Origin of the sequence: Stenotrophomonas maltophilia (assembly GCF_023518235.1) — a bacterium.
Classification (GTDB): Bacteria; Pseudomonadota; Gammaproteobacteria; order Xanthomonadales; family Xanthomonadaceae; genus Stenotrophomonas.
The window spans coordinates 4,669,353-4,727,023 of sequence record NZ_CP090423.1 but is presented as its reverse complement, the minus strand read 5'-3'; the positions used below and the strand labels follow the sequence as shown (position 1 = coordinate 4,727,023).

The window sequence follows — 57,671 nt, the reverse complement described above, 5'->3', positions numbered from 1 at the left end:
GTTGTCGGCCACCACGTCCACGCGCGCACCGACCGAGTCACCGGACTTGCGCAGCGCATCCATGTACGCCTCCAGCTGCGGCACCTGTTCGGCGTGCGGCCAGAAGAACGGGTTGTCTTCCACCGCCGACCAGTCGAAACCGGCCGGACGGATTTCGCCCAGCTGTGACAGGTAGCCGCGCACGGTGACGCCGAAGCGTTCTGCCAGCCACTTCTTGGCGACCACGCCGGCGGCCACGCGCATGGTGGTTTCGCGCGCCGAAGAGCGGCCACCACCGCGCGGATCGCGGATGCCGTACTTGTGCCAGTAGCTGTAGTCGGCATGACCCGGACGGAACTGCTGGCCGATGTTGGCGTAGTCCTTGCTGCGCTGGTCGGTGTTGCGGATCAGCAGCGCGATCGGGGTGCCGGTGGTCAGCCCCTCGTACACACCGGACAGGATCTCGACCTCGTCGGCCTCGCGCCGCGCCGAGGTGTGCCGGCTCTTGCCGGTGGCACGACGCTGCAGGTCGTGGGCGAATTCGGCCGCGTCCAGCGCCAGCCCCGGCGGGCAGCCATCGATCACGCAGCCGATGGCCGGCCCGTGCGACTCGCCGAACGTGGTGACGGTGAACAGCTTGCCGAACGAATTGGAGCTCACGGGCGCTGCGCCGCCAGTTCGGTGATGCGCGCGCTGTGCGCGATCAGCTCGCGGCACTCCACTGCGAAGATACCCATCTGGCCGACCTTGAATTCGATCCAGGAGAAGTCGACTTCCGGCAGCAGCTTGATCAGGTGCTGTTCGGACTCGCCCACTTCGCAGATCAGCAGGCCGTCTTCGCTCAGGTGCAGCGGGGCGTCGCGCAGGATCTTCAGCACCAGGTCCAGGCCGTCATCACCGGCACGCAGGCCCATTTCCGGCTCGTAGGAGTATTCCTGCGGCAGGGCATCGGTCTCGTCGTTGGTGACGTAGGGCGGATTCGTGACGATCAGCTCGTAGTGGCGACCGGTCAGACCGCTGAACAGGTCGGACTTGATCAGGCTGACGTTGTGCGCCTGCAGGCGCTCCTTGTTCTCTTCGGCCAGCGACAGCGCGTCATCACTCAGGTCCACGCCGTCCACTTCCCAGTTCGGGTAGTAGTGGCCCATGGCGATGGCGATGCAGCCCGAGCCGGTGCACAGGTCCAGCGCGCGGTGCACATCGCGGCCAGCCAGCCACGGCTCGAAGCCGCACTCGATCAGCTCGGCGATCGGCGAGCGCGGCACCAGGGCGCGCGCATCGCTCTTGAAGCTGAGGCCGGCAAACCAGGCCTCGCCGGTCAGGTAGGCTGCCGGAATGCGCTCGTCGATGCGGCGCTGGAACAGCTCCAGCACGCGCAGCTTCTCGGCCTGCAGCAGGCGCGCCTGGCCGTAGGCCGGGCCGAGGTCGTGCGGCAGGTGCAGGCTGTGCAGCACCAGCTGGGTGGCCTCGTCCAGGGCGTTGTCGTAGCTGTGCCCGAAGGTCAGCCCGGCTTCATTGAAACGGCTGGTGCCGTAGCGGATCAGATCGATGATCGTGTGGAGTTCGGCGGCCGTTTCAGCGGTCATGGCGGTACTGCGGGCAAAGTGGCCCCCGATTATAGGGGCTGGCGTCGGCGCCGGCATCCGTTGCTGAGGAAACGATCAGGCCGCAGCCGGTATAGTGGAGCCCATTTCGCGCGGGGGACCCCATGTTCAATCGCAACGCCGGCATCATCCTGCTGATCGCCTTGGCGGCAGGCCTGGGCCTGCTGGCCGCCCAGCAGGTGTTCGCGCCGAAGCCGCCGGCCAACGCCCCGGCCACCGAAGCGATCACGCTGTACCCGCAGCCGCGTGCACTGCCCGACTTCAACCTGGCCCAGTCCGACGGCACGCGCCTGATTCCGGGCGAACTGAAGGGCCATTGGACCCTGGTGTTCCTGGGCTTCACCTTCTGCCCGGACGTCTGCCCGACCACCCTGGCCGAACTGGCCAGCGCGCAGAACCAGTGGGAAGCCCTGCCCGACACGCTGCGCCCGCGCGTGCTGTTCATCTCGGTCGACCCGGACCGCGACAGCGCCACCCGCCTGGGCGAGTACGTGCACGGCTTCCACAAGGACACCCTGGCCGCCACCGCCGACATTCCTTCGCTGGAGCGCTTTGCCACCTCGCTGGGCTTCGTGTTCCAGAAGGTGCCGGGCAAGCACTTCGACGAGAACCCCGAGGATTACACCGTCGAGCATTCGGCCAGCCTGGCCGTGCTCGACCCGCAGGGCCGCCTGGCCGGCCTGGTACGCCCCCCGTTCAACGCGCCGGCGATCGCCCGCGACCTGCAGAAGCTGACCGAGAAAACCGCCCCATGAGCCTCACCACCGCCCTGACGTATGCCCTGCCCCATCGCCTGCTGTCCTCGATGGCGCGCTCGCTGGCGTACTCGGACGATCCGCGCGTGTCGCGCTGGCTGATCGACACGGTCACCCGCAAGTTCAACGTCAACCTGGACGAAGCGGCCAACCCGGACCCGCGCAGCTACGCCACGTTCAACCAGTTCTTCACCCGTGCACTGAAGCCGGGCGCGCGGGCGGCCGATGCCGATCCGCGCAGCCTGGTGATGCCGGCCGACGGCCGCATCAGTCAGCTGGGGAAGATCGAGGCCGGCCGCATTTTCCAGGCCAAAGGCCAATCGTTCACCGCCGCCGAGCTGCTGGGCAGCGATGAGGACGCCAAGCCGTACAACGACGGCCTGTACGCCACGGTGTACCTGTCGCCACGCGACTACCACCGCGTGCACATGCCGTGGACCGGCACCCTGCGCGAAACCGTGCACGTTCCCGGCCGCCTGTTCAGCGTCGGTCCGGCGGCAGTGAACGGCGTGCCCCGCCTGTTCGCGCGCAACGAACGCCTGGTCTGCCACTTCGATACCAGCTTCGGCCCGATGGTGAGCGTGATGGTGGGGGCGCTGCTGGTGTCGGGCGTGGAAACGGTCTGGAGTGGCGAGGAGATTCCCGCTTACGGCGACCGCATCACCCGCAAGGATTACCGCGGCCAGGGCATCGTGCTGGAGCGCTTCGCCGAGATGGCGCGCTTCAACTACGGCTCGACGGTGATCGTGCTGCTGCCGCCGGGCGTGGCCGAGTTCGCCCCGCAATTGGGCGCCGAAAGCCCGGTGCAGCTGGGTCAGGCGCTGGCCAGGCTGCGCTGACCTGGCTCTTGCCGGGGCACGGAAAGCCGGCCAGCGGCCGGCACTACCGGGTTCGTAGACACTGAATGCCGGCCAGCGACCGGCACTACCGGTACGCGCGTTATTGCAGAGCCGGGGCCGGTCCGACGTCCATGCCGTCGTAGTCCTCTACGCCATGTTCGGCGGCCAGCGCCGCGAATTCCTGATTGCGGCGGTCCAGCGAGGCCTCGTCGTGGATCTCCACGCGCTCCACATGCAGCACATGGAACGGCGCGTCACCTTCTTCCGGTTCCTGCTCGAACAGGTCGACGAAGCTGTAGCCCTGGGCCTGCAGATGCTCGGCCAGGGCCTGCAGCGGCGCTGCGCTGGAGTGGACGAAGAAGTACCCCCACAGCAATGGGCCGTTGATATCCCAGTCGGTGTTTTCGCGGAGGTTGGCAAACAGGTTGCGGGTGGCTTCAAGGTCCATGCGGGTTCCAGAGGTCGAGGGAATTACTTTTCACAGCCCTGCAGCTTCAGCGTCTGGCCGTGGCGCAGGCTGTAGGCCGGCGCCTTGAGGCCATTGGCGCGCGCCAGGGTCGGCACGTCGCACTGGAACCTGGCGGCGATGGCGCCCAGGGTCTCACCCCTGCCCACCTTGTGGCTGCGCACCGGCTTCGGGCGTGCGGCCGGGCGCGGCGTCGCCACCGTGGCCACCGGTGTGGTCGGCACGCTGGTCGACGCTGCGGCATCGGCCACCGGCACCACGCCGCCCACCGCCACGCTGCCGGTGTAGCTGGCCGCAGTCGGGCGCACGATCGCCGCGTTCAGATCGGCGGTGATCAGGGTCCGCGCCAGATCGGCGCGCGGGCCGCTGACACAGTTGCGCTGGTACAGGCCGGCGATGCGGGTGGTGGCGTTGATCAGCGTGCCGGCCGGAATCCAGCCGTCGGCCTCATAACGCGGGTTGAGGTTGCGCAGTGCGCGCATGTAGCCATCGCGGGTGCCGTGGCTGCCCAGGCAGATGGTCAGTTCGTAGATGGTGGTGGACTTGGCCAGGCGCAGCGTGGCCGGCTGCGCACTGATCTTCGGGAACTCCACGCCGTACTGCTGCGGGTGCAGGAAGATCCAGGCTGCGGCGATCACCATCGGCACATAGTCCTTGGTCTCGCCCGGGAACTGGTTGTAGACGCTGTCGGTCCAGAAGCTCTGGCCACCGCTCTGCTTGAACACGCGCGCGGCACGGCCTTCGCCACCGTTGTAGGCGGCCACCGACATTTCCACATTGTTGTTCAGTTCGCGCAGGCGCTCGTTGAGGTAGCTGGCGCTGGCCTCGGCGGCGCTGCGTGCATCAAAGCGCGTGTCAAAGCCGGTACCGTCCGGGCCCAGGCCGAAACGGCGACCGGTGGCCGGCATGAACTGCATCAGGCCCGCCGCGCCGGCGCGCGAAGACGCATGCACGCGGCCGTTGGATTCCTTGGCCATGATGCCGAACAGCAGCGCTTCGGGCAGGCCGCGCTTTTCCCATTCCGGCCACATCACCGCGCGCAGGTTCTGGTAGTTCTCGTAGCTGGTCAGCAGCGCCGGGCGCATGTCGGTCAGCCAGCGGCGGATGCCAGCCTGCACCGCCGGGTTGTATTCGACCATGGTGTCGAAGGCGTGCCGCTTGTCGTTCAACAGCGCTGCGGCGCGGGCCGCCTCGGGCACGTCGGCGGTGAGCGGGCCGATATGGTCGGGGTCGGCTTCCAGGCGGTCACCGCCCTCGTCGGCCACGTCATCGCCGGCTGCAGCGTCGGCATCGTGCTTGAGCAGGCGCTTGTAACTGGCCAGCAGGGTGCCCATCTGGCATCCCTTCTGCTTCACGCAGTCGTTGAGGACGTCTTCCATGTCCTCCAGCGCGGCGTCGGCCTCGTTGCTGCCCTTGGGGTCGGCGTTGGCGACCCGCAGCAGGGCGTCGCTGTAGCGCTTCTCGGCGGCGGCCATGCGCTGCTGCAGCGCATCCACCTTGACCTTGTCCCGGGCCGAAACCCGCTGTGCATGGGCGTCGGGTGCCAGGGAAACCAGGCCGGCCAGGGCCAGCAGCGGCCAACCACGGGAAATCAGGACAGGAACGGGCATTGATGGCACTGTGTGCGAAACAGGCAGGCAGAGTAGCGGCGCCGCCAAGGTCCGGGCAAGCGGACCTTCGGACCGTCACCGCCGGCGGTTAACATTGGGCTATTCACCACAAGGGCTGGACCATGGATCCGATTCTGCTCGGCAAAGGCATCACCGACGATGTGGCCGTCACCCTGCTGCCGAAACTCGGCAACCGTCACGGCCTGGTGGCCGGCGCCACCGGTACCGGCAAGACGGTGACCCTGATGACCCTGGCCGAGGGCTTCTCGCGGCTGGGCGTGCCGGTGTTCCTGGCCGATGTGAAGGGTGATGTGTCGGGCCTGGCCGTGCCGGGTACCGGCGCCGAGAACCTGCTCAAGCGCGCCGCCGAGATCGGCGTGGCCGACTATGCGCCGGCCGCGAGCCCGGCCATCTTCTGGGACCTGTACGGCAAGCTCGGCCACCCGGTGCGCACCACCGTGAGCGAAATGGGGCCGACCCTGCTCTCGCGCATCCTGGAACTGAATGACACCCAGGCCGGCGTGCTCGACATCGTATTCAAGCTGGCCGACGACCGTGGCCTGCTGCTGCTGGACATGGACGACCTGCGTGCCCTGCTCGGCCTGGTCGCCGAGGAGCGCAAGGACATCTCCACCGAATACGGGCTGGTCAGCGCGCAGTCGATCGCGGCGATCCAGCGCGCGGTGCTGCGCCTGGCCCAGGAGGGTGGCGAGAATTTCTTCGGCGAGCCGGCGCTGGAACTGGCCGACATCATGCGGGTCAACCACGATGGACGCGGCGTGATCGGCATCCTCGCCGCCGACCAGCTGGTGCTCAAGCCCAAGCTGTATTCGACCTTCCTGCTGTGGCTGCTGTCGGAACTGTTCGAACAGCTGCCGGAAGTGGGCGACCTGGACAAGCCGAAGCTGGTCTTCATCTTTGACGAAGCGCACCTGCTGTTCGATGACGCACCCGCCTCGCTGGTGCAGCGCATCGAGCAGGTGGTGCGGCTGATCCGCTCCAAGGGCGTGGGCGTGTACTTCTGCTCACAGTTCCCCGACGACGTGCCCGGCAACATTCTTGGCCAGCTCGGCAACCGCGTGCAGCATGCATTGCGTGCATTCACGCCGCGCGACCAGAAGGCGGTGAAGACCGCCGCCGAGACCTTCGTGCCGAATCCGAAACTGGACGTGGCCAAGGTGCTGAGCCAGCTCGGCACCGGCGAGGCTCTGGTCTCCACGCTGCAGGACAAGGGCGTGCCGATGCCGGTGCAGCAGACGATGATCGCACCACCGCGCTGCCGGATGGGACCGGTCACCGAGGCCGAACGTGCGCAGGTACGCGCCGGCAGCCCGGTCGGCAGCCGCTACGACACCGCGATCAACCGCGAATCGGCCGCCGAACTGCTGGCCCAGCGCGCACAGAAGACGGTCGAGCAGGCGCAGGCCCCGGCCGCCCGCAGCCGCGAGCAGGACGATGCGCAGGAGGGTGGATTCGGCCAGTCGATCAAGGATGCGATCTTCGGCACCAAGCGTCGCCAGGGCATGATCGAGACCATGGCCAAGCAGACCACGCGTACCGTCGGCACCAAGCTGGGCAACCAGATCGTGCGCGGCATCCTCGGCGGCATTTTCGGCGGCAAGCGCTGAGATCGCTTCATGAGGTCAGAGCCCTTTCCGTGGGAAGGGCTCTGACCTCATCGTTCCCCTGAAAAGAAGTCTTACCGCATGTCCCGTTGGCGCCCCCCTGCAGAGAAAAGCACCGCCCTGATCACCGCCTCCGGGCATGCACGCCTGAAGGCCGAGCTGGATGAGCTCTGGCGCGTGCGTCGCCCGGAAGTGGTCAAGGCGCTGGCCGCCGCTGCCGCGGAAGGCGATCGTTCCGAGAACGCCGAATACACCTATCGCAAGAAGCAGCTGGGCGAGATCGACCGCCGCGTGCGCTACCTGACCAAACGGCTGGAATCGCTGCGCGTGGTCGATACCACGCCGACCGACCCGCAGGCGGTGTTCTTCGGCGCATGGGTGGAGCTGGAGAACATGGACAGCGGTGACACCACGCGCTACCGCATTGTCGGCCCGGACGAGACCGACGCGGGGCTGGGCTGGATCAGCATCGATTCGCCGCTGGCGCGGGCGCTGCTGAAAAAGCGCCTGGATGACGAGTTCTCGGTGGAGCTGCCCGGCGGGCAGTTCACCTTCGCGGTGATCGGCGTGGAATACGAGCCGTTGTAGAGTCGAGCTTGCTCGACTGCGTCACCGTTGTAGAGCCGAGCCCACACTCGGCTGCACCTGCCGCCATTCGAGCAAGCTCGACGCTACAAAGGCGGCGGGTAATGGCGCCCTGCGCGCAGCGGGCGGAAGTAATCGGTGTTGGCATAGAAGGCGGCGTCCTGCCCCTCGTGCCAGCCCGGGATGCCGGCCAGCGGCAGCGGTCGCAGCTGCAACGGATCGGTCAGCACCCGGCCCTCGCGGATGGCCGCAGCAACTTCGGCGATACAGGCATCGTCGTCGTCGCCCTGCACCACCACGCATTTGCCGACCAACAGGCGGCCCGGCAGCAACGCCTGCTCCATCAGCGCATGACCGAACACCGCCGCAACGGCCACAACGCCGGTGCGCCAGTGCATCGGTTCAAACAGCGTCGGCCAGTCGTGCGCATCCCATGCCGCCAGCCCCCTCTCATCGCACACCCGCACGATCACCCCGCTTTCGTCGAACTGGGTCAACGCGGCCTGGGCGCGATTTCGCTGGCCCGCCGGCATGGCCTCGATATGCAGGCACTGCTGCACATTGAGTACATGCTTGAGCTGCCGATGGCGTGCCCACGCCAGCGCATTGAACAGGTCATGCCAGTTGTCGGCGCGGGTGGCAATGCATCCCTGTGCGATGCGCGCCTCATAGTGCAGGCCGTCGGCCAGCAACGCGGCACCCTGTTCAACCAGGCGCTTGCCGGGCACGGCCAGGCGTGCATCAAGCGCCGCGATGGAGGGCCATGCCGTGCCGTCCAGCAGGTCACGGAAGTCCTGCACGCCGGCAAACAGCGGGTGCGCGAACACCCGTGGATCGACCGCCGCGCGTGGCGGCGGTACGAAGCGCCGTGAACCGCCGCCGTCGCCGGCGGCGGTCGGCGCCGTGGTCACAGCACCTTGAGGTCGAACGCCGGACGCGCGGCGGCGGCCAACGCATCGCCGTACAGGTCGTGCTCGTCGCTCTCGGTGATTTCCACGTCGACGAACTCGCCCACCCGCAGCGGAACCTGGTCGGCGTTCTGGATATGCACCAGACCGTCGATCTCCGGCGCATCGGCCTTGGAGCGGGCCACTGCGATGTCACCTTCGATGGCATCGACCAGGCACTGCTGCACCGTGCCGACCTTGGCTTCCAGGCGTGCGGCGGAAATCTGCGCCTGCTTTTCCATGAAACGGGCCAGGCGTTCCTGCTTCACCGCTTCAGGCACGGCATCGGGCAGGTCGTTGGCGGTGGCACCCTCGACCGGCGAGTAGGCAAATGCACCGACGCGGTCCAGCTGTGCCTCGTCCAGGAACGACAGCAGTTCTTCGAACTCGGCCTCGGTCTCGCCCGGGAAGCCGACGATGAAGGTCGAACGCACGGTGATGTCCGGTGCGATGCGGCGCCAGTTCTGCACGCGCTCGAGGGTTTTCTCGACCGCGCCGGGGCGCTTCATCAGGCGCAGGATGCGCGGGCTGGCGTGCTGGAACGGGATATCCAGGTACGGCAGGATGCGGTTCTCGGCCATCAGCGGCACCACCTCATCCACGTGCGGGTACGGGTAGACGTAGTGCATGCGCACCCACGCATCCAGCTCGGACAGGCCTTCGCACAGTGCCTTCAGGCGGGTCTGGTAGGCCTTGTTGCGCCACATCTTCTCGGCGTACTTCACGTCCACGCCATAGGCCGAGGTGTCCTGGGAGACCACCAGCAGCTCACGCACGCCGCCGCGCACCAGGCGCTCGGCTTCACGCAGCACCTCATCGACCGGGCGCGAGACCAGCTTGCCGCGCATCGACGGGATGATGCAGAAGCTGCACTTGTGGTTGCAGCCTTCGGAAATCTTCAGGTAGGCGTAGTGACGCGGGGTCAGCTTGATGCCGTAGTCGGGCACCAGGTCCACGAACGGATCGTGCTTGGGCGGCAGCGCTTCGTGCACCGCTTCCATCACGCTCTGGTAATCCTGCGGGCCGGACACCGCCAGCACGTTCGGGTACGCCTCGCGGATCTGCTCCGGGCGCTTGCCCAGGCAGCCGGTGACGATCACCTTGCCGTTCTGGTTCATCGCCTCGCCGATGGCGTCCAGCGACTCGGTCACCGCCGAATCGATGAAGCCGCAGGTGTTGACCACCACCACGTCGGCCGAATCGTAGGACGGGACGATGTCATAGCCCTCCGAGCGGAGCTGGGTAAGGATGCGCTCGGAATCGACAAGGGCCTTCGGGCAGCCAAGGCTGACGAAGCCGACTTTGGGGTTCAGCTGGGACATGGAATCGCGGGACTCTGGGGGCCTGGGCCCCTGCCGGCATGGCAGGGGGTCCTGGGGGCCGGGGCCTGAAAGGGCGCCAGTATACCGGGGTTGGGGCCGCGCCCTGAATCGCCAGCCGCCCGATGCTGCACAGCCGCTGACGCCACGCTAACCCGCGCACCATCGACAATGCAGCCCTGTCCCCTGCAACCGAGGTAGATGACGATGGCCGAGTGGATCACCCTGGATACGCACCATGGCCCGGTGCGGGCCTGGCAGGCCCTGCCGGAGGGCACGCCGCGCGGCGGCCTGGTGGTGGTGCAGGAAATCTTCGGCGCCAACCCGCATATCCGCGGCGTGGCCGAGCGTTTTGCTGACGAAGGCTACGCGGTGCTCGCCCCCTCGTTCTTCGACCTGGTCGATGGCGCCGATGCCGATCCGGACGCCCTGCCCTATGACGCCGACGGCGTGAAACAGGGCCTGGAACGGGTGGCAGCGCTGGGCATGGAGAAGGCACTGGAAGTGGTCCGCGCAGCAGCCACCCGGCTGGCCCCGTACGGCAAGGTCGGCACCGTCGGCTATTGCTGGGGTGGCACGGTGGCGATGCTGTCGGCACTGCGCCTGGGCCTGCCCTCGGCCAGTTACTACGGCGCGCGCAATGTCCAGTTCCTCGATGAGACGCCGAAGGCGCCGGTGATCTTCCACTTCGGCGCGCAGGACACGAGCATCCCGCCGGAGGCCATCCAGGCCCACCGCGAAAAGCTGCCGCAGATGGGCACCTACGTCTATCCGGCCGACCATGCCTTCAACCGGGAGGTCGGACATGCGTATGATCCAGACAGCGCCGCCCTGGCGCTGCAACGCACCCTGGACTTCTTCTCGGAGCATCTTGGATGAGCGAATTCGAACTCGATTCACGCCTGGCCACCGATAGCGTGCTGGTGGCCGAAGGACCGTTGTCGCAAGTGCGGCTGATGAACGACGAACGATTCCCCTGGCTGGTGCTGGTACCGCGCCTGGCGGGGGTGACCGAGTGGATCGAGCTGGACGGCGAGCAGCAGGACAAGCTGCGCACCGAGCTCAACCGCGCCTGCAAGGCCCTGAAGGGCGCCGATGGGGTGGAGAAGATCAACATCGGTGCGCTGGGCAACATCGTGCGCCAGCTGCATTTCCATGTGATCGGCCGTCACGACGGCGATCCGGCCTGGCCAGGCCCGGTCTGGGGCAGCGGCCCGGCGCATCGCTACGAGCCGGCCGCGCTTGACCAGCATGTCGCCTACTGGAAGGAACGGCTAGGATATCAGGCCCAGTCCTGAGCCCCTGCCGACCCGATGCGATTCAACCTCGTTGCCGCCATCCTGCTGATCCTGATCGGACTGTTCATGCTCGCCAGCAATCTGGGCTGGACGCACCTGAACCTGTCCCGGCTGCTGATGACCTGGTGGCCGGTGGCCCTGGTGGGTGTCGGCATCGCGATGCTGTTCGGTCGCGGCAAATAAGGAAGGCGGCGCATTGCGCCGCCTTCGTTCATGTAGAGCCGAGCCATGCTCGGCTGCCCTGCCAGGAAGCCGAGCATGGCTCGGCACAACCGCTCAGGTCCGCGGCAGGGTGACCCCGGTCTGGCCCTGGTACTTGCCACCGCGGTCACGGTAGGAGGTCTCGCAGACGTCATCGGCAGCGGCCTGGAAGAACAGCATCTGCGCCACGCCTTCGTTGGCATAGATGCGCGCCGGCAGCGGCGTGGTGTTGCTGAACTCCAGGGTGACATGGCCTTCCCATTCAGGCTCCAGCGGCGTCACGTTGACGATGATGCCGCAGCGCGCGTAGGTGCTCTTGCCCAGGCACACCACCAGGGTGTCACGCGGGATGCGGAAGTATTCGACGGTGCGCGCCAGCGCGAAGCTGTTGGGCGGGATGATGCATTCATCGCCGACGATATCGACGAAGCTGCCCGGGTCGAAATGCTTGGGATCAACGATGGTGGAGTTGATGTTGGTGAACACCTTGAACTCGCGCGAGCAGCGCACGTCGTAGCCGTAGCTGGAGGTGCCGTAGCTGACGATGCGCTCGCCGTTGGCCTGCTTGACCTGCCCGGCCTCGAACGGCTCGATCATGCCGTGCTGTTCGGACATGCGGCGGATCCAACGGTCACTCTTGATGCTCATGCTTTGTCCTGGGGGTACGAGGGGGCGCGAGGATTCTAGCAGGGGGCCGGCGCCTGCCGGCGGCCCCCTGCCCAGGCACCTACAGCAGCGAGGACAGGATCGGGATCGAGGCCCGCGGACGCTTGCCGACTTCCTCGACCAGCCGCTGCGCGGCGTGGCGGTAGGCCTGGGCCGGGACCGAATCCGGCTGCGCGACGGTGATCGGGGTGCCCGCATCGCCCTGCTCGCGGATCCCGATCTGCAGCGGCAGCGAGCCCAGCAGCGGCACGCCGTACTGGGCGGCCATGCGCTCGCCACCGCCCTCGCCGAACAGGTGTTCGACATGCCCGCAGCTGCTGCAGGTGTGTACCGCCATGTTCTCGACGATACCCAGCACCGGCACCTCGACCTTCTCGAACATCTTCAGCGCCTTCTTCGCATCCAGCGTGGCGATGTCCTGCGGCGTGGTGACGATCACCGCCCCGGCCAGCGGAATCTTCTGGGTCAGGGTCAGCTGGATGTCACCGGTACCCGGCGGCAGGTCGATCAGCAGGAAATCCAGGTCGTCCCACAGGGTGTCGTTGAACAGCTGGGTCATCGCCGAGGTGGCCATCGGCCCGCGCCAGATCATCGGCGTGTCTTCCTCGATCAGGTAGCCGATGGACATGGTGTCCACGCCGAATGCGCGCAGCGGCTCGATGCTCTTGTTGTCCGGGCTTTCCGGGCGGCCGGACAGGCCCAGCATGGCCGGCACGCTGGGGCCGTAGATATCGGCGTCGAGCACGCCGACGCGGGCCCCCAGCTGCTGCAGCGCCACGGCCAGATTGACCGCCGTGGTGGATTTGCCGACGCCGCCCTTGCCCGAGCCCACCGCGATGACGTTGCGGATGCGGGCATGCGGCGTCAGTCCCTTCTGGACCTGGCTGGCATGGGGACGGCGGGGAGAACTGTTCACAACGGGCACCGGCGGGATCGGAAGGAGTAACCCCGCATCATACAAGCTGGATGCAACCTGACTGAAATTCAGGATTGCGACAGATTCGTCCACGGATTGTTAAGTTCATGTTACGTTCGCCGCGCACTGTTTCCAGGCCTCGGGGCTGGTTGTCCAGCCCGCGCGACGGCGTATGCGCAGTGCCGTTTTTGTTTTTGCTCTTATTGGAACTACATGAAACACTTCAGCAATACCGCACGTCGCAGTACGCTCTCCGTCGCCCTGATTTCCGCCCTGATGGCCGCCGCACCGGCCATGGCCCAGGACAAGGCGACCAACCTGGACAAGATCACCGTCACCGGTTCGCTGATTCCGCAGACCCAGGTTGAAACCCAGACCCCGGTGATGTCCATCACCGCCGAAGACATCCAGACCCGCGGTTTCAGCAGTGTTGCTGAAGTGCTGCAGCAGTCCTCACTGACCACCGGCGGCCTGCAGGGCGGCCAGACCTCGGGTGCCTTCACCCAGGGCGCCGAAGCGGCCGGCATGTTCGGCCTGAACCCGGGCTACACCAAGTACCTGATCAACGGCCGCCCGATGCTTTCGTATCCGGCGCTGTACAACGGCAGCGAGTCGTTCAACAACATCAGCGGCATTCCGATCGACATCGTCGAGCGCATCGAAGTGCTGCCGGGCGGCCAGTCCTCGCTGTACGGCTCGGACGCGATCGCCGGCGTGGTCAACATCATCCTGAAGGAGCGCATGGACGGCGGCACGATGACCGTCCGTGGCGGCACCTACACCGAAGGTGGTGGTGGCAACATCCGCTTCAGCGCCGCCAAGGGCTTCAACGCGTTCGACGACCGCTTCCACGCGCTGGTCAACGTGCAGATCGAAAACGGCAGCCCGATCTGGGGCTACCAGCGTGACATCACCAAGCAGAACAACCCGGTCGGCTACACCGCACAGGTGCCGTCGAACGACTTCGCCGTCATCACCAACGCCGACAACAAGCTGCTGATGATGGACCCCAGCCGCTGCGCCAACGTGGCCGGCCTGTATGACGGCACCACCACCGTCGGCAAGCGTGCCTCGGGCGAATCGTGCGGTTCGGTGTACAGCGCCGGCTACAAGACCCTGAAGAACGGCAAGAACAGTGGCCAGTTCTACTCGTCGATGACCTTCGACGTGAACGACAACTTCCAGCTGTTCGCCGACGTGCTGTACAGCAAGGAAAAGACTGAATTCACCACCGGCTCGAGCGCCCTGTGGTGGGGCACCAAGTCGGTGATGGGCGGCTTCTACGACCAGGGCCTGGGCAAGGTGGTGAACCTGCAGCGCGCCTTCGCACCGGAAGAAATCGGCCCGGGCCACTACAACAACATCCTCAATTCCGATGAAAGCCGTTCCTACCAGGTTACCCTGGGTGGCAAGGGCATGGTCGGCGACTGGGATTACAGCGCCAGCTTCACCCGTGGCGAGTACCGCCTGGACCAGAACCGCTTCGCACGCTGGAAGGACAAGATCGAAGGCTTCTTCGGCGACACCGTGCTGGGCCCGCGCCTGGGCACCACCGCCGATGGCTTCGGCATCTACAACCCGAACTACGCCGCGTTCTACTCGCCGATCACCCCGGACCAGTTCGCCAGCTTCACCGGCTACGGCACCCACCACAGCAAGACCTGGCAGAATCTGGGCCGCGTGCAGGTGACCAACGGTTCGCTGTTCTCGCTGCCGGGCGGCGACGCCGGCTTGGCCGTGGTGCTGGAAGGCGGCAGTGAAGGCTGGGACTACTCGCCGGACCAGGCCTTCATCGATGGCAACGCCTGGGGCGCGAGCGCCGTGGCCGGTGCCGGCCACCGCAGCAACTACGCGGTGACCAGCGAACTGCGCATGCCGGTGTTCGAATCGCTGACCATCAGCGCCTCGGGCCGCTATGACGCGTTCAAGATCGCCGACAAGACCGTGGACAAGGCCACCTACAGCCTGGGCCTGGAATACCGTCCGATCGAAAGCCTGCTGCTGCGCGGCAAGTACGGCACCGCGTTCCGCGCGCCGACCCTGTCCGATGCCTTCCAGGGCATGAGCGGTTCGTTCGCCTCCGGCCAGAACGACTACTACCGCTGCAGCCAGCTGAACTACGCGCTGCATGACGACGCCTGCTCGTTCTACAAGACCACCTCGGTGTACAGCGAAAAGTCCGGCAACCCGGACCTGAAGCCGATCACCGCCGACGTGTGGAGCGCAGGCGTGGTGTGGGCCCCGGTGAGCAACTTCTCGCTGTCGGTGGACTACTACAACTGGAAGATCAAGAACGAGGTCAAGACCCTGAGCACCGACCAGCTGCTGCTGGCCGAGTACCAGTGCCGCAATGGCCTGCCGAACAACACCTCGGCCAGCTGCCAGAACGTGACCGACTGGGTGAGCCGTGACGCCGCCGGCAACCTCACCCGCGTGTACACGCCCAAGCTCAACGTCGCCAGCCAGAACCTGCAGGCGGTGACCGTCGGTGCCAAGTACCAGCAGGACATCGGCCGCTTCGGCTCGCTGATGTTCTCGGGCAACTACACCAACATGCTCAAGCGTGAAGTGGAGCCGCTGCCCGGCGCCAAGAAGCTGGACCTGCTGAGCGATCCGTACAACATGTGGTACTACGACAACTTCGCCAAGGTCCGCGGCGATGTGTCGGTGGCCTGGGCGATCTCCAGGTTCACCACCACCGTGTACGCCAACTACGTCGGCAGCACCCCGAACTACCTGGCCTACACCGGCCGCAGCTATGACTACGTCCACTCCTCCGGCGCCAAGGCCGGCAAGTGGGGCTCGTACACCACCTACAACATGAGCCTCAACTACCAGGCGCAGGATGATCTGACCCTGTCGCTGATGGTCAACAACGTGTTCAACAAGCTGCCCGAGGGCCAGCGCTACAACTACCCGGGCAACGAATCGACGCCGTTCAACAGCGGCTTCTACAGCGTGTACGGCCGCCAGATCTCGGCCCAGGTCAAGTACGACTTCTGATCCCGTCGTTTTCCGGACTTCGTGTCCGGGCCAGGCCCCGCTTCGGCGGGGCCTTTTTTTTGCCTGCGATCTGGCCGAATCCGCTTGTTCAGAATACAGACACCTTCGATCACGCCCGGAACAATGCCAGACAGATCAATGAGATATGCAGAACTCGACGTACTTTGTCGCAGTCAGCACGGCGCGTGGCGCACACCTCCATGACTGCATGATGAACGCTTGACAGCCTTGGTTAATGTGATGTTAATCTCGAGTCATCGGCACGTGAAGCCGGTACCAGCGCCGGGCGGCGGCACGCTGCCGACACCGGGCAAGGGGCACACGGAGACGTCGACAAGGACCAGTCCCGGTGTACGACGCAATCATTCGATTCAAGGGGATTTCAGATGATCAATCGCAAGTCGCTCAGCAAGCATCCGCTGAGCTTCGCCCTCGCCTCTGCCGTGCTGCTCGCCGCAGCCGCCCCGGCGATCGCACAGGACGCCTCCAGCACGACGCAGACCGAGGAAGCGCCCAAGTCGAAGGCCACCAACCTGGACACGGTGACCGTCACCGGTTCGCGCATCAGCCGCGACGTGTTCAACTCGGTTTCGCCGGTGCAGGTCGTCACCCGTGAAGAGACCACCCTGGCCGGCTTCAACTCGACCACCGCCGCCCTGCAGAGCACGGCGGTCACCGCCGGTGCGGCACAGATCAACAACGCCTACGGCGGCTACGTCACCGACGGCGGCCCGGGCGCCAACACCCTGGGCCTGCGCGGCCTCGGTCCGACCCGCACCCTGATCCTGCTCAACGGCCGCCGCGTATCGCCGGCCGGTACCCGCGGCTCGGTCGGCTCGACCGACCTGAACGTGCTGCCGAATTCGATCGTCGACCGCGTCGAGATCCTGAAGGACGGCGCCTCGTCCATCTACGGCTCCGACGCCGTGGCCGGCGTGATCAACATCATCACCAAGACCAAGGTCGACGGTGTCACCTTCGAAGCGCAGCACAACGCTACCGACGGTGGCGGCGGTGAAGAGCGCCGTTACTCGATCATGTTCGGCTCCACCGGCGAGCGTTCGCACTTCTCCGGTTCGTACGAGTACTACACCCGCAACGAACTGACCCTGGCCGACCGCAGCTGGGCCGGCGGCTGCCCGACCGACATGTACCGTGACATCGAGGCCGGCGACTCCTGGGGCAGCGGTGACTTCATCGATCCGCTGACCGGCAAGCCCAAGTGCTGGTCGCTCGATGCCGGCGGCACCACCCTGAATACCATCGGCACCAACACCCGCACCGGTGTGGCAGCCCCGGGCGGCGCCGGCACCCGCTTCAACCGCTGGCGCCCGAACGCGGCGATCACCACCGGCCTGGTCGGCTACGAAGGCGTGGACCTGAACACCCGCGACACCTTCGACCCGGCCATGCGCAACGAGTCGCTGATCTCGCCGACCAAGACCCATACCCTGTACTTCCAGGGCGGCTTCGACCTCAATGCACTGGGTGATGCCGAGCTGTACTACGAGTTCCTGGGCAACAAGCGCAAGTCGACCCAGACCGGCTACCGCCAGCTGACCCTGGACTACGCCGTGGGCAGCCCGCTGATCCCGGCCAACCTGCGTGACAGCGTGGCCGGCGCCCCGACCGACCAGACCAGCGGCAAGAACCTGGGCGTGCGTGCGTTCATCGGCTTCGGCAACGACACCAACAAGCAGAACGTCGACTTCCTGCGCTTCAATGCCGGCCTGCGTGGTCACCTGAGCTCGGAGTGGAACTATGACTTCAACGTCATGCACGCCCGCAGCGACGCCGACTACACCTTCGAAAGCTTCCTGACCAGCCGCCTGCGCCAGAGCCTGGACGTGGTCTCCAACGGCGCCGGTGGCTATGTCTGCCGCGACGCTTCCAACGGCTGCATCGCCGCGCCGGCGCTGAACACCAACACCATCGGCGGCAAGCTGCCGCAGGACTGGAAGGACTGGGTGTTCGTGCCGGTCACCGGCAACACGCTGTACAAGGAAACCACGGTCAACTTCAACGTCAACGGTCCGCTGTTCGACATGCCCTACGGCTCGGCCGGCGGCGCGTTCGGCGTCGAGTACCGCAAGGCACGCATCGACGACACCCCGTCGCCGTACTCGATCAATGCCGACCTGTACAACCTGACCAACGCCACCCCGACCCGCGGTTCGGACTCGGTGCTTGAAGCCTACGGCGAACTGGAACTGCCGCTGCTGTCCGGCGTCACCGCTGCCGAGGAACTGACGGTCAACCTGTCCGGCCGCTACACCGACTACAAGTCCTACGGCTCGGATGAGACCTACAAGATCGGCGCGCTGTGGACCCCGGTGAAGTGGCTGTCGTTCCGTGCGTCGTACGGCACCTCCTACCGCGCACCGGCCCTGTTCGAACAGTTCCTGGGCGGCACCACCGGCTTCCTGAGCAGCAGCGCCGACCCCTGCAACGAATACGGTGATCGCAACCCGAGCTCGCCGCGCTACCAGAACTGCGCATCGCTGGGCCTGGCGCCGGACTACCTGGCCACCCAGGGCGTGACCGTGGTTACCCAGGGTGGTGCCGAGGCCGGCCTGGAAGCCGAAACCTCCAAGGCCAAGACCCTGGGCGTGGTGATCCAGCCGGAATTCGGCAGTGGCTTCGGTGACCTGTCCTTCGCCGCCGACTACTTCGACATCGAAGTGAAGAACGGCGTCGACAGCGCGGGCGGTGCGAACATCCTGTCGCGCTGCTACGACAGCGGCAGTGCCGACTTCGCCTCCGGTTCGGGCCTGTGCCGCCTGGTGGCGCGCAACCCGGTCAACAACCAGCTGGTGGTGACCAACGGCTTCATCAACCTGTCCACCGACAAGGTCCGCGGCCTGGACTTCACCACCCGCTATGTCCGCGAAATCGGCCCGGGCACCCTGCGCACCACGCTGCAGTTCACCCACTACCTGGAACAGGCCAGCAAGGTCTTCTCCGACGATCCGCTGGTGGACTACAACGGCATGCTGTCGCGTCCGGAAAACACCGCTTCGCTGGACCTGAGCTACAAGTGGAAGAACTGGCAGGTGCGTTACGGCCTGGACTGGATCGACAAGATGGACAGCTACGCGTACTACGAGGAGCGCAACCCGGGTGACTTCGATCCGGCCACCTCGGCGTACAAGCTGTACACCCCGAACTACTTCCTGCAGGCCATCTCGGTGAAGTATGAAGCGGACAAGTGGTCGGTCACCGGTGGCGTGCGCAACTTCGCCGACCGCAAGCCGCCGACCATCTCCCAGGGCATCTACAGCACTGTCGGCAACGCGCTGCTGTACAGCGGCTTCGACTACTTCGGTCGCAGCTACTTCCTGAACATCACGCGTTCGTTCTGATCCTGCTCCCTGCAACCGCCGCCCTTCGGGGCGGCGGTTCCATTTCCGGCACTGCCTTTTCCGCAGGCAGGTGCCACTGCATTCCGAGGTTGCAATGAAGCGAACCCTGTTGCTGGCGGCCCTGGCCAGCGTTTCCCCGTACCTGCACGCCAAGCCCGAAGCGCCCACCATCGAGCAGATGGCCGCCTTCCCCGCCATCTCCAGCCTGTCGCTGTCGCCGGATGGCCAGCACATCGCCGGTCTGCGAGCCAATGGCGAAGAGCGCGTGATCGTGGTGTGGCGCACCGATGCGCTGGACAAGCCGCCAACGGTGATCGGCGCCAACCGCATGAAGTTCCAGAGCGTGTCGTTCATCAAGAACGGCCAGCTGGCGGTGGTGCTGTGGCAGCCCTACGACCTGCGCGCGGACCGGGTGACCAAGACCTTCGTCAGCAAGTTCTTCATCACCGACATCGAAGGCAAGCAGTGGAAGGAGCCGATCACCCCGCCGCGTGCCAGCAGCCGCAGCGAGGAGCTCGAGCAGGCCCTGGCCAACGCCACGGTACTGGACACCCTGCCCAACGATCCGGACCACATCCTGGTGGTCAACGGCAGTGGCAGCAGCTCCGGTGACGTCTACAAGGTCGACCTGCGCAACTTCACCTCCCAGCGCATCCAGAAGACCGAAGAACGCGTGGCCGGCTACATCACCGACCTCGACAGCGAGCTGCGCGCACGCCTGCGACAGGATGTCGACGGCACCGGTGCCTACGTCGCCACCGAGTTCCGCTCGCCCGCCACGGGCACCTGGGAGGAGCACTTCCGCTCCTACGTGAAGAACCGCGACGTCAACCAGGTGATCGGCTTTGCCGATGACCCGAACATCGCCTTCGTGCTCAGCAATGTCGGCCGCGACAAGGCAATCGTGTACGAGTACGACATCAGCGCGCGCAAGCAGAAGGAAGTGCTGTTCGAGCACAAGCTGTTCAACGCCGGTTCGATGCTGATCAATCGTTTCCGCAACGGTGCGGTGCCGTTCGGCGAGATCATGGGTATCGGCTACGCCGGCCCGCGCGGTGACGACATGCAGTGGACCTCGCCGCGCATGAAGGCGCTGGACCAGGGCCTGCGCCAGGCGCTGGGCATCACCCAGGAACCGCTGGCGATGGTCGATACTGCCAACGGCCAGCGCTTCACCGCCAACTACGATACCGGCGTGAGCCTGCGCATCCTCGACTACACCGCGGACCTTTCCAACGTGCTGGTCGCGACCTCCGGGCCGTCCAATCCGCCCGAATACCACCTGCTGCACAACGGCAAGCTGACCCTGCTGGCCAAGACCTACCCGCAGATCCAGCCTGCCGCACTGGGCCAGACCCGCCTGGTCTATTACAAGGCACGCGACGGGCTGGATATTCCCGCATTCCTCACCACGCCCAGCACCGAACTGTGCGGCGCCGGCCCCTGGAAGGCGGTCGTGCATCCCCACGGCGGGCCATGGGCGCGCGATGGCATGGACTTCGACGGCTCGATGTGGGTCCCGCTGATGGCATCGCGCTGCATGGCGGTGCTGCGTCCGCAGTTCCGCGGCTCGGCCGACTGGGGCCGCAAGCTGTGGATGGCCGGTGACGCCGAGTGGGGCCAGAAAATGCAGGATGACAAGGACGACGGCGCACAGTGGATGATCGACCAGAAGATCGCCCGCCCCGGCCACATTGCCATGTTCGGCTTCTCCTATGGCGGCTACTCGGCGTTTGCTGCCTCGGTGCGCCCCAACGGCCTGTACAAATGTGCCATTGCCGGTGCCGGCGTCTCGGACATCAAGAAGATCTGGTCGCGCTTCTATACCAACCCGTTCTTCCGCCAGGCCCAGGCCCCCACCGTGGCCGGCCTGAACCCGGTGGACAAGGCCGGCGAGATGAAGATCCCGTTGATGGTCTACCACGGCGATCGCGACCGCACGGTGCCGATCGAACAGTCCGAGTGGTTTGTGAACAAGGCGAAGGGTTCCGGCCAGCCGGTCGAGTTCCACGCCATCGCCGATTACGCCCACGGGCCGGCCTGGACGCGCCGGATCATGGCCGACCAGTTGCAGCTGATCGACGACTACCTGGGCAAGGGCTGCGGCGGCGGCGGCCTGTAAGCGTTACCGGCCCACAGCAAGGGCGCCCGGCGGGCGCCCTTGCACGTTCTGGCCCTTGCGCCCGGGCATGACCTTCGACACCCTTGCAGCGCAGGCCGGCGGCGTATCGTTCGGCCCACGGCCGTACCTGCGGCTCTTTCCTGACTCACTCGGCCTGGAGGCCAACAATAGTGATGACGCGCACTCCCAAGATCGTCCTGCTCAGCCTGGCCGTGTCGGCCGTGCTGGCCGGCTGCGGCAAGAACGAAACCCCGGCCAAGGATGCCGCGGCCCCCGCCCCGGCCACCGCCGAAGCCACCGTTTACAAGCTGGATGAGAGCAAGCTGCCGGCCTACAACGCCTTCCAGCCCAGCGACCTGGATACCACCAAGGACGCCTGCACCGCCTTCGGCGACTACGTCAACAGCAAGTGGCTGGCCGCCAATGAGATCCCGGGCGACCGCACCAGCTGGGGCGCGTTCACCATCCTCGACGAGCGTTCGGTGGCCGTGCAGCACCAGCTGGCCGAGCAGGTCGCACAGGTCAAGAACCCGAACCACATCGAGAAGATCGTCGGCGACCTGTGGGCCACCGGCATGGACGAAGCCAAGATCAATGCCCAGGGCATCGAGCCGCTGAAGGCCGACCTGACCGCGATCGACGGCCTGCAGGACAAGGCAGCCATCGCCAACTACCTGCGCAGCAGCGCCGCCAAGGGCGACAACGTCCTGTTCGGCTTCGGCGCTGAAGCCGACTTCAAGAACTCGGCGGTGAACCTGGCCTACGCCAGCCAGGGTGGCCTGGGCCTGCCGGACACCACCTATTACACCGACGCCAAGAATGCCGACAAGCTGAAGGCCTACCAGGCGCACGTGGCCAAGGTGCTGGAACTGTCCGGCGTCGCTGCAGCCGATGCGGCCAAGCAGGCCGAGGACGTGGTCAAGTTCGAAACCCGCCTGGCCAAGGCATCGAAGTCGCGCGTGGAGCTGTCGCGCAACGTCGAGCTGTTCTACAACCCGGTCACTCTGGCCGACGCCGACAAGCTGACCCCGAACTTCAGCTGGACCGAGTTCTTCAAGTCGCAGGGCGTGGCCGCGCCGGAGAAGTTCTCGCTGGCCATGCCGGCCTTCCATGAAGAAGTGAGCAAGGCACTGGGCGACACCGATCCGTCGGTGTGGCGCGCCTACCTGCGCTTCCACACCGTGGACAGCGCCTCGCCGTACCTGGCCGATGCCTTCGTGCAGGAGAACTACGAGTTCTACGGCAAGACCCTCAACGGCCAGAAGGAACAGAAGCCGCGCTGGAAGCGCGTGCTGGGCACCATCGAGAACGATGCCGGCGAAGCCTTCGGCCAGCTGTATGTGAAGGTGGCCTTCTCGCCGGAAGCCAAGGCGAAGATGGAAGAGCTGGTGAAGAACCTGGCCGCGTCGCTGAAGGAACGCATCCAGGGCCTGAGCTGGATGAGCGAGGAAACCAAGGCCAAGGCCATCGCCAAGTGGGAAACCTTCACCCCCAAGATCGGCTACCCGGACAAGTGGCGTGACTGGTCGGGCCTGCAGACCCAGCGCGACAGCTTCCTGGGCAACGTGCGCGCGGCCAACGAGTTCAACTACAAGTTCAACCTGTCCAAGATCGGCAAGCCGGTGGACAAGACCGAGTGGGGCATGACCCCGCAGACGGTCAACGCCTACTACAACCCGCTGCAGAACGAGATCGTGTTCCCGGCCGCCATCCTGCAGCCGCCGTTCTTCGACCCGAAGGCCGACGACGCGCTGAACTACGGCGGCATCGGTGCGGTGATCGGCCACGAGATGACCCACGGTTACGACGACCAGGGCGCACGCTTCGGGCCGACCGGCAACCTGGAAGACTGGTGGAGCCCGGCCGACAAGAAGAACTTCGAAGGCCTGACCGGCAAGCTGGTCAAGCAGTTCGACCAGTACAAGGTTGACGGCCAGGCGGTGAACGGCCACCTGACCCTGGGCGAGAACATCGCCGATCTGGGTGGCCTGGCCACCGCCTACGACGCCCTGCAGAAGGCCAGCGCCGGCAAGGAAGACGCCAAGGTTGACGGCTTCACCCGCGACCAGCGCTTCTTCTTCAACTGGGCCACCGTGTGGCGTACCAAGTACACCCCGGAAAACGCCAAGGTCCGCCTGGCCACCGACCCACACGCCCCGGCGCAGTTCCGCGCCATGGGTGCGCCGTCGAACCTGCCGACCTTCGCCGCAGCGTTCCAGTGCAAGGCCGGTGCACCGATGGTCCGTGCCGGCGATCAGCAGGTGGTGATCTGGTAAGCCCCGGCTGACGCTGCGGCAAACCTGCAAAGGCCCGGGGATTCCCGGGCCTTTGTTTTTTTGCCGAACCCGCCATCCACGCATGGCGTGGATCCACTCATCCCGGCGCTCTCCAGCAGCTGCCGACCTTGGTCGGCGAGAGCAGCGTGATGGGTCCATGCCACCCATCCGGTCGCGCCGGGTCATGCCCGGCGGATGCAGCGTGATGCGTGCATGCCGCGTCCATGCCCGGCTTGCTATAGTGCGCGCGCCCTCAATCCATCACGGATTCGTTCTACATGCCCAACTTCCGTCCGCTTGCCATCGCCCTGGGCATCAGCCTGGCGACCCTGGTCCCGAGCCATGATGCGTTCGCCGCCGCCAAGAAGAAGGCCGCGCGTGCCCCGGCCGTCAGCGCCCAGTGCAGCGATTTCTATGCGGCCACCAATGCGGGCTGGCTCAAGGCCAACCCGGCGCCGCAGGTCGGTGCCACCACCGCGCTGGGCCAGCTGGTCGAGCGCAGCCGCCAACAGCAGCGTGAACTGCTGGACGCCTCGATGAAGGCGCCGCAGGGCAACGTGCAGAAGCTGCTGGGCGATTTCTGGGCCAGCGGCCTGGACGAGGCTGCGGTGGAAGCAGACGGCTCCAATCCGATCGCGCCGCTGCTGACCCGCATCAACGCCATCAAGAAGGCCAAGGATGTTCCGGCCTCGATCGCCGCGCTGCACCAGGTCGGCATTCCGGTGGCCTTCAACTTCGGTCCGGATGTGGACCTGAAGGCACTGGACCGACACATCGGCTACTTCATGCAGGGCGGCATGGGCCTGCCCGATCCGGCGTTCTACATCCGTACCGATGCCGATACCGTGGCGTTGATGGGCCGCTACCGCAACTACGTCAAGCAGATCCTGGCGCTGACCGGCACCCCGGCTGCCAAGCTGGATGCGGAGTCGCAGGCGGTGATCGCGCTGGAAACCGAACTGGCGCGCAATGCGCAGTCGCTGGCCGGCATCAACAATCCGTTCAACAACTACGCGCCGATCTCCACCAAGGATCTGAACAGCCGCTACCGCAACCTGCAGCTGGATGCGTTCCTGAAGGCGCAGGGCGTGGACGACGACCTGGTCTCGCTGGCCGACCCGCAGCTGTTCAAGCAGCTTGACGGCATGGTCACCAAGCTCAAGCCGGACCAGTGGAAGGCCTACCTGCGCTGGCGCGTGGGCGATTCGATGGCACCGTACCTGTCCAAGGCCTACCGCGACGCCGAGTTTGAATTCCGTGGCCGCGTGCTGCGCGGCGAAACGCTGCCGCCGCAGCGCTGGGAAAGCGTGCTCGATGCGATCAACGTGGCCGCCGGTCCGATGGTCGGCCGCGAATATGCCGCGCGTTACCTGTCGGCCGAAGACCGTCGCCAGGCGGCATGGATCGTCGACAAGGTGCGCGAGGTGCAGATCGAGGCGGTCAAGAACAGCAGCTGGATGAGCGCCGAGGCCAAGACCGAAGCGCAGGCCAAGCTGGCCGCGCTGAAGATCGAGATCGGTACGCCGCTGCGTGACCTCGACTACACGGTGCAGCCGATGGGCCGCGGCTCGTTCGGCGGCAACATGCTGATCGCATCGACCTGGCGCCACCGTGAGGAGATGCGCCGCATCGGCAAGGGCAACGCCGACCGCCGCTGGGACGTGCTGCCGCAGCAGCCGTCGCTGGCCTATGACCTGGCGCAGAACCGCCTGATCGTCACCGCTGCGATCCTGCAGGGTCCGGTGTTCAACGCCAAGGCCGACGCGGCCGACAAGTTCGGCAGCTTCGGTGGCCTGGTCGGCCATGAGCTGACCCGCGCGATCGACGCCAAGGGCGCGCTGGTGGATGCCAAGGGTGAACTGCGCAGCTGGTGGACCCCGGCCGACAAGACCGCCTGGACCCTGCTCGGCAACCGCGTGGCCGCCCAGTACGGCGCCTACGAATTCCCCGGCGTGAAGGGTGCCAAGGTCAACGGCACGCTGACCCAGGAAGAAAACCTGGCCGACATCGCCGGTCTGGAACTGGCCTGGGCGGCGTACACCGCGCAGGAGCCGAAGGCCAAGCAGGCACAGCAGCAGGGCTTCTTCCGTGCCTGGTCGGCGCTGTGGGCACAGCAGCTGTCGCCGAACGAAGCCGTGCGCCGCCTGACAGCCGACATCCGTGCACCGGGCATGTGGCGCAGCAACGGCACGCTGGCCAACCTGCCCGCGTTCGGGGCCACCTTCAGCTGCAAGGCCGGCCAGCCGATGCAGCGCAGCGAGGCCGAGCAGATCAAGGTCTGGCGTTGAGCCAGGGCTGACGCAGCACAGCAAAGGGCGCCTTCGGGCGCCCTTTTTTTGCGGGTGCAGCACGATCCCGGGTTAACACCGGGCATGTTATCGCTGCGGCCTCGTCCATCGTGGAGCCCCGACATGGCACACAAGAACACCATCTGCATCTGGTACGACAGCGGCGCACTCGAGGCCGCTACCTTCTATGCCAGCATCCTGCCCGACAGTGCAGTGACGGCCGTGCACCACGCCCCCGGTGATTACCCGGACGGCAAGGAGGGCAACGTGCTGACGGTTGAGTTCAGCGTCTGCGGCATTCCCTGCGTCGGCCTCAATGGCGGCACTGCGTTCAAGCACAGCGAAGCCTTCTCCTTCCAGATCCAGACCGAAGACCAGGCCGAGACCGACCGCCTGTGGAATGCCATCGTCGGCAACGGCGGCCAGGAGAGCCAATGCGGCTGGTGCAAGGACCGCTGGGGCATTTCCTGGCAGATCAGCCCACGCATGCTGATCGAAGCGGTGACCAGCAAGGACAAGGCGCTGGCCAAGCGCGCCTTCAACGCGATGATGCCGATGAAGAAGATCGACATCGCGACCCTCGAAGCGGCAATAAAAAAAGGGGACGGAGGGAATTAAGTCGTTTCTCCCCATCCCCGGCGCATCGATGCAGAATGCGACTTGATCCCCTCCGTCCCCTTTTTGCGAGGTGCAGATGTCCTGGGATGCGATCATCATCGGTGGCGGTCACAACGGGCTCGTCTGCGCGGCCTATCTGGCGAAGGCCGGGAAGCAGGTGCTGGTGCTGGAACGGCGCAGCGTGCTCGGCGGTGCGGCGGTCACCGAGGAGTTCCATCCCGGCTTCCGCAATTCGGTGGCCTCGTACACGGTGTCGCTGCTGCAGCCGAAGGTGATCGACGATCTGCAGCTGCATGCGCATGGGCTGCGCATCGTTGCGCGGCCGGCCAACAACTTTCTGCCATTGCCCGATGGCCGCTACCTGTTGTCGGCGCCGGGCCGTACCCAGGCCGAGGTGGCCAAGTTCTCCCGACGCGATGCACAGGTGCTGCCCGCCTACGAGGCGCGGCTGGAGGTCTTCGCCGACGTGCTGCGTGCGTGGGCGCTGCGCGCGCCGCCGGATCTTGGCATGTCGGGTGGTTGGCGCGCGCTGCCCGCACTGTGGCAGATGGGAAAGCTGGGCCGCGAACTGGCGGCGCTGGATGCTTCACTGCGCCAGGAACTGCTGGACCTGTTCACGCTGTCGGCGGCCGAGTACCTGGACCGCTGGTTTGAAAGCGAGCCGATCAAGGCCTTGTTCGGCTTCGATGGCATCGTCGGCAACTACGCCAGCCCCTACTCGCCGGGCAGTGCCTACGTGCTGCTGCATCATGTGTTTGGCCAGTGCAATGGCGTGAAAGGCGCGTGGGGCCACGCGATCGGTGGCATGGGCGCGATCAGCCAGGCCATCGCGGCCGCTGCACGCCAGGCCGGCGCCGAGCTGCGCGTGGATGCCGATGTGCGGCGAGTGCATGTCGAGCAGGGCCGCGCGGTCGGTGTGGAACTGGGCAACGGCGAAACGCTCCGCGCACACGTGGTGATCGCCAACGTCAACCCGAAACTGCTGTACGAGCAGCTGCTGGAACCGGCGCAGGTACCGCAAGCAACCCGCGAGCGCATGACGCACTGGCGCTGTGGATCGGGCACGTTCCGGATGAACGTGGCGCTGTCGCGGCTGCCCGACTTCCGCTCCCTGCCCGGCCCGGGCGAGCATCTCAGTGCCGGCATCATCCTGGCACCCAGCCTGGACTACATGGACCGCGCCTGGCTGGACGCACGCCGCGACGGCTGGTCACGCGAGCCCATCGTGGAGATGCTGATTCCCAGTACGCTGGATGATTCGTTGGCGCCGCCCGGGCAGCATGTGGCCAGCCTGTTCTGCCAGCACGTGGCGCCGGTGCTGTCCGAAGGTCGGCACTGGGATGACCACAAGGACAGCGTGGCCGACCTGATGATCGCCACCGTCGAACGTCATGCGCCTGGCTTCGCCAACAGCGTGCTGGGCCGCCAGGTGTTGTCACCACTGGATCTGGAACGCACCTTCGGCCTGATCGGCGGCGACATCTTCCACGGCGCGCTCAGTGCCAACCAGCTGTTCTCGGCACGGCCGATGGTCGGCCAGGCCGGCTACCGTGGCGCCCTGCCCGGCCTGTATCTGTGCGGTTCGGGCACCCATCCCGGCGGTGGCGTTACCGGTGCACCGGGGCACAATGCCGCGCAGGTGGTACTGCGGGATCTGTGAGGGTGTGCCTTTGGTAGGCGTGCCGTTTGCTCTGGTAGGTGCCAACCTTGGTTGGCACCTACCGGCGTGAAGCGAGACGCATCGCGCCTCACTTCACGCTTCGCAGATGGTTCGGGCGATTCGGTGGGCCCGGCGGGCGGCGCTTGTTGAACGGCGGTTGTCCGCGCCAGTAGCGGATCAGCAGCCAGCCGAACAGCATGCCGCCCAGATGCGCGAAGTGGGCCACGCCTGGCTGCCAGCCGGTCATGCCCAGCACCAGCTCGCCCACACCGAACAGGATCACGAAGGTCCGCGCCTTCATCGGAATCGGCGGGAACAGCAGCATCACCCGCTGGTTCGGGAACAGCATGCCGTAGGCCAGCAGCAGGCCGAACACGCCGCCGGAGGCACCCAGCACTGTGGCCGGATTCTCCAGCAGGGTACCGACCAGCAGCTGGCAGACGCCGGCACCGGCCACGCACACAAGGTAGTACAGCAGGAAGCGCTTCTCGCCCCAGGTCTGCTCCAGCGGCGCGCCGAACATGAAGACCGCCAGCATGTTGAAGAACAGGTGGCCGAAGCTGCCATGCAGGAAGCCATAGGTCAGCAGCTGCCACGGCTGGAAGTTGCCGCCGGGCGAGAACGCATCGAAGCCCTGCTGCAGCGGTTGCAGCATGAACGGCTCGAAGGTCTGCATGCCGAGCAGGAACGGCTGCTGCAGCAGGAACAGGATCGCGTTGGCGATCAGCAGGGCCTTGGTGACGGTTGGCAGTCGCGGGAACATGGGAGCACCGGCATGGAACGGCCTCCATCATAGCCGCAGCACCGCATCTTGTTGGCGACCGGCAGGCGCAGCCTGTTCAGTCGCCCGCCACGCTCAGCCGGGGCCCCACACCGCGGCATCCAGCGCTGCGGCCGGATCGGTCGCAGCCATCCGCACCCGCCCGTTCTCCACCACCACGCCCTCGGCACGCAAGCGCTGTGACTGCTCGCGCCAGCCGGCCGATCCCTCCGCCATCGCGATGCGCCCGTCCGAGCGCAGCACACGGTGCCAGGGCAGGTCCGGGTCGTCGTTCTGGCCGAGGATGCGCGCGGTCAACCGCGCCCGCCCGGGCAGGCCGGCACGCATCGCCACCTGGCCATAGCCCAGCACCTGTCCCGGCGGAATCGCGCGGATCACCGCCAGGATGCGTGCACGCGCCTGCTCCGGCGTCAGCGCCGCAGCCGGGTCACCAGCAGTACGCCGATCAGCACCAGCACGGTGCCGGCGATCTGCGCCGGCCCCATCGGTTCGTCGAGCAGCCATAGGCTCATCACGATGGTGGAAACGGGGCCCAGCATACCGACCTGCGCGGCCAGCGACGAACCCACGCGTTGCACCGCCAGCATGATCGCCAGCACCGGCAGCACCGTGCACACGGTGGCATTGACCAGCGACAGCCATTGCACCGGTGCCGGTGCCTGCCACAGCAACGGCAGTGGATGGGTCACCGCGAAATGCAGCAGCACCAGCACGCTGGCCACACAGCTGGCATAGGCGGTCAGCCGCACCGCACCGATGCGCGCCACCACCTGCCCACTGCCGAACAGGTACAGCGCGTAGCTGAGCGCACTGCCCAGCACCAGAAGGCTGCCGACGATGATCTGCCCACCCTCGCGCTGCAGATCGTGGCCGAAGGCCAGCAGCACACCGAGGTAGCTCAGCACCAGCGCGCCGATCTGCCAGCGCCCCGGCCGCTGCCGTGCCAGCAGCACGTTGATCAGCAGCACCAGGGTCGGGTTCAGGTACAGGATCAACCGTTCCAGGGTCACGCTGATGTACTGCAGGCCCTGGAAGTCGAGCAGGCTGGACAGGTAATAGCCGGTGAACCCGAGCCACAGCACGCGGGCGCGGTCGGCCCAGGACAGTGGCCCGGCCCGGCGCGCGGCCCACAGTGCCATCAGCACGAACAAGGGCAGCGCCATCAGCATGCGCAGCGCGAGCAGCGTGGTGGCATCGACACCATGGCGCAGGCCGAGCTTGACGATGATGGCCTTGCCGGAGGCGGCGACGGCACCGATCGCGGCCAGGCCGATGCCGCCCAGCGCGATGCGTGGGGAGGTGGTGGCGATATGGGAAACGGGGCTGGACATCAGGACAGCGGCAGGCCGCACCGGGCGGCCAGGGAAGACGTGGGGGCCGTCATTGTCGCATGGGTGCGCCCGGCGCCCCGTAGAGCCGAGCCTACGCTCGGCTTCGCCATGCCTGGGCGAAAAGCAGCCGAGCATGGCTCGGCTCTACAACGGCCTGGCTCAGCGCATCAGCACCACTTCCTCGGCCGAGGTCGGGTGGATCGCCACGGTGTCGTCGAACTGCGCCTTGGTCGCGCCCATTTTCACCGCCACCGCGAAGCCCTGCAGGATTTCATCGGCCGCTTCGCCCAGCAGGTGAATGCCCACCACCCGTTCTTCCGGGCCGGCACAGACCATCTTGAACAGGCTGCGCTGGGTGCCGTTGGCCAGCGCCTGCAGCATCGGGCGGAAGCGGCTGTGGTATACGCTCACCTGGTCGAAACGGGCGCGTGCTTCTTCCTCGCTCATGCCCACCGCGCCCAGCGGCGGGTGCGAGAACACCACACTGGCCACGTTCTCGTAATCCATCTTCGATTGCGGGCGGCCACCGAACAGGCGGTCCATCAACCGCCGCGATGCGGCCACCGCCACCGGGGTCAGGCCGACCTTGCCGGCGATGTCGCCGACCGCATGAACGCTCGGCACGCTCGTGGTCTGCCATTCGTCCACTTCCACCTGCTGGTGTTCGCCGATGCCGATGCCCAGCGCCTCCAGGCCCAGGTCACGGCTGTTGCCGCGGCGGCCGGTGGCGAAGAACACCGCATCGAACACGCTGTCCAGCGGCCCATCGTGGCCGAACGCACGCACACGCTCACCGTCGCGCTGCAGTTCACGCAGGCGGTAACCGAAATGGATGCGTACGCCCTGCTGCTTCAGGTTCTCGGCCAGCTGATCGGTCAGTTCGTAGTCGAAGCGCTCCAGCAGCCGCTGGCCACGCACCAGCAGGCTCACCTTGCTGCCCAGTGCCTGCAGCAGCCCGGCCAGTTCCACCGCGATGTAACCGCCACCGATGATGGCCACCTCGGCCGGTGCCGCGCGCAGATCGAAGAAGTCATCGGAGACCAGGCCCAGCTCGGCACCCGGAATGTCCGGGCGCAGCGGATGCGCGCCGGTGGCGATCAGGATGTGTTCGCCGCTGTAGCGCACGCCATCGCTGCAGGCCACGGTATGCGCGTCGAGCAGATGGCCGCGTGCCGGGATGCGTACCACGCCGGTTTCGTCCAGGCGCTTGTGGTAGCTGGTGTGGATGTTGCTGATGTAGGCCTGGCGGTGGATCACCAGCTCCTTCCACGACAGTGCCGGGCGCACCGGCACATCGAAGCCCATCGCGTTGGCCAGGCCGATGCGCTCGTGCAGGTCGGCCGCCAGCCACATCGCCTTCTTCGGCACGCAGCCGACATTGACGCAGGTGCCGCCCAGTTCGCCGGGTTCGAGCATCGCCACGCGCTTGCCATGCTGCGCGGCGCGGATCGCACCGGCCAGGCCGGCGGAACCGCCGCCAAGGACGATCAGATCGTAATCATAGGGTGCAGTGCTCATCGGAATCGCTCGGGTCGGTAAGGGGCAGGATCGATCGCGGGCGTGCGGCCGCAGACCAGATCGGCAATCAATTGGCCGGTGCCGGCGCTCATGCTGATGCCGAGCATGCCATGCCCGGCTGCAAGCCAGACGTGAGGATGCGCGGGCGCGCGGCCGATCATCGGCACGTCGTCCACGCTCATCGGCCGCCAGCCACACCACTGTTCCTGCAGCTGCGCGCCGCGCGGCGTGCGCAGGTAGTGGTCGGCAGCGCGCTGCAACGCCTGCAGGCGGGTCGCATGCAGCTGCGGGTCAGCACCGGCGAACTCCATGGTGCCGCCCAGCCGCAGCGCGTCGCGCCAGGCAATCACGAAGACGGAATGGTCTTTCAGCACCGCCGGACGCAGCGGCACCTGCGATGGGCGCGACCAGGTCAGCGAATAGCCCTTGCCGGGCTGGATCGGCACGCGCAGATCCAGCTGCCGCGCCCAGTGGCGCGACCACGGCCCGGTGGCCAGCACAAGCTCGCGCGCCGACAGGTGCTGGCCCCCGGCCTGCACGCGCACACCGTGCGCATCGCCGAAGAAACCCTGCACATCCCGCTGTTCGTCAATCACCACGCCCTGCGCGCGCAGCACGCGTGCCAGTTCGGCGGTGTAGCGGTCCGGTCGCAGCTGTGCATCACCGGGGAAGTGGATCGCACCGGCAAGCCGATCATGGAAGGCCGGGTTGTCGCGCGCGTATTCGGCGCCACCGATGCACCGCGTGGCAATGCCCTGCGCGTTCAATGCCTCGCACTCGGCCGCGTAATGGTCGAAGTTGCGCGCATCACCGAACACGTAATCCAGACCGCGCGCCTTGAATTCGCAGTCCAGCGCGTGTGTCTTCACCCACTGCGCCAGGCGCAGCCGCGAATCATTCAACAGTGCGCCGCGTGCCCGCGTGGACTGCAGCCAGTCCCGCGCGTTGCAGCGCGCGCCGAACTGCAGCAACCAGCGCCACAGCGTTGGGTCCAGCCGCGTGCGCACATACAGCGGTGCGCGCGGGTCGAGCATCCAGCGCAGCGCACGCAGCGGTACACCGGGGGCCGCCAGCGGTGGCGCATGACTGGGCGTGATGGTGCCGCAGTTGCCATGCGAGGTCGCGCCGCCGATGCGCCCCCGTTCGATCACCCGCACCTGCCGGCCCTGCGCGCGCAGCGCGAGCGCAGTGGCCAGACCGATGGCACCGGCGCCCACCACGATCACATCCTCGCGCGCGCCCTGCATCGATCAGCCCTGCCCGGCTCCGCGCCGCATCGGCGGCCACTGCCGGTACGTCATCGCGCGCCACAGCCATTCCATCGGGCCGAAACGGAAGCGCCGCAGCCAGGCGTGCGAAATGCCCACCTGCACCGCAAACAGCGCCAGCGCGAACAACAGCTGCATGCTGCGCGGCATCTGCCCGAACGCGCCCAGGCCGTAGTGATAGAACAGCCAGGTGCACAGCAGCGACTGGCCCAGGTAGTGGGTCAACGCCATGCGTCCCACCGGCGCCAACCACGCCAGCCGCGTGCGCCAATGCACGATCCAGGCCAGGTAGCCCAGGCACATCGGCAGACCGCCCACCGTCACCAGGGCCATCGCGGCGGTGACCGGCAGATCATAGGCACCCGGTGCCAGATACGGCTTCCAGACAACCCCCAGCAGCGTGATCACCAGGCCGAGCGGGAGCGCCACCCAGCGCAACACTGCATACAGCCGCACGAAGCGCTCCGGGGTGGCCAGTGCGCCGCTGCCGGCAAACCAGCTGCCGATCAGGAACATGCCCAGCACTTCCGGGCCCGTAATCAGCAGCGCCCCCATCGACGATCCGAACTCGCCCAGGCGCTGCGCGTTGGCCTGCATCCAGCTGCCCTGCCCGTACACCAGGCGCTGCTGGGCGATCTCCTGCTGTGCGTCGGCGAGCATCTTCTGCAGGTCCTCCACCGGCGCCATCGACACCATCGCCCCGACCAGCAGCATCATCGCCACGCCGCCCAGATAGACGATCACGCCCATCCACGGCAGCCAGCTGCGCGGCGCCTCGCGGCATGCCAGCAGCGGCAGCGAAACCAGCGCGTACAGCACCAGGATGTCACCGGACCAGACCAGCAGCGCATGGCACAGGCCGATCAGCAGCAGGCCGGCACTGCGGCGCAGGTAGAACGGGGTGAAGGCACGCCCGGCCACCTCGGCTCGCTGCGCCATCACCGCGAAGCCGGCGCCGAACAGCAACGAGAACAGGGTGAAGAACTTGCCCTGCACGAACACATAGACGAACGCATCGGCCCAGTAGTCCAGGCCCTGCCAGTGCGTGTCGATACCGGTGAAGGCCAGGTCCAGCGGACCGCTGAAGGCCTCGATGTTCATCAGCAGGATGCCCAGCAGCGCGGCACCGCGCAGCACATCCAGCACCGCGATGCGTTCGCTGGAAGCCAGCGGTTGCAGAGAAGGAGAAGCGGCGTTCACGGGGCGTCCGTCGAGCAGGTCCACCATTATGCCGCCGGCCCAAGCGCCATGGATGGCCGCGCCGTGTTCCAGAAACGCAACGGCCCGCCGAAGCGGGCCGTTGCTGCCATCACTATCGCGCGACGATCAGTGCTGGTGACCGCCGTCGCCGTGGACGTGGCCGTGATCGATCTCTTCCTTGCCGGCTTCGCGCACGTCGACGATTTCAACGTCGAAGTGCAGGTCCTTGCCGGCCATCGGATGGTTCAGGTCCACGTCGACCACGCTCATGCCGACCTTCTGCACGGTCACCGCACGCGGGCCGAAGTTGGTCTGCAGCACGACCTGCTGGCCCGGGGCCAGCTTGGTGTTGCCGAAGTGCTTCTTCGGCACGCGCTGGGACAGGCCCTCGCGACGCTCACCGTAGGCATCGGCGGCCTTGACGTCGACGCTGAAGGTCGCGCCGGCTTCCTTGTCCATCATGGCGTTTTCCAGGCCCGGAATGATGTTGCCGTGGCCGATCAGGATCGCCAGCGGCTCGCCGCGGTCCTTGGACGACTCGATCGGCTCCTGGCCGGCTTCGGAAACGGTGTAGTGGAAGCGGACAACGCGGTCTTTTTCGATCTTCATGCGCAACTCTGTCTGGATCTGCCGGAGGCAGGCGGGTTGGGGCGGGTTGTGGCCCGGCGGGGACGCCGCCATCATGACGGCCAATCCAAGGTGGCGCATTATCCGGAGATCATGCACATCACGCCAGTTTCGTCCGGCCCGCGCCGGTTGCTCACCCCGGCCCTGCTGCTGGCCCTGCCCCTGTTGCTGACCGCCTGCGGCGGCGGCAAGGCCACCCGCCCTGCTCCGCCACCGCCAACCGCGCACTGGCCGAAGACCGTGCCGGACAACCCCGAGGCGGCCAATTCGGTGCTGATGCGCGCCATCAGCCTGGTCGGCACGCCCTACCGCTACGGCGGCAATACCCCCGATTCGGGCTTCGACTGCAGCGGCCTGGTGGCCTACGTCTACCGCGAGATGCTGGACCTGAAGCTGCCACGTACCTCGCGTGACCTGGCTGCGGTACAGGGCCCGAAGATCGACCCGCAGCGCCTGGCCACCGGCGATCTGGTGTTCTTCGGCAGCCGCGGCAACGTCACCCATGTCGGCATCTACGTGGGTGAAGGGCGTTTCGTGCACGCCCCCAGCACCGGCGGCACGGTCCGGCTCGACTCGCTCAGTGGGCCTTACTGGAAGGACCACTACACGGGGGCGAAACGCGTTCTTCGCTAAAATGAACAGGCGATATGTTCAAAAATGTGACGCACATCACTATGAAACTAACGGATTACTAACGGAATTTTTAACTTATCCGCGCTTTTACAGGGCATGATGCCCCATCGTTTTTTTCCTGTGACCGACGCGTGACGACTGACGACCTGAAAAGCGAAGGCCAGACTTCCGTATCTTCACGTGGTGCCCGCCCGCTGTTGCTTGGCCTGGCACTGTGCCTGACCAGCCTTCCGGCCTGGTCGCAGACCGCTCCGAACCGTTCCTCCGATGTGACCCCGGCCCCGGTGGCCGAGAGCACCGCCCGACCGGCCGCCAAGGCCGAGGCTGCCGCTCCGCAGCGCAGCCGCGTCGATGCCGCCGCCAGCGCCACGCTGGCCGCCCTGCTGCCGCACCTGGCCGCCAACGACACCATTCCGCTGATGGACCGCTCGGCCGTGGTGGCCGGCGATCTCAGCCGCCTGCTCGCCAACTACGACACCAGCAGCGCCGCCAATGGCAGCGTTGTCGGCACCGCCGCCGACAATGGCAAGGTGCAGTCGCTGCTGCGCCGCGCGATGACCCTGCTGGGCACCCCGTACCGTTGGGGCGGCAGCAACCCGGACAGCGGCTTCGACTGCAGCGGCCTGGTTGGCTACGTGTTCCGTTCTGCGCTGGGTATCGAACTGCCGCGCGTGTCGCGCGAGATGGCCCACGACGACAACGCCGAACTGATCAACGACCGCACCGCGCTGGCCGCGGGCGACCTGGTGTTCTTCGGCCGCAAGGGCCGCGTCGACCACGTCGGCATCTATGTCGGTGATGGCCGTTTCCTGCACGCACCGAGCTCGGGCAAGGACGTCCGCGTGGACACCCTGCTCAGTGGCTACTGGGGCAACAAGTTCATGCAGGCCCGCCGGGTCGACCTCTGACCCGCTGGCGCCACCGCGCCGCCTGAGAGACGAAAAGCCGCTGCCCTGCAGCGGCTTTTTTGTTTGCGCCCCGGTGGATGCCGACCTTCGGTCGGAACAGCGCCACATGCCCCGGTGGGTGCCGACCTTCGGTCGGAACAGCGCCACATGCCCCGGTGGGTGCCGACCTTCGGTCGGCACAGCGCCAGCTGCCCGGGTGGGTGCCGACCGTTGGTCGGCACGGCCGCCATCCACGCATGGCGTGGATCTACCGGAACAAAACAAAAGGCCCGCCGGTCAGGGCGGGCCTTCCATCACCACCACGCAACCTCAGCCGCGCGGCGGCGTCGGGTCGGGGTCATCCACACCGACATTGCTGGACGGGTTGTCATACACCGCCTGGTCGAGCAGCCCGGTCTCCTTGGCCACGATCACCGGCACCAGCATCTGGCCGGTCACGTTGGTCATCGTGCGCATCATGTCCAGGATGCGGTCGATGGCATACAGGTAACCGATGGTTTCCAGCGGCAGGTTGGCCGCGCTCAGCACCACCGTGGCCATGATCACCGCCGTGCCCGGCACACCGGCGGTACCGAAGCTGCCCAGCACCGAAGCAATCAGCACCACCACGTACTGTTCCGGGGTCAGCGGCACGCCGCTGTACTGCGCGATGAACACCGCGCACAGCGCCGGGTAGATCGCACCGCAGCCGTCCATCTTGATGCTGGCACCCAGCGGCACCGCGAACGAGCCGTAGTCCTTGTTCACCCCCAGGTTGTGGGTGATCGAACGCAGCGCCACCGGCATCGCCGCGAAGCTGGACGAGCTGACGAACGCCACCTGCATGCCCGGCGCGGCGCCACGGAAGAACTTCAGTGGGTTCAGGCCATGCGCCATCAACAGTGCGCTGTAGACCACCACGATGTGCAGCGCGCAGGCCACGTACAGCGCCAGCACGAAATGCCCCAGCGGCAGCAGCTTCTCGAAACCGTAGCTGCCGACCAGGCCGGCGATCAGGCCGAAGGTGCCGATCGGGGTGACTTCCAGTACGAAGCGGGTCACCTGGATCATGATGTCGCTCATCTGGCCGACCAGCTTGCGCGCCTCGGTCACCTTCTCGCCCAGCTTGACGATGGCAAAGCCGACCAGGCCGGCGAAGAAGATCACCGGCAGGATCGAGCCGCGGCCGGCCGCCAGCACGGTCTCACCAGCGGCATTGACCTTGGTGCCGATGCCGGACAGCGCGTAGAAGACATTGGCGGGCACCACATCCAGCAGCACCTGCACCACGCTGGGCACTTCGCGCGGTACGTAGTTGCTGGCCATCGACAACTGCAGTCCACCGGCACCCGGCTGCAGCACGGTGCCCACGGCCAGGCCGACGCATACCGCCAGCGCTGCGGTGATCACGAACCACAGGAAGGTGCGGCCACTGAGCGCGGCGACCGACTTCTGGCCATGCAGAGAAGAAATCGCATTGATGACCGCGAAGAACACCAACGGTACGGCGATCATCTTGATCAGGGTGACGTACAGCTCACCGAGCGGGCCAAACCACGTTTCCGCGGCCGGGCCGAGCGCCCAGCCGGCCAGCGCGCCGAGCACGAAGCCACCGACCACGCGCTGCCAGAATGGAATCCGCAGCCAGGCAGAGACCAGCTTCATAGGCAATCCAGAGGGGAAGGAAGGGATGCTGGCACGATAGCCCAACCTGGCCCGCGGAACGACCGCCCGGCCGGCAAATCAGTGTGTCATCGGCGTGCCTTGCAGGGCCGGGCATAATGAACGTCCCGTTACAGTTTGTGAGATCCCAGCGTCCATGCGCCGTTCCGTCTCCCTGTTGGCCGCCTGTGCCACCACCCTGCTGCTCGGCGCCTGCGCCAGCACTACCCCCGCCTCTGCCCCGGCCGGCCTGAAGGTCGCCGTCGACCCGGTCGCGCACCCGGCCGGCGAGACACCGCAGTGGTGGTACCGCAGCGGCGCCGCCCAGGCGGCGGCCAATGGTGCGATGGCCGGAAAGGCCAAAAACGTCATCCTGTTCCTCGGTGACGGCATGAGTCTGACCACCGTGGCCGCCTCGCGCATCTACGAAGGCCAGCGCAAGGGCGGCTCGGGCGAAGAGAACCTGCTGTCCTGGGAGCGCTTCCCGGCCACGGCGTTCAGCAAGACCTACAACACCGATTCGCAGACGCCGGACTCGGCCGGCACCATGACCGCCATCACCACCGGCGTGAAGACCCACATGGGCGCGATCGGCGTCAGCGCCGGCAGCCGCACCGACTGTGCCGACAGCCTGTCCAAGGGCCTGCTGACCTGGCTGCAGCTGGCCGACAGCGCCGGCCTGGCCACCGGCGTGGTGTCCACCGCACGCCTGACCCACGCCACTCCGGCGGCGACGTATGCGCACTCGCCCGAGCGCAACTGGGAAAACGACACCGACCTGACCGACGCGGCCAAGGCCGCCGGCTGCAAGGACATCGCCCAGCAGCTGCTGTCGACCTCGCGTTACGGCCGCGGCCCGCTGGTGGCCCTCGGTGGCGGCCGCGGTGAGTTCACCACTGTGGAAGAGCGCGATCCGGAGTACGACGACAAGGTCGGCCAGCGTCTGGACGGCCGCAGCCTGGTGCAGGAATGGCAGCAGGCCCATCCGCAGGGCGCCTACGTGTGGAACAGCAAGCAACTGGCGGCTGCGGCCAACGCGCCGGCCATCCTGGGCCTGTTCGAGCCGGACCACATGCGCTACGAGCACGAGCGTCCGCAGGATCCGGGCGGCGAGCCGAGCCTGGCCGAGCTGACCGCTGCGGCGATCAAGAACCTGTCCCAGCACCCGGAAGGCTACGTGCTGATGATCGAAGGCGCGCGCATCGACCACGCCAACCACAGCGGCAACGCCTACCGTGCGCTGACCGAAACCGTGGCGCTGTCCGACGCGGTACGCGTGGCCAACGAGCTGACTTCGGCCGATGACACCCTGATCATCGTCACCGCCGACCATTCGCACACGTTGAACTTCGTCGGCTACCCGGCGCGCGGCAACCCGATCCTGGGCAAGGTGAAGGACAAGGGTGGCGAAGATGGCGCCGGCAAGCTGGATTACGCGCTGGACGGCACCGGCCAGCCGTACACCACGCTGAGCTATGCCAACGGCCCGGGCCATACCGGTAGCAGCAACCAGCAGCCGGCCGGCCCGAAGCGTTACCCGCACAACCCGAGCAGCTTCGAACCGGCCAACGGCCGCCCGAACCTGCGCGAGGTCGACACCGAGCATCCCGACTACATGCAGGAAGCACTGGTGCCGATGAAGTCCGAGTCGCACGGTGGCGAGGACGTCGGCATCTGGGCGCGTGGCCCGGGCAGCAAGGCGATCCGCGGCACGCTGGAACAGAACGCGATCTACCACATGATCGTGCAGGCCACCCCGGCACTGCGCGAGCGCCTGTGCCAGGCCGGCACCTGCGACGACAAGGGCGTGCCGGTGCAGCTGCCGGCACCAACCGCGTTCGAGCGCAAGGCCGAGGACAAGTGACCCTGCGGCAGGCCCGCCCTGCCCGCGCCGGCGGCCGCTTCGCGCGGTCGCTGGCCCTGTTCGGGATGCTGGCCAGTGCCAACGCGCTGGCACAGGCGCCGGCATGCAAGCTGCTCACCGACGAACACGGCTTGTGGCCGCTGCCCAACTGCGAGGTGGTCGATCACCGGCCGAAGATCCAGCCGGGCACACTGCAGGACCTGAACTTTGATGACCACGGCCTGGCCGTGGTGTATGCCGACCAGGGCTTCCATTACGTCGACCGCACCGGCCGCAGCCTGCCGGTGCTGACCTGGGACAACGGCCCGGAAACGCCGGAGGAAGGCCTGCTGCGCGGGCGCGTGGGCAATCGCGTGGGCTACTTCGATCTGACATTCCGTCAGGTGGTACCGGGCACCTTCGATTTCGCCTGGCCGTTCCGCGACGGCGTGGCCGAGGTCTGCAACGGCTGCCGTCGCGGCACGCCGGATGGCGATGGCCATACACCGATGGAAGGCGGCGAGTGGTTCCGCATCGACCGCACGGGTCGTAGGCTGAAGTAAGGTTTTCGGCGGGGCTGCGCCCTGCTCCTGCCGAATCAACGTCAACCTCAAAAGCAACAGCCGGCTCCGGATTATCTGCGGGTTTGGCGGGGCGGTGTCGGATTGCGGGGACGCCGCAAGTACGTCCTTGTAGGTTTGGCAGCCGCATCCATGCGGCTGACACCCCGCAATCCGACACCGCCCCACCTTCGACAGTTTTCCGGTGACGGCTGGACCATCCACGCTTTGCGTGGATCGTATCTGTCAGATATCGAATTGAACCCGGGGTCAGATCCGTTTTCCTGCGGAAAACGGATCTGACCCCATGCCGTTACCCCATGCCATTCCAACAGATCGCGGGGTCTGTCGAAGGCGGTGTGGGTCCGGTTGCGGGGGCGTGAGCGCCATGGATGGCGCGACCGAGCCTACATGGACGTATTTACGGCGTCCCCCGCAACCGGACCCACACCGCCTACCCTCAGGAAACCAGCTTCTGCTGTTGCTGTTGCTGTTGCTGTTGCTCTGGATCGTAGCGGGTGCAGGGCGCAGCCCTGCCGAGCAACCCTATACTTGCCGCCGTGACCGCCTTCCCTGCCCTCGTTCCGCTGGATGCACCGCTGCTGGTGGGCTACAGCGGCGGTGTCGACTCGACCGTGCTGCTGCACTGGCTGTGGCGCTGCGCCCAGGCCTCTGCCACGCCGCTGCGCGCAGTGCACGTGCACCACGGCCTGCAACCGGCCGCCGATGACTGGGTGCGGCATTGCCAGCAGCAGTGCGCAGCGCTGGGCATGGAACTGGCCGTGCACCGCGTGCAGGTTGATCTGCACCCTGGCCTCGGCCTGGAAGGCGCGGCGCGCCAGGCACGGCGCGCCGCGTTCGCCGCCGAACTGCGCGACGGCGAAACACTGGCGCTGGCACAGCACCAGGACGACCAGGCCGAGACCTTCCTGCTGCGTGCACTGCGTGGTTCCGGCGTCGATGGACTTGCCGCGATGGCCGAGCACAATCAGCTCGGCGCACACCGCCTGTGGCGCCCGTTGCTGCATGCACCACGCGGCGCGCTGCTCGACTACGCCAGGCAGCACGCGCTGTGCTGGATCGAAGACCCCAGCAACAGCGAAGACCACGCCGATCGCAACTTCCTGCGTCTGCACGTACTGCCGCTGCTGCGCCAGCGATGGGCGCATGCCGCTGCGGCATTGGCCGGCAGCGCGACGCACTGCCGGCAGACCCGCGAACTGCTGGACGAAGAAGACGCCGAACTGATCGCACACCTGGAAGTCGCACCACGCGTGCTGTCGCTGCAACTGCTGCGCCAGGTTTCGCCGGGCCGTGCCGCGCGCGTGCTGCGCGCCTGGGTGCTCGGCCACGGCGCCCCGCCGCTGCCGGCCACGGTGCTGCAGCAGGCACTGGAGCAGCTGCTGCCGGCAGCCAATGACCGTCAGGCACAGGTACGCTGGCACGACCATGCCATCCGGCAATGGCGCGACCATGCCTATCTGCTGCCTGCGCGGCTGCCGGCTCTGCCCGCCGACTGGCAGGCCACATGGGATGGCCGCGCGCCATTGCCGCTGCCCGACGGCGGCCAGCTGCGCCTGCGGGGTGCCAGTGCTTTCGAGCAGCCGTTGCAGATCCGTGCGCGGGTGGGTGGCGAGCGCATCCTGATGCCCGGCCGCCAGCATGCCCATGCGCTGAAGGACTGCCTGCAACGCGAGCACCTCGCGCCGTGGCGACGCGCGCAGCTGCCGCTGCTGTTTGCGGACGGACAACTGCTGGCCGCCGCCGACGTGGTCATCAGCGCGCCCTTGCAGGCATGGCTGCTGGCCCGGGACGCGCAGCTGCAGTGGCGTCCCGGCGGTTGGTGAATTGACCCCCGCGCGCAGCCCGTCCACACTTGCCGCATGGCCAAGAAGTCCCCCGAAAACGCCTCCCCGGTCGCCCAGTTCGAGCAGTCGCTTGAATCGCTGGAGCAGCTGGTGGAGCAGATGGAAACCGGCGAGCTGAGCCTGGAAGCTTCGCTCAGTGCTTACGAACGTGGCGTCGGCCTGTACCGGCAGTGCCAGCAGGCGCTGGAGCAGGCGGAACTGCGCGTGCGCCTGCTCAGCGATCCGGCCCAGCCGGAAACGTCCGAGCCCTTCGATCCGCCCAGCCATGACGGCTGAGCTGCTGTTCGCGCGCTGGCGCGACCGCATCGAAAGCCAGCTCGATGCCGCCCTGCCCTCACCCGCCGAAGCGCCGCAGCGCCTGCACCAGGCCATGCGCTATTCGGTGCTCGGCGGCGGCAAGCGCATGCGCCCGCTGCTGGTGTACGCCAGCGGCCAGCTGTTCGGCGCGCAGGCCGAAACCCTGGATGCGGCGGCGATGGCTGTCGAACTGATCCACGCCTATTCGCTGGTGCATGACGATCTGCCGGCGATGGACGACGATGCACTGCGCCGTGGCAAGCCGACCACGCACATCGCCTTTGACGAAGCCACGGCGATCCTCGCCGGCGACGCGCTGCAGACCCGCGCCTTCGGCCTGCTGGCCGACGCACCGCTGCCGGCCACCCTGCGCGTGGCCTGCCTGCAGACCCTGGCGCATGCGTCCGGTGCGTCCGGCATGTGCGGCGGGCAGGCCCTGGATATCGATGCCACCGGCCAGCAGCAGTCGCTGGCGGCACTGACCCGCATGCACGCGCTCAAGACCGGTGCGCTGATCCGCGCGGCGGTGCGCATGGGCGCGCTGTGCGGCCAGGCCCACGAGCCGCAGCTGGCCCAGCTGGATCATTTCGCCGACGCGCTCGGCCTGGCGTTCCAGGTGCGCGACGACATCCTCGATGTCGAAGCCAGTTCCGAACAGCTGGGCAAGACCGCCGGCAAGGACCAGGCACAGGACAAGAGCACCTTCCCCGCGCTGCTCGGCATGGACGGCGCCAAGGCGCAGCTGCGTGAACTGGCTGCGCGCATGCAGTCCAGCCTGGCCGGCTACGGCGAAGAGGGCGATGCGCTGCGCGCGCTGGCAACGCTGGCGGTGGAACGCGATCACTGATCGCAGCCACGCTGCGCGCTCACCAACAAAAAACGCCCGGCAGTGCCGGGCGTTTTCCGTTCCACATGCGGACGGTCTTACTTGACCAGGCGCAGCGCGAACGGATAGCGATAGGCTTCGCCGTTGTTGGCCTTCACCGCCGCGATGATGCAGAACACCAGGTTCAGGATGCCGACGATCGGCGCCAGGATGCCGCCGATGATCACGATGGTCAGCACGATGCAGATCAGCATCGCGATGGTGATGGTGATCTGGAAGTTCAGCGCTTCCTTGGCCTGGTCGGTGACGAAGGCCTTGCTGGCATCATCCTTGTTGATCAGCCAGATGATCAGCGGGCCGATGAACCAGGTGAAGATGCCCAGCAGGTGGGCAGCCAGGGCCATGGTGCGCTGGTCGGCCGGCGCATTGGTGGTGGCCGGCGGCGGCGGGACGTTATCGAATTCACTCACGACAAAACTCCTTTTCATTGGGTGGTCTTGACCCACCAGCACCAGGCTGATTGCGTCAGGCGGGGATAGCTTACGCCATCAACGCCATCAATCATTACCGGCGATGGTCATTCGTCCAAGCAGGATCGAGCCGGTCCGGATGTGCGAGCGGGGGTCGACGTCGCTGCCAACCGCCTCGATGCTGCTGAACATCTCGCGCAGATTGCCGGCGATGGTGATGCCGTCCACCGGGTACTGGATCTCGCCGTTCTCGACACGGAAGCCGCCGGCACCGCGCGAATAGTCGCCGGTCACCCCGTTCACGCCCTGCCCCATCAGCTCGGTCACCAGCAGGCCGCTGCCCATCCGGGCGGCGATCTCGTGCAGCGAGCCGGCATTGGCCGCCAGCTGCAGGTTGTGCACGCCGCCGGCATTGGCGGTGGTCTGCAGGCCCAGCTTGCGCGCCGAGTAGCTGCCCAGCACGTAGCGCTGCAGCACGCCGTCACGCACCAGCGCCGAGGCGCGGGTGGCCACGCCATCACCATCGAAGGCCGCCGAACGCAGGCCGCGGCGCAGGTGCGGCAGTTCGTCGATCTGCATCCACTCGGGGAACAGGCGCTGGCCGACGCTGTCCAGCAGGAAGCTGGCCTGGCGGTACAGCGCGCCGCCGGACACGGCCGTCAGCAGGTGTCCCACCAGGCTGCGCGCCACTTCCGGGGCAAACAGCACCGGCATGCTGCCGGTCGCCAGCGACCGCGGCTGCAGGCGGGCCACGGTGCGCTCGGCGGCCTGGCGCCCGACCCGGCCCACGTCCTCCAGGTCCTCGCGGGCCAGCGCGCTGGTGTACCAGCCGTCGCGCTGCATGCCATCCCCCTGGCCGGCGATCAGCGCACAGCCGATCGAATGATGGGTGCCGCGCTCGCGGCCGATGAACCCATGCGAATTGGCGTACACCGACAGGCTCTGCATGCTCGACACCGAGGCGCCGTCGGAGTTGCGGATCTGCGCGTCGGCCTCGCGCCCGGCGTTCTCGCACGCCAGCGCCAGGTCCACCGCCTCATCGGCCTGCAGCGCCCACGGGTGCCAACTGTCCAGTTCCGGGAAGTGGGTGGCCATCAATGCGGCCTCGGCCAGGCCGGCGGCAGGGTCGTCCTCGGTATGCCGGGCGATCGCGCAGGCCTGCTCGACGGTGGCCGCCAGGCTGCTCTCGTTCAGGTCTCCGGTGCTGGCACTGCCCTTGCGCTGGCCGAAATAGACGGTCACGGCGATACCGCGGTCGCGGGTGGACTGCACGGTCTCCACCTCACCCAGGCGGACGTTGACATCCAGGCCGCGGTCCTCGCTGCAGCTGACTTCGGCCTGGCTGGCGCCCAGCGCGCGGGCGCGGTCGAGCAGCTGCTGGGAAAGGTCGGCCAGCCGTTCCAGGCGGGCCGGGCTGTCGTCACCGACGGCGACTTCAGGGGCGATCACGTTCAATGCTTTATCCTGTGCAGGTTGGGCCCGGCATCACGCCGGGCGACTTTTTTTGAAAGCAGGTGTGGACGATGCGCGGACGCGACGAAGAAACCGGTGAATTCCTTGACAAGAGCCGCAAGCAGAAGCGCGGCGAAGCCCTGGAAGTACTGGCCCTGGGTGAGAAGCTGGTGTCGCTGACCCCGGCCCAGCTGGCGCGCCTGCCGATTCCGGAGGACCTGCTGCCGCACATCGCCGAGTGCAAGCGGATCACCGCGCACATCGCCCACAAGCGGCAGCTGGCGTTCCTGGCCAAGCACATGCGCCGCGAGGACGAGGCCACGCTGGAGGCGATCCGCGATGCGCTGGACGCCAACAGCGAAACCGGCCGCCGCGAGGTGGCGATGATGCACCGCGTGGAAGACTGGCGCGAGCGCCTGCTGGCCGACGGTGACACGGCGCTGGCCGCGCTGCTGGACGACTACCCGCAGGCCGACCGCCAGCAGCTGCGCACGCTGGTACGCAATGCCCAGGCCGAAAAGGCCAGGAACAAGCCGCCGCGCGCCTACCGCGAGATCTACCAGGTGCTGCGCGGGCTGATGCTGCCGGCCGCGCTGGGCCTGAAGACGGCCAGCGGCGACGACGCCGACGACACGGTCGACGACGCCGACACGGACTGAGTCCGTGTCGGCCAGGGCGCTGGCCGCGGCCATGGCCCTGCTCAGGCCTGGGTACCGCCGACGGTGATGCCCTCGATCAACAGCGAGGGCTGGCCGACACCCACCGGCACGCTCTGCCCGTCCTTGCCACAGACGCCCACGCCCTCATCGAGGGCGAGGTCGTTGCCGATCATGCGCACCTTCTGCATGGTTTCCGGGCCGTTGCCGATCAGCGTTGCGCCCTTCACCGGCGCGGTGATGCGGCCATCCTCGATCAGGTAGGCCTCGGTGGCCGAGAAGACGTACTTGCCGCTGGTGATGTCGACCTGGCCGCCACCGAAGTTCACCGCGTACAGGCCCTTCTTCACCGAACGGATCATCTCCTGCGGGTCGTGCTGTCCGGCGCGCATGTAGGTGTTGGTCATGCGTGGCATGGTCAGGTGCGCGAAGGATTCACGACGTGCGTTGCCGGTGGGCGCCATGCCCATCAACCGCGCATTGAGGCTGTCCTGCATGTAGCCGACCAGGATGCCGTCCTCGATCAACGTGGTGCACTGGGTCGGATGGCCTTCATCGTCGATGTTCAACGAGCCGCGGCGCCCGTCGAGGGTGCCGTCGTCGACGATGGTCACCCCCGGCGCCGCCACGCGTTCGCCGATGCGCCCGGCATAGACGCTGGTGCCCTTGCGGTTGAAGTCACCTTCCAGGCCATGGCCGACAGCTTCGTGCAGCAGCACGCCAGGCCAGCCCGGGCCCAGCACCACCGGCATCACTCCGGCCGGGGCCGGCACGGCCTCCAGATTCACCAGCGCCTGGCGCAGCGCCTCGCGGGCCAGCGCTTCGGGGCGGCCGCCGGCGAACAGTTCGTCGTAGCCGAAGCGGCCACCGCCACCGGAGTAGCCGGACTCGCGGCGCCCGTTGTGTTCGACGATCACCTGCACGTTCAGGCGCACCAGCGGGCGCACATCGGCACCCAGCACGCCATCGCTGCGGGCGATCAGCACGGTGTCGACGCCGCCGGACAGGCTGACCATCACCTGCTTCACCCGCGGGTCGGCGGCACGCAGGTAACCGTCCAGGCGCTTGAGCACCTCGACCTTGGCCTCGTTGCCGATGCCGTCGATCGGGTCCAGCGCCGGGTACAGCGCGCGCGCGGTGCCCCGCAGCAGCGAGCGACCCGACTGGGCCCCGCCTTCGCGCGAGATCGCACGTGCCGACTGCGCCGCCGTCAGCAGTGCGTCGGCGTGGATGTCATCGGAATAGGCGAAACCGGTCTTTTCACCGGCGATGGCGCGTACGCCCACGCCCTGCTCGATGGAATGGGCGCCGTCCTTGACGATGCCGTCTTCCACGCTCCAGCTCTCGCGCCGGGCGTGCTGGAAATAGAGGTCGCCGAAGTCGACACCCGGGCCGAGCAACTGGCCGAAGGCGCGCTCCAGGCCGGCGGTATCCAGGCCACCGGGGCGCAGCAGGCGGTCTTGGGCAAGCGTCAGGGCGATATCAGTCATGGTCTCGATCTGGGGATGCGGGGGCGCTCAGGCAACCCCGTGGACGGAGGGCCGGGCTCAGCGCGAGCGCGGCAGGTCGGTGACGGTGGGCGGAATGGCCGGTGCCGGCGCCGGTCCGGGCGCTGGCGGGGTCTTGTCTCGGCTGCGTTCGATCACTTCCACCTTCGGCTCCTTCCATGGACCGGTCACCTTGTAGGTTCGGGCGCCAATCTCGCCCAACGGTTTGGACAATACCGCATTGGTGGCCGCGCCGAGCGCCGCCCCCACCGGGCCACCGGCCACCGCGCCGACCACGGTCAGCAGGTTGCCGGCGCGCGGGTTGACGTCGATGGTCTGGTCGAACTGCTGGTTGCGCAGGTCGGCCTGGCCGCGGATGGTGATGTTCGCCGCCGGGCCTTCGATCAGCACCTTGTCGGTGCGCGCCATGCCCTGGCCGAACTGCATGCGGCCGTCAATCTGGTTGAACGCGAAGCCCTTGGAGAAGAAGTCGCGGAAGTCGAACATCAGGCGGCGCGGCAGCTGGGTGACGCTCAGCAGGCCCAGGACGCGGCCGGCGCCCGGTTCCAGCTCCAGCAGCTGGCCGTTGCGCGCATGCAGGTCCAGGCTGCCCTGCAGATTGGCCAGCTGGAAGTCCGATGGGCCACCACTCCAGGAGGCCTGCAGCTGCGCCTGGCCGGCCCCCCCGCGCAACTGGCCACCATAGTCGAGGTTCTGCATCAGCCCGCCCAGGTCTTCACTGCGCACCTGCGCGGTCAGTTCGGTGCGGGCACCGCCGCTGCGGCCCAGCCAGCGGCCGCTGATGTCGATTTCCTGGTCCGGTGCACGGAAGCGCAGCTCGTCCACGTTCAGGCCGTTGGCCAGCGGGCGCGTGCGCAGCACCGCCTGGCCCAGCACCACCTTGCCGAACTTCAGGTCGGCAATGTCCAGCGCGAACGGTGGCAGCTTTGCCGGGTCCATGTCATTGGCACCGGCCTGCACCCGCGCCGGTGCCGGCGTCGCCCCCGGCGCCGCCGGCAGCGATTGCCAGTGCACGCGGTCGAGCTGGCCACTGATGGTGCCGCCTTCGGCGTTGGGCACGGTCAGGCGGCCAGCCAGCGAAGGGCCATCCAGGCGCACGTCCAGCGCCTGCGCGCCCGGGCGCAGCTGCAAGCGGGTCTGCTCGAACACGCCGCCGATCAGCTTCAGCTGGCCGACCTGCACGTCCACTGCGCGCAGCGGCATCGCATCATCGTCACTGCCGCCGCGTGCCAGGCCGATCCACTCCAGTGCGTCCAGGGTCGGGCTGCGGCCATTGACCGTCAGCCCGTTCGGCGGCGGCTCGCGGTCAACACGGTCGCTGCCGAGCGTGACCTGTACGCCGGTCTGGTTGTTGTGGCTGCGCGCGGCCAGGGCCAGGCGCTGGCCGAACGCCACGTCGATGCGGCCGGCGCCCATCGGCAGCTGCGCGGCCACCGAGGTCGCCAGCGGCTCGGTGGCCGGCTTGTCCAGCGGTGCCGGCAGGTCCAGGCGGGTCCCGACCAGATCCGAACTCAACCGCAGCTCGCTGGGCGGGGCCGGCGCCCCCGGCGCCACCTTGGGCAGGTTCACCGCGATGGTCCAGGCCGAGGTGCCGTTGATATAGGGCTTGAGCCAGGCCATTTCCGGCGCGCGGTCGATCAACACCCCGGCATCGAGATGGGCCGACAGCTGCGATTCGAAGGCCAGCCTGCTGTCACGCACGTAGCCACCGGCACGCAGGCTCAGGCGGCCGTCCTGGCCGAGATGCCGCACCGACAGTTCCTCGGCATCGAAACCGCCATTGCTGTAGCGCGCCTGCCCGTGCATGTTGTCGAACGCCAGCTGGAAGCGCTTGTCGACCAGCTTCACGCCGGCCAGATCGACCGTGCCCTGCAGGTGGCCGCCCCCTTCATCGTGGTGCAGCGGCTGCAGCAGATCGAACGTCACGTGCGCAGGGCCGGCAGCGGTGAGATTGTCCAGGGTGTCGCCGTAGTCCTTGTGCAGCGGGCTTTGCCGCAGCATCGCCAGCAGCTTGCCGGCCTCGCTCTGCGCGTCGGCGCGCACATACAGGGGCTGCTGGCCGAAGTCGGCAATGCCCGCTTCGAAGGTCTGCACGGCCACCCCGGCCAGATCACCGCGTCCGCGCATGTCGAAGCCGGGGCCGATGAAGGCGATGTCGGCATCGACCTGGCTCATCAACGGCCAGTCGTGCTGGAAGCGGATCTCACCCTGGGTGATGTGGCCGGTGGCCTCGAAGCGGCCATCGTGGTTGTCGAACGGCCAGTCGTCCAGGTCACCGGTGACCAGGCCGACACCGCCGCGTACCTGGCCGCCGGCCAGCGCCATGTCCAGCCAGTCGGTAGCGCCCTTGCTCATCTTGGAATGGATCCAGAAGCGCTTGGCCGCGGTCATCGGCACGTCGTCCAGCTTGGCCGCCAGCTGCAGCCACGGCCGCGTGCCATCGCCCTGGAACCAGACCCCACCGCGCACATCGGCGGCGTAGTCGGTGCCTTCCACGCGCATCGCCGGCGTTCCGATGCGCCAGCCACCGCCTTCGTCGCGCCAGCCCACCACCTGCCCTGCCAGGTGCAGGTCGTGGCGTACGCCAAAGCCCGTTGGCCAATCGAACTGCAGCTGGCGCTGCGGTTGCAGCTGCAGGCTGAAACCGTTGGCATCGCCCTCGAAACGGCCGCCCAAACCGCGCACGCCCGGGGACCCGCCCACGCTGGCAAAGCCCAGCGACTGCAGTTCGCCCTGCGCCCACAACGGGCCGTCGCGTTCGCCGGCCAGCTGCAGCTCAGCCACCTCCAGCTGTGGCCGGGACAGGAACAGCCAGCGACGCAGGTCCGCCGGCAGGCGATCGCTCAGGGCCAGGCCACGCAACGCGGTCCCCGCCTGTGCCGCCGCGGCGCTCACCCGCAGCTGCCTGCCCACCTGCACCTGCAAGCCATCGAGCCGCTGCTCGCCCTCGTCCGTGGTCAGGCGCAGGCGCGGCACCTGCAATGCCCAGCCCTCGGCCTGGCGCTGCCAGCGCAGTCGCGCCTGCACGCGCTGCAGCTGCAGCTGCGGGGCTGCCACGCCGGGCATCGCAGCGCCCTGCACGCGCACCCCGCGCAGGTCCGAGTCGGTGGTCAGCGCCACCGGCGCGAAGTCGCGCAGGGTCAGCCACAGGTTCAATTCGCCCTTGCCTTCACGCAGGCGCACGCCGCCGGCCGCCAGCAGTGGCGACCAGGCATGGAAATCAACAGGATCGGCACCCAGCCAGGCCTGGCCGTTGCCATGGCGGCGGTCCACGTCCAGCACCGCGGTCAGCGGCAGCGCGTCCGCCTGCGCCCACGCACGTACGCCTACCCGCAGGCGGTCGCCATTGACCCGCAGGCGCAGGTCGATGCGCGGCAAGGTGGCATCGATGCCCAGCTGCGGCGCGTGCACGCCCAGGCGGCCCTCGATCACCTGCAGTTCGCCGAGCCGGCGCAGTGCATCCAGCGGGTCCCCCCCGCTGCTGGACTGCGGCAGCCCACGCACCGACCAGCGACCGTCCTGGCCCTGTTGCAGGTCCAACGCCAGGCCACGCAGGCGCAGCTCGGTCAGCGAACGCCCGGGCAGCAGCCCGCTGTACATCGACACCAGCACCTCGGCCTCGCCGATGGCCAGGCCCTGGCCGGCGCCGATGCGCAGGCCCTTCAGCTGCAGCAGCGGGCCGCGCCGGGTCCAGGCGGTCTGCAGCTGGTCAAAACGCACCGGCTGGCCGGCACGCTCGCTCAGCCAGGCGGCAATCGTCCCGGGATGACGCTCGGCCAGCGGCAACAGCTGGCTGAGCGTGCCCACCAGCAGTGCAAGCCCAACCAGGCCCACCGCACAGGCGGCAATGAAATGACGGCGGATCCTTCGCAGTCGCAGGCGCGGTGGCGCGCTCATCGGCCACCGCCGGCCTGCAGCCGGCGAGGATCAGAGCAGAACGACATCGAACTGCTCCTGCAGGTACTGCTCGTCCGCCTGGAAGCGGATGCTCTTGCCGAGGAATTCCTCCAGCTCGGCCACCGCCGAGGATTCCTCGTCGGTGATGCGCGCGACCACTTTGCTCGAAGCGATCACCAGCAGGCGCGCCGCATCGAACTGGCGCACCGCACGGGTGATCTCGCGGAAGATCTCGTAGGTGACCGTCTCGGTGGTCTTGATGCTGCCACGGCCGCTGCACTGCGGGCAGGTTTCCGACAGCTGGCGCTCCAGGCTTTCGACCGTGCGCTTGCGCGTCATCTCCACCAGGCCCAACGGCGAGAAGTCATAAACCGTGGTCTTGGCATGGTCGCGGGCCAGCGCCTTTTCCAGGGTACGCAGCACCTGGCGGCGATGCTCGGCATCGTCCATGTCGATGAAGTCGATGATGATGATGCCGCCCAGGTTGCGCAGGCGCAGCTGTCGGGCCACCGCCTGTGCCGCTTCCAGGTTGGTGCGGAACACCGTCTCTTCCAGATTGCGCTGGCCGAGGAACGAACCGGTGTTCACATCGATGGTGGTCATCGCCTCGGTCTGGTCGATCACCAGGTAGCCGCCGGACTTCAGCGGTACCTGCTTGTCCAGCGCGCGGCCGATCTCGTCTTCCACGCCGAACATGTCGAAGATCGGGCGGTCGCCGGAATACAGCTCGATCTTCTCGGCCAGCACCGGCATGTACTTGGCAACGAAGGCCTGCAGCTGGGCGAAGGTCTCCTTCGAGTCGACCTTCACCTTGTCCACGTCCTTGCGGATCAGGTCGCGTACCGAACGCAGCGGCAGGCTCAGGTCTTCATAGATGATGCTGCACGGCGGCGCTTCGCGGCCGCGGCGCTCGACCACGTTCCATACCCGCGACAGGTAGGCGATGTCCTCGGCGATGGCCTCGGCCGGCTGGCCTTCGGCATTGGTGCGCACGATGTAGCCGTAGCCACCGTGCTGTGCCGACAGTTCGGTCACCAGCGCCTTCAGCCGCGCGCGTTCGGTTTCATCCTCGATGCGCGCCGACACCCCCACCACCTTCGACTGCGGCAGCAGCACCATGTAGCGCGAGGGAATGCTGATCTGCGTGGTCAGCCGCGCGCCCTTGGTGCCGATCGGGTCCTTCACCACCTGCACCACGATGTCCTGGCCGTCGCGCAGCAGCTCGACGATCGGCACGCTGGCCGGCGGCGGCAGGGTGGTGTTCTCGGTATCGGCACTGGCCACCGGTGCCGGACGCACCACATCGTTGGCGTGCAGGAACGCCGCGCGTTCCAACCCGACTTCGACGAAAGCCGCCTGCATGCCGGGCATGACCCGCTGCACCTTGCCCCGGTAGATGTTGCCGACCACGCCACGGCGCCAGCCGCGCTCGATGTGCAGTTCCTGCAGCATGCCATTTTCGATCACCGCGACCCGGGTCTCGCGCGGGGTCACATTGACCAGGATTTCTTCAGACATCGGCAGCCTCCCTGGCGGCATCGGCAGTAGGAGCCGGCACGCCGCAACGTGCCAGCAGACGATCGGTGTGCAGCAGCGGCAGCCCCATCACGCCGGAGTAGCTGCCGGAAAGGTGTTCGATCCAGCGCTCGGCCCCGCCCTGGATGGCGTAGGCGCCGGCCTTGTCCAGCGGTTCGCCGGTGGCCACGTAGGCGGCGATGTCGGCCGCAGCGATCGGGGCGAAGGTCACCTCGGAAATGACCAGCTCGGTGTCCTCGCCGTCGGCGCCGACCACCACCACTGCCGTCATCACCTGGTGGGTACGGCCGGCCAGGCGTGCCAGCATCGCGCGCGCATCGGCCGCATCGGCCGGCTTGCCGAACACTTCACCGTCCAGCACCACTTCGGTGTCCGAGCCCAGCACCCGCGCCTGCGGGTCGTCAGCCCGCACCCGCGCCAGCCCGGCACGCGCCTTGTCGGCGGCGACCCGGCAGACATAGTGTTCGGCGCTTTCAGTCGCCGCGCGCTGCTCGACGACCTCCAGGTCCAGGGCCTGGAAGGGGCGTCCGAGTCGGGCCAGCAGCTGGTTGCGTCGGGGGGAGCGGGAAGCAAGATAGAGCATCGGCACAGCATAACCTGAGGCCGCCACCTGAATCGTCGGCAACCCGTTCCGGAATGCGTTCAACCCCGCACGGGCTCACAGCGCGTTCATCGCTACGACACCACCCTCACCGCACAACAAGGAGATCCCATGCGCCTGACCGCCACCCCGCTGCTGCTTGCCCTGTCCCTCGCCCTTGGAACCTCGATGACCGCCCATGCCGCTCCGTCGTCGCCGTCGATCGCCGCCCCGGCCGAAGGCACCCTGCTGAACGTCTCGGCCAACGCCGAAGCCACCCGCGTGCCGGACGTGGCCACCCTGTCGGCCGGCGTGGTCACCCAGGCCGCCGACGGCAACAGCGCGATGCGCCAGAATGCCCAGCAGATGGACAAGGTCCTGGCCGCGATCAAGGCCGCCGGCATCGCCGAGCGCGACGTGCAGACCAGCGGCGTCAGCCTCAACCCGCAGTACCGCTATGCCGACAACGAAGCGCCGAAGATCACCGGCTACCAGGCCAGCAACACGGTCAGCCTGAAGGTGCGTGACATCGCCAAGCTCGGCAAGGTGCTCGACGCACTGGCCGCACAGGGCGCCAACCAGGTCAACGGCCCCAGCTTCGAGATCGACCAGCCCGAACCGGTGTATGACGAGGCCCGCCTGGCCGCGCTGAAGAAGGCCCAGGCCCGTGCCCAGACCTATGCCAAGTCGCTGGGCCTGCAGGTGCGCCGCATCGTCAGCATCTCCGAGAATGCCGGCGGCGGTTATCGCCCGATGCCGATGATGCGCACCATGGCCGCCGGCGCGGCGATGGACAAGGCCACCCCGGTCGCCCCGGGCGAATCCACCGTCTCGGTCAATCTGGACGTGGTGTTCGAACTGGGGCGCTGATCGCGTTCTGGCCTGTAGACAGAGGCGGGTCCCGCAGCGGGCCCGCCTTTTTCACGCCTGTCGGCGGGGCTGGCTGAAGGCCAGCCCAACGATTCGGACCCTGCCTCTAGGCAGTAGCCGTTGCGCCGCGCTACTGATGCACTGCCAGCCGCGTGCGACAACCCCGCCACGGGCCCTGGTGCGTTGAGGACTTCGTCACTGGCATGGAGGTGGACCATGGTTCGTACGTATCCTGTTGCATCCGCGCATTTCGACCCCGCCCGCGTTGCCGCCTGGAGCGCGGCCATCGCCCTGCATCTGCTCGCGTTCCTGTTGCTGCTGGTCCCGGCCACCTACCAGGCCATCACGGCGTTGCCGCGCGACGACACCACGGTGCGGTTGATTCCCAGGGAGCTGCCGCCTCCGCCCGCGCCGCCCACCCCGCCGCAACACGTGGACGTGGTGCCGAAACAGCAGACGGTGCCAAGGGAAACCGCGCTGCTGCCACCGCCGACGGCCACGCTGGAGAAAGCGCAGGGCATCGTCACCCCCGCCGCCGAATCCGCGCCGGTGCCGCAGGCGCTGACCATCGACCGTTCGCCCCCCATGCCCGGCGCCCAGCTGCAATACCTCAGCGCCCCGCCGCCGGCCTACCCGATCCCGGCCCTGCGCAATCACGAGCAGGGCACGGTGCTGCTGCGGGTGGAGGTGGACGACCGCGGCCAGCCGGTCACGGTGAGTATCGAGCGCAGCAGTGGTTCGCGAACGCTCGACCAGGCCGCCCGCCAGCAGGTGCTGCGGCACTGGCGTTTCGAGCCTGCCCTACGTGACGGCGCAGCGGTTCCGGCCATCGGCCTGGTGCCGGTGCAGTTCTCCCTGCCCGACTGACCCGGTGGCCGGCCCGGCAGGACCCGGGCCGGCAACCGACGGCGAGCGCGGCGGGCCTTTCCCGTCCAGATGTTACCGATTAAGCAAAATTTCACGGCGTCGTCACTCGCTGGAAACCTAGATTGGCGCGTCCCGGTACTGATCCGGCGACAGCCCTCAACGCTACGGTTTTCCAGTTAGGAGAGAAGCTGTGAAACACCCGATCCAACGGCCCGCCAGCCGCCGCCGCACCACCCTGGCATCGTCCATCACCCACATCCTCACCGGCGGCGCCCTGCTGCTGGTCGGCGCCGTCGCTTCCTCCTCCGCCTTCGCGCAGGAACAAGCCACCAACCTCGACCGCATCACCGTCACCGGCTCCAACATCCCGCGCACCAACACCGAGACGCCGTCCCCGGTGCAGGTAGTGAGCCGCCAGGAAATCGACCGCAGTGGCAAGACCACCCTGGCCGAGTACCTGCAGACGATCACCGCCGATGGCGCCGGCTCCATTCCCAAGACCTTCGGCAACGGCTTCGCCGGTGGCGGCGCCGGCATCTCGCTGCGCGGCCTCGGTGCCGGCTCGACGCTGGTGCTGCTGAATGGCCGCCGCATGGCGACCTACGGCCTGGCCGACGACGGCCAGAAGGTGTTCACCGACCTCAGTACCATTCCGCTTGATGCCGTCGAGCGCGTGGAAGTGCTGAAGGACGGCGCTTCGGCGATCTACGGCTCCGATGCCATCGCCGGCGTGGTCAACATCATCCTGCGCACCGACTTCGAAGGCGCGATCCTGCGCGCGTCCTACGGCCTGTCCGGCGACAGCGACGGCGATACCAAGAAGGCCACGCTGACCGCCGGTACCGGTGACCTGTCCAAGGATGGCTGGAACGCATTCTTCAGCCTGGATGTCGGCAAGTCCGACGCGATCAAGATCAGCGACCGCAAGAACCGCAAGTGGATCGGCACCGGCGACACGCGCCAGTGGGGCTATGACGCCACCGACGCGCAGTTCCTTGGCGGCGCCTACCTCAGCGGCCGCACCAACGGCGGCGTCGGCCCGAACGGCTCGGTGTTCAACAATGATGCGCCGTCGCCGCACCTGGTCGCCCTGCCGGGCTGCGCCAACCTGAGCACCATCCCGGGCCAGACCGAAGCCTCTTCGGCGGCGCAGGGCTGCCTGTGGGATCCGGCGCAGCAGTATCGCGACCTGACCCCGGAAGAGAAGTACATCAACGTGTTCGGCCGCGCCACGTTCGCCTTCGGCGAAGGCGGCGAGATCTACACCGAGATCGGCTACTCGAAGAAGGAAACCATCTTCAGCAACACCCCTTCCAGCGTGTCCGGTGGCTGGGGCTTCCCCGGCGGTCCGAGAAACGCCAGCAGCGGTGACGGCGCGACGATGCTCTATGCCGGGCATCCGGACAACCCGCTGCCGTATGCGGCGCGCCTGCGCTACAGCGCGTGGGACGTCGGCCCGCGCGTGACCGACAACACCAACGAGTTCAACCGCTTCCTGGTGGGTGCCAAGGGCAACTGGGGCGACTGGAGCTACGACACCGCCTACCTGCATTCGGGCACCGACCTGGTCAACAAGCGCACCGGCTTCCTGCGTTACAGCTCGGTGCTGTGCGCGCTGGGCAACCCGAACTGCGCCGGCGGTACCTGGCGCATCGGCGACAACGCCAACCTGAACTCGCAGGCACTGTACGACTACATCTCGCCGACCATCAGCGCGCGCGCCAAGTCCAGCCTGGACATGTTCGACTTCACCGTGTCGCGCAGCTTGGCCGACCTCAAGGGTGGCCCGCTGGGCCTGGCCATCGGTACCGAGTGGCGCAAGACCAGCAACAGCCTGACCCCGCAGACCTACACCGACCAGGGTGACATCATCGGCCTGGGCTACTCGGCCTACGACGGCACCCAGAACGTGTACGCCGGCTACGTCGAGTTGTCCGCGCCAGTGCTGGAACAGCTGGAACTGTCCGGCGCGGTGCGTTACGACAAGTACGAAAGTGGTGAAGGCAAGGCCACGCCGAAGCTGGGCGTGAAGTGGACGCCGGCCGACTGGATCGCACTGCGCGCCAGCTATGCCGAAGGCTTCCGCGCGCCGAACCCGGCCGAGAACGGTGACGGTGGCCTGGCTGCCTTCTCCAACGCCCGCGATCCGGTGCGCTGCGCCATCAGTGCCGACGAGTGCACCCCGCGCTCGATCGCGATCATCACCCGCCCGAACAAGGACCTGAAGCCGGAAGAGTCCAAGAGCTACTCGGTGGGCCTGGTGCTGCAGCCGACCTCGACCACCTCGATGACCGTCGATGCCTGGCAGATCAAGCGCACCAACGAGATCGTGCAGGGCAACACCGCAGCCGCCATCCTCGCCGGCAACGTGCTGCGCGACTCCAACAACATCGGT

General features: G+C 67.3%; 47 protein-coding genes (2 of these 47 cut by a window edge). 25 read left to right on the top strand and 22 right to left on the bottom strand.

What is annotated here, in order from left to right; all coding sequences use genetic code 11:
* Positions 1-639, bottom strand: partial view of a chorismate synthase gene (gene aroC, locus LZ605_RS21880; protein WP_107231084.1) — the 5' portion only. The gene continues 465 nt to the left of window position 1, outside the view; only the first 639 of its 1,104 coding nucleotides appear in the window; its start codon is at positions 637-639; its stop codon lies beyond the left edge, outside the window.
* On the bottom strand, positions 636-1,565 hold the full coding sequence (gene prmB, locus LZ605_RS21875) for a 50S ribosomal protein L3 N(5)-glutamine methyltransferase (protein ID WP_057495420.1): 930 nt from the start codon (positions 1,563-1,565) through the stop codon (positions 636-638). Before prmB ends, aroC begins: the two co-directional genes overlap by 4 nt.
* A gap of 122 nt (positions 1,566-1,687) precedes the next feature.
* Here prmB and LZ605_RS21870 point away from each other — a divergent pair, with 122 nt between their 5' ends.
* Together LZ605_RS21870 and asd are read left to right on the top strand one after the other, a co-directional pair.
* Positions 1,688-2,338 (top strand): SCO family protein, encoded by a 651-nt coding sequence (locus LZ605_RS21870; RefSeq protein WP_249843318.1) that lies wholly within the window; start codon positions 1,688-1,690, stop codon positions 2,336-2,338.
* Complete coding sequence (gene asd / locus LZ605_RS21865; protein ID WP_249843317.1) at positions 2,335-3,177, top strand: archaetidylserine decarboxylase; 843 nt, start codon at positions 2,335-2,337, stop codon at positions 3,175-3,177. Before LZ605_RS21870 ends, asd begins: the two co-directional genes overlap by 4 nt.
* Before the next feature lie 100 nt (positions 3,178-3,277).
* Here asd and LZ605_RS21860 read toward each other — a convergent pair whose 3' ends face one another.
* Both LZ605_RS21860 and LZ605_RS21855 read right to left on the bottom strand, forming a co-directional pair.
* Positions 3,278-3,625, bottom strand: a complete 348-nt coding sequence (locus LZ605_RS21860) for a ribonuclease E inhibitor RraB (protein WP_249843316.1) — start codon at positions 3,623-3,625, stop codon at positions 3,278-3,280.
* Between the two features lie 23 nt (positions 3,626-3,648).
* Complete coding sequence (locus tag LZ605_RS21855; protein ID WP_249843315.1) at positions 3,649-5,253, bottom strand: transglycosylase SLT domain-containing protein; 1,605 nt, start codon at positions 5,251-5,253, stop codon at positions 3,649-3,651.
* 122 nt (positions 5,254-5,375) lie between these two features.
* Between LZ605_RS21855 and LZ605_RS21850 the strand changes: the two genes are divergently transcribed.
* Together LZ605_RS21850 and greB are read left to right on the top strand one after the other, a co-directional pair.
* Positions 5,376-6,881 (top strand): helicase HerA-like domain-containing protein, encoded by a 1,506-nt coding sequence (locus LZ605_RS21850; protein WP_249843314.1) that lies wholly within the window; start codon positions 5,376-5,378, stop codon positions 6,879-6,881.
* Positions 6,882-6,959: 78 nt separating this feature from the next.
* The gene (gene greB / locus LZ605_RS21845) at positions 6,960-7,466 is read left to right on the top strand and encodes a transcription elongation factor GreB (RefSeq protein ID WP_249843313.1); all 507 of its coding nucleotides are present in this window, start codon (positions 6,960-6,962) and stop codon (positions 7,464-7,466) included.
* Between the two features lie 83 nt (positions 7,467-7,549).
* Here greB and LZ605_RS21840 read toward each other — a convergent pair whose 3' ends face one another.
* Positions 7,550-8,374 (bottom strand): DUF3025 domain-containing protein, encoded by an 825-nt coding sequence (locus LZ605_RS21840; RefSeq protein WP_249843312.1) that lies wholly within the window; start codon positions 8,372-8,374, stop codon positions 7,550-7,552.
* Positions 8,371-9,732, bottom strand: coding sequence for a 30S ribosomal protein S12 methylthiotransferase RimO (gene rimO, locus LZ605_RS21835; RefSeq protein WP_249843311.1), 1,362 nt, complete (start codon positions 9,730-9,732; stop codon positions 8,371-8,373). The genes LZ605_RS21840 and rimO overlap by 4 nt, the downstream gene beginning before the upstream one ends.
* Before the next feature lie 204 nt (positions 9,733-9,936).
* Between rimO and LZ605_RS21830 the strand changes: the two genes are divergently transcribed.
* The 3 genes from LZ605_RS21830 to LZ605_RS21820 are packed head-to-tail and all read left to right on the top strand — an operon-like array spanning position 9,937 to position 11,210.
* Positions 9,937-10,608 (top strand): dienelactone hydrolase family protein, encoded by a 672-nt coding sequence (locus tag LZ605_RS21830; RefSeq protein ID WP_249843310.1) that lies wholly within the window; start codon positions 9,937-9,939, stop codon positions 10,606-10,608.
* Complete coding sequence (locus tag LZ605_RS21825) at positions 10,605-11,027, top strand: HIT domain-containing protein (RefSeq protein WP_057495924.1); 423 nt, start codon at positions 10,605-10,607, stop codon at positions 11,025-11,027. Before LZ605_RS21830 ends, LZ605_RS21825 begins: the two co-directional genes overlap by 4 nt.
* Before the next feature lie 15 nt (positions 11,028-11,042).
* Positions 11,043-11,210: a LiaI-LiaF-like domain-containing protein gene (locus LZ605_RS21820; RefSeq protein WP_181358735.1), complete on the top strand. Its 168-nt coding sequence runs from the start codon at positions 11,043-11,045 to the stop codon at positions 11,208-11,210.
* Between the two features lie 93 nt (positions 11,211-11,303).
* Here the strand turns inward: LZ605_RS21820 and dcd are convergent, their stop codons facing one another.
* Together dcd and apbC are read right to left on the bottom strand one after the other, a co-directional pair.
* Positions 11,304-11,876: a dCTP deaminase gene (gene dcd / locus LZ605_RS21815; RefSeq protein ID WP_012511735.1), complete on the bottom strand. Its 573-nt coding sequence runs from the start codon at positions 11,874-11,876 to the stop codon at positions 11,304-11,306.
* Positions 11,877-11,955: 79 nt separating this feature from the next.
* Positions 11,956-12,810, bottom strand: a complete 855-nt coding sequence (gene apbC, locus LZ605_RS21810; protein ID WP_107231096.1) for an iron-sulfur cluster carrier protein ApbC — start codon at positions 12,808-12,810, stop codon at positions 11,956-11,958.
* Positions 12,811-13,023: 213 nt separating this feature from the next.
* On the opposite strand from apbC, the gene LZ605_RS21805 reads away from it, so the two are divergent.
* From LZ605_RS21805 to LZ605_RS21775, 7 genes are all read left to right on the top strand, one after another.
* Entirely contained in the window at positions 13,024-15,813 is a 2,790-nt protein-coding gene (locus LZ605_RS21805; protein ID WP_249843309.1) for a TonB-dependent receptor domain-containing protein, read from the top strand.
* Between the two features lie 386 nt (positions 15,814-16,199).
* Entirely contained in the window at positions 16,200-19,175 is a 2,976-nt protein-coding gene (locus tag LZ605_RS21800) for a TonB-dependent receptor plug domain-containing protein (RefSeq protein WP_249843308.1), read from the top strand.
* Positions 19,176-19,269: 94 nt separating this feature from the next.
* Positions 19,270-21,297, top strand: coding sequence for an alpha/beta hydrolase family protein (locus LZ605_RS21795; RefSeq protein ID WP_249843307.1), 2,028 nt, complete (start codon positions 19,270-19,272; stop codon positions 21,295-21,297).
* A gap of 173 nt (positions 21,298-21,470) precedes the next feature.
* A complete protein-coding gene (locus tag LZ605_RS21790; RefSeq protein WP_249843306.1) occupies positions 21,471-23,573 on the top strand; it encodes a M13 family metallopeptidase in 2,103 nt (700 codons plus the stop codon).
* 278 nt (positions 23,574-23,851) lie between these two features.
* Positions 23,852-25,861 carry a M13 family metallopeptidase gene (locus LZ605_RS21785; protein ID WP_249843305.1) on the top strand — a complete coding sequence of 670 codons (2,010 nt, stop codon included), beginning with the start codon at positions 23,852-23,854 and terminating at the stop codon, positions 25,859-25,861.
* 123 nt (positions 25,862-25,984) lie between these two features.
* Positions 25,985-26,479, top strand: a complete 495-nt coding sequence (locus tag LZ605_RS21780) for a VOC family protein (RefSeq protein ID WP_249843304.1) — start codon at positions 25,985-25,987, stop codon at positions 26,477-26,479.
* Between the two features lie 76 nt (positions 26,480-26,555).
* Positions 26,556-28,139: a phytoene desaturase family protein gene (locus tag LZ605_RS21775; protein ID WP_249843303.1), complete on the top strand. Its 1,584-nt coding sequence runs from the start codon at positions 26,556-26,558 to the stop codon at positions 28,137-28,139.
* An 88-nt stretch (positions 28,140-28,227) separates the two neighbouring features.
* Here LZ605_RS21775 and LZ605_RS21770 read toward each other — a convergent pair whose 3' ends face one another.
* The 7 genes from LZ605_RS21770 to LZ605_RS21740 all read right to left on the bottom strand — a co-directional run bounded on the left by LZ605_RS21770 (position 28,228) and on the right by LZ605_RS21740 (position 34,846).
* Positions 28,228-28,902 carry a rhomboid family intramembrane serine protease gene (locus LZ605_RS21770; RefSeq protein ID WP_008267505.1) on the bottom strand — a complete coding sequence of 225 codons (675 nt, stop codon included), beginning with the start codon at positions 28,900-28,902 and terminating at the stop codon, positions 28,228-28,230.
* 93 nt (positions 28,903-28,995) lie between these two features.
* Positions 28,996-29,424: an MGMT family protein gene (locus tag LZ605_RS21765; protein WP_409460303.1), complete on the bottom strand. Its 429-nt coding sequence runs from the start codon at positions 29,422-29,424 to the stop codon at positions 28,996-28,998.
* Complete coding sequence (locus LZ605_RS21760; RefSeq protein ID WP_249843302.1) at positions 29,331-30,251, bottom strand: DMT family transporter; 921 nt, start codon at positions 30,249-30,251, stop codon at positions 29,331-29,333. The genes LZ605_RS21765 and LZ605_RS21760 overlap by 94 nt, the downstream gene beginning before the upstream one ends.
* A 159-nt stretch (positions 30,252-30,410) precedes the next feature.
* Positions 30,411-31,769, bottom strand: coding sequence for a glutathione-disulfide reductase (gene gorA / locus LZ605_RS21755; protein ID WP_249843301.1), 1,359 nt, complete (start codon positions 31,767-31,769; stop codon positions 30,411-30,413).
* Positions 31,766-33,016 carry an NAD(P)/FAD-dependent oxidoreductase gene (locus LZ605_RS21750; RefSeq protein WP_249843300.1) on the bottom strand — a complete coding sequence of 417 codons (1,251 nt, stop codon included), beginning with the start codon at positions 33,014-33,016 and terminating at the stop codon, positions 31,766-31,768. The genes gorA and LZ605_RS21750 overlap by 4 nt, the downstream gene beginning before the upstream one ends.
* A gap of 3 nt (positions 33,017-33,019) precedes the next feature.
* Positions 33,020-34,264 (bottom strand): DUF418 domain-containing protein, encoded by a 1,245-nt coding sequence (locus tag LZ605_RS21745; RefSeq protein ID WP_249843299.1) that lies wholly within the window; start codon positions 34,262-34,264, stop codon positions 33,020-33,022.
* A gap of 99 nt (positions 34,265-34,363) precedes the next feature.
* A complete protein-coding gene (locus LZ605_RS21740; protein WP_107231105.1) occupies positions 34,364-34,846 on the bottom strand; it encodes an FKBP-type peptidyl-prolyl cis-trans isomerase in 483 nt (160 codons plus the stop codon).
* Between the two features lie 111 nt (positions 34,847-34,957).
* Here LZ605_RS21740 and LZ605_RS21735 point away from each other — a divergent pair, with 111 nt between their 5' ends.
* Both LZ605_RS21735 and LZ605_RS21730 read left to right on the top strand, forming a co-directional pair.
* Positions 34,958-35,497 carry a C40 family peptidase gene (locus LZ605_RS21735; RefSeq protein WP_249843298.1) on the top strand — a complete coding sequence of 180 codons (540 nt, stop codon included), beginning with the start codon at positions 34,958-34,960 and terminating at the stop codon, positions 35,495-35,497.
* Between the two features lie 131 nt (positions 35,498-35,628).
* On the top strand, positions 35,629-36,405 hold the full coding sequence (locus LZ605_RS21730) for a C40 family peptidase (protein WP_423172578.1): 777 nt from the start codon (positions 35,629-35,631) through the stop codon (positions 36,403-36,405).
* A 309-nt stretch (positions 36,406-36,714) separates the two neighbouring features.
* Here the strand turns inward: LZ605_RS21730 and LZ605_RS21725 are convergent, their stop codons facing one another.
* Positions 36,715-38,049 carry a dicarboxylate/amino acid:cation symporter gene (locus LZ605_RS21725; RefSeq protein ID WP_107231107.1) on the bottom strand — a complete coding sequence of 445 codons (1,335 nt, stop codon included), beginning with the start codon at positions 38,047-38,049 and terminating at the stop codon, positions 36,715-36,717.
* Positions 38,050-38,203: 154 nt separating this feature from the next.
* Between LZ605_RS21725 and LZ605_RS21720 the strand changes: the two genes are divergently transcribed.
* The 5 genes from LZ605_RS21720 to LZ605_RS21700 all read left to right on the top strand — a co-directional run bounded on the left by LZ605_RS21720 (position 38,204) and on the right by LZ605_RS21700 (position 43,461).
* Positions 38,204-39,910 (top strand): alkaline phosphatase, encoded by a 1,707-nt coding sequence (locus LZ605_RS21720; protein WP_249843297.1) that lies wholly within the window; start codon positions 38,204-38,206, stop codon positions 39,908-39,910.
* Positions 39,907-40,452: a WG repeat-containing protein gene (locus tag LZ605_RS21715; RefSeq protein WP_249843296.1), complete on the top strand. Its 546-nt coding sequence runs from the start codon at positions 39,907-39,909 to the stop codon at positions 40,450-40,452. The genes LZ605_RS21720 and LZ605_RS21715 overlap by 4 nt, the downstream gene beginning before the upstream one ends.
* A 557-nt stretch (positions 40,453-41,009) precedes the next feature.
* Complete coding sequence (tilS, locus tag LZ605_RS21710; protein WP_249843295.1) at positions 41,010-42,296, top strand: tRNA lysidine(34) synthetase TilS; 1,287 nt, start codon at positions 41,010-41,012, stop codon at positions 42,294-42,296.
* 36 nt (positions 42,297-42,332) lie between these two features.
* Positions 42,333-42,593 (top strand): exodeoxyribonuclease VII small subunit, encoded by a 261-nt coding sequence (locus tag LZ605_RS21705; RefSeq protein WP_188240762.1) that lies wholly within the window; start codon positions 42,333-42,335, stop codon positions 42,591-42,593.
* Complete coding sequence (locus tag LZ605_RS21700) at positions 42,583-43,461, top strand: polyprenyl synthetase family protein (RefSeq protein WP_249843294.1); 879 nt, start codon at positions 42,583-42,585, stop codon at positions 43,459-43,461. Before LZ605_RS21705 ends, LZ605_RS21700 begins: the two co-directional genes overlap by 11 nt.
* 77 nt (positions 43,462-43,538) lie before the next feature.
* Here LZ605_RS21700 and LZ605_RS21695 read toward each other — a convergent pair whose 3' ends face one another.
* Complete coding sequence (locus tag LZ605_RS21695) at positions 43,539-43,910, bottom strand: DUF4870 domain-containing protein (RefSeq protein ID WP_040007321.1); 372 nt, start codon at positions 43,908-43,910, stop codon at positions 43,539-43,541.
* Positions 43,911-43,997: 87 nt separating this feature from the next.
* Entirely contained in the window at positions 43,998-45,365 is a 1,368-nt protein-coding gene (pmbA, locus tag LZ605_RS21690) for a metalloprotease PmbA (RefSeq protein ID WP_249843293.1), read from the bottom strand.
* A 68-nt stretch (positions 45,366-45,433) separates the two neighbouring features.
* Between pmbA and yjgA the strand changes: the two genes are divergently transcribed.
* Positions 45,434-46,021: a ribosome biogenesis factor YjgA gene (yjgA, locus tag LZ605_RS21685; protein WP_249843292.1), complete on the top strand. Its 588-nt coding sequence runs from the start codon at positions 45,434-45,436 to the stop codon at positions 46,019-46,021.
* 41 nt (positions 46,022-46,062) lie between these two features.
* Here the strand turns inward: yjgA and tldD are convergent, their stop codons facing one another.
* From tldD to LZ605_RS21665, 4 genes are read right to left on the bottom strand one after another with little or no spacing between them, the layout of a single operon-like run.
* The gene (gene tldD, locus LZ605_RS21680; RefSeq protein ID WP_249843291.1) at positions 46,063-47,508 is read right to left on the bottom strand and encodes a metalloprotease TldD; all 1,446 of its coding nucleotides are present in this window, start codon (positions 47,506-47,508) and stop codon (positions 46,063-46,065) included.
* A 57-nt stretch (positions 47,509-47,565) separates the two neighbouring features.
* The gene (locus tag LZ605_RS21675; protein ID WP_249843290.1) at positions 47,566-51,423 is read right to left on the bottom strand and encodes a YhdP family protein; all 3,858 of its coding nucleotides are present in this window, start codon (positions 51,421-51,423) and stop codon (positions 47,566-47,568) included.
* 30 nt (positions 51,424-51,453) lie between these two features.
* Complete coding sequence (gene rng, locus LZ605_RS21670; RefSeq protein WP_107231116.1) at positions 51,454-52,941, bottom strand: ribonuclease G; 1,488 nt, start codon at positions 52,939-52,941, stop codon at positions 51,454-51,456.
* On the bottom strand, positions 52,934-53,542 hold the full coding sequence (locus LZ605_RS21665) for a Maf family nucleotide pyrophosphatase (protein ID WP_107231117.1): 609 nt from the start codon (positions 53,540-53,542) through the stop codon (positions 52,934-52,936). Before LZ605_RS21665 ends, rng begins: the two co-directional genes overlap by 8 nt.
* A gap of 129 nt (positions 53,543-53,671) precedes the next feature.
* Between LZ605_RS21665 and LZ605_RS21660 the strand changes: the two genes are divergently transcribed.
* From LZ605_RS21660 to LZ605_RS21650, 3 genes are all read left to right on the top strand, one after another.
* Positions 53,672-54,409: an SIMPL domain-containing protein gene (locus LZ605_RS21660; protein WP_249843289.1), complete on the top strand. Its 738-nt coding sequence runs from the start codon at positions 53,672-53,674 to the stop codon at positions 54,407-54,409.
* A 216-nt stretch (positions 54,410-54,625) separates the two neighbouring features.
* Positions 54,626-55,276 carry an energy transducer TonB gene (locus LZ605_RS21655; protein WP_249843288.1) on the top strand — a complete coding sequence of 217 codons (651 nt, stop codon included), beginning with the start codon at positions 54,626-54,628 and terminating at the stop codon, positions 55,274-55,276.
* A 190-nt stretch (positions 55,277-55,466) separates the two neighbouring features.
* A protein-coding gene (locus LZ605_RS21650; protein WP_249843287.1) for a TonB-dependent receptor crosses the window boundary here: on the top strand, positions 55,467-57,671 show its 5' portion. The gene runs 591 nt beyond the window's last position; only the first 2,205 of its 2,796 coding nucleotides appear in the window; the start codon lies at positions 55,467-55,469; the stop codon falls past the right edge of the window.

What these genes read in the sequence shown, in the direction of transcription:
- tldD (WP_249843291.1), bottom strand. Translation starts at nt 47,508, where the DNA reads ATGACTGATATCGCCCTGACGCTTGCCCAAGACCGCCTGCTGCGCCCC.
- LZ605_RS21790 (WP_249843306.1), top strand. Translation starts at nt 21,471, where the DNA reads ATGACGCGCACTCCCAAGATCGTCCTGCTCAGCCTGGCCGTGTCGGCC.
- LZ605_RS21850 (WP_249843314.1), top strand. Translation starts at nt 5,376, where the DNA reads ATGGATCCGATTCTGCTCGGCAAAGGCATCACCGACGATGTGGCCGTC.
- LZ605_RS21795 (WP_249843307.1), top strand. Translation starts at nt 19,270, where the DNA reads ATGAAGCGAACCCTGTTGCTGGCGGCCCTGGCCAGCGTTTCCCCGTAC.
- yjgA (WP_249843292.1), top strand. Translation starts at nt 45,434, where the DNA reads ATGCGCGGACGCGACGAAGAAACCGGTGAATTCCTTGACAAGAGCCGC.
- LZ605_RS21700 (WP_249843294.1), top strand. Translation starts at nt 42,583, where the DNA reads ATGACGGCTGAGCTGCTGTTCGCGCGCTGGCGCGACCGCATCGAAAGC.
- greB (WP_249843313.1), top strand. Translation starts at nt 6,960, where the DNA reads ATGTCCCGTTGGCGCCCCCCTGCAGAGAAAAGCACCGCCCTGATCACC.
- LZ605_RS21720 (WP_249843297.1), top strand. Translation starts at nt 38,204, where the DNA reads ATGCGCCGTTCCGTCTCCCTGTTGGCCGCCTGTGCCACCACCCTGCTG.
- LZ605_RS21805 (WP_249843309.1), top strand. Translation starts at nt 13,024, where the DNA reads ATGAAACACTTCAGCAATACCGCACGTCGCAGTACGCTCTCCGTCGCC.
- LZ605_RS21765 (WP_409460303.1), bottom strand. Translation starts at nt 29,424, where the DNA reads ATGGCTGCTCGACGAACCGATGGGGCCGGCGCAGATCGCCGGCACCGT.
- LZ605_RS21785 (WP_249843305.1), top strand. Translation starts at nt 23,852, where the DNA reads ATGCCCAACTTCCGTCCGCTTGCCATCGCCCTGGGCATCAGCCTGGCG.
- rimO (WP_249843311.1), bottom strand. Translation starts at nt 9,732, where the DNA reads ATGTCCCAGCTGAACCCCAAAGTCGGCTTCGTCAGCCTTGGCTGCCCG.
- LZ605_RS21745 (WP_249843299.1), bottom strand. Translation starts at nt 34,264, where the DNA reads ATGGTGGACCTGCTCGACGGACGCCCCGTGAACGCCGCTTCTCCTTCT.
- LZ605_RS21655 (WP_249843288.1), top strand. Translation starts at nt 54,626, where the DNA reads ATGGTTCGTACGTATCCTGTTGCATCCGCGCATTTCGACCCCGCCCGC.
- LZ605_RS21740 (WP_107231105.1), bottom strand. Translation starts at nt 34,846, where the DNA reads ATGAAGATCGAAAAAGACCGCGTTGTCCGCTTCCACTACACCGTTTCC.
- dcd (WP_012511735.1), bottom strand. Translation starts at nt 11,876, where the DNA reads ATGAGCATCAAGAGTGACCGTTGGATCCGCCGCATGTCCGAACAGCAC.
- LZ605_RS21860 (WP_249843316.1), bottom strand. Translation starts at nt 3,625, where the DNA reads ATGGACCTTGAAGCCACCCGCAACCTGTTTGCCAACCTCCGCGAAAAC.
- LZ605_RS21760 (WP_249843302.1), bottom strand. Translation starts at nt 30,251, where the DNA reads ATGTCCAGCCCCGTTTCCCATATCGCCACCACCTCCCCACGCATCGCG.
- LZ605_RS21800 (WP_249843308.1), top strand. Translation starts at nt 16,200, where the DNA reads ATGATCAATCGCAAGTCGCTCAGCAAGCATCCGCTGAGCTTCGCCCTC.
- LZ605_RS21725 (WP_107231107.1), bottom strand. Translation starts at nt 38,049, where the DNA reads ATGAAGCTGGTCTCTGCCTGGCTGCGGATTCCATTCTGGCAGCGCGTG.
- rng (WP_107231116.1), bottom strand. Translation starts at nt 52,941, where the DNA reads ATGTCTGAAGAAATCCTGGTCAATGTGACCCCGCGCGAGACCCGGGTC.
- LZ605_RS21705 (WP_188240762.1), top strand. Translation starts at nt 42,333, where the DNA reads ATGGCCAAGAAGTCCCCCGAAAACGCCTCCCCGGTCGCCCAGTTCGAG.
- LZ605_RS21665 (WP_107231117.1), bottom strand. Translation starts at nt 53,542, where the DNA reads ATGCTCTATCTTGCTTCCCGCTCCCCCCGACGCAACCAGCTGCTGGCC.
- LZ605_RS21780 (WP_249843304.1), top strand. Translation starts at nt 25,985, where the DNA reads ATGGCACACAAGAACACCATCTGCATCTGGTACGACAGCGGCGCACTC.
- LZ605_RS21660 (WP_249843289.1), top strand. Translation starts at nt 53,672, where the DNA reads ATGCGCCTGACCGCCACCCCGCTGCTGCTTGCCCTGTCCCTCGCCCTT.
- LZ605_RS21770 (WP_008267505.1), bottom strand. Translation starts at nt 28,902, where the DNA reads ATGTTCCCGCGACTGCCAACCGTCACCAAGGCCCTGCTGATCGCCAAC.
- asd (WP_249843317.1), top strand. Translation starts at nt 2,335, where the DNA reads ATGAGCCTCACCACCGCCCTGACGTATGCCCTGCCCCATCGCCTGCTG.
- LZ605_RS21830 (WP_249843310.1), top strand. Translation starts at nt 9,937, where the DNA reads ATGGCCGAGTGGATCACCCTGGATACGCACCATGGCCCGGTGCGGGCC.
- LZ605_RS21735 (WP_249843298.1), top strand. Translation starts at nt 34,958, where the DNA reads ATGCACATCACGCCAGTTTCGTCCGGCCCGCGCCGGTTGCTCACCCCG.
- LZ605_RS21775 (WP_249843303.1), top strand. Translation starts at nt 26,556, where the DNA reads ATGTCCTGGGATGCGATCATCATCGGTGGCGGTCACAACGGGCTCGTC.
- LZ605_RS21820 (WP_181358735.1), top strand. Translation starts at nt 11,043, where the DNA reads ATGCGATTCAACCTCGTTGCCGCCATCCTGCTGATCCTGATCGGACTG.
- prmB (WP_057495420.1), bottom strand. Translation starts at nt 1,565, where the DNA reads ATGACCGCTGAAACGGCCGCCGAACTCCACACGATCATCGATCTGATC.
- LZ605_RS21825 (WP_057495924.1), top strand. Translation starts at nt 10,605, where the DNA reads ATGAGCGAATTCGAACTCGATTCACGCCTGGCCACCGATAGCGTGCTG.
- LZ605_RS21675 (WP_249843290.1), bottom strand. Translation starts at nt 51,423, where the DNA reads ATGAGCGCGCCACCGCGCCTGCGACTGCGAAGGATCCGCCGTCATTTC.
- LZ605_RS21750 (WP_249843300.1), bottom strand. Translation starts at nt 33,016, where the DNA reads ATGCAGGGCGCGCGCGAGGATGTGATCGTGGTGGGCGCCGGTGCCATC.
- LZ605_RS21855 (WP_249843315.1), bottom strand. Translation starts at nt 5,253, where the DNA reads ATGCCCGTTCCTGTCCTGATTTCCCGTGGTTGGCCGCTGCTGGCCCTG.
- gorA (WP_249843301.1), bottom strand. Translation starts at nt 31,769, where the DNA reads ATGAGCACTGCACCCTATGATTACGATCTGATCGTCCTTGGCGGCGGT.
- LZ605_RS21870 (WP_249843318.1), top strand. Translation starts at nt 1,688, where the DNA reads ATGTTCAATCGCAACGCCGGCATCATCCTGCTGATCGCCTTGGCGGCA.